This is a genomic window from Streptomyces sp. BK208 (genome assembly GCF_004364245.1).
Lineage (GTDB): Bacteria > Actinomycetota > Actinomycetes > Streptomycetales > Streptomycetaceae > Streptomyces.
This window is the reverse complement of record NZ_SOAV01000006.1, coordinates 419666-475844: the sequence shown is the minus strand read 5'-3', so window position 1 is coordinate 475844 and position 56179 is coordinate 419666. Positions and strand designations below refer to the sequence as shown.

54 protein-coding genes (1 of these 54 only partly in view) are annotated in these 56179 nt (G+C 72.6%); 21 read left to right on the top strand and 33 right to left on the bottom strand.

What is annotated here, in order from left to right:
* Window positions 1-21 carry the 5' end (the start) of a LysR family transcriptional regulator gene (locus tag EV562_RS18185; protein WP_133887835.1) on the bottom strand. It extends 933 nt beyond the left edge of the window, so the window shows 21 of its 954 coding nt (coding positions 1-21); its start codon is at window positions 19-21; its stop codon lies beyond the left edge, outside the window.
* Between the two features lie 63 nt (window positions 22-84).
* Here EV562_RS18185 and EV562_RS18180 point away from each other — a divergent pair, with 63 nt between their 5' ends.
* Complete coding sequence (locus tag EV562_RS18180) at window positions 85-1431, top strand: MFS transporter (RefSeq protein ID WP_133887834.1); 1347 nt, start codon at window positions 85-87, stop codon at window positions 1429-1431.
* A 128-nt stretch (window positions 1432-1559) separates the two neighbouring features.
* On the top strand, window positions 1560-2564 hold the full coding sequence (locus EV562_RS18175; protein ID WP_133887833.1) for a sigma-70 family RNA polymerase sigma factor: 1005 nt from the start codon (window positions 1560-1562) through the stop codon (window positions 2562-2564).
* Here the strand turns inward: EV562_RS18175 and EV562_RS18170 are convergent.
* The gene (locus EV562_RS18170) at window positions 2457-2843 is read right to left on the bottom strand and encodes an STAS domain-containing protein (RefSeq protein ID WP_133887832.1); all 387 of its coding nucleotides are present in this window, start codon (window positions 2841-2843) and stop codon (window positions 2457-2459) included. The two genes, EV562_RS18175 and EV562_RS18170, sit on opposite strands and share 108 nt — an antisense overlap.
* 162 nt (window positions 2844-3005) lie before the next feature.
* On the opposite strand from EV562_RS18170, the gene EV562_RS18165 reads away from it, so the two are divergent.
* Window positions 3006-3926 carry an AEC family transporter gene (locus tag EV562_RS18165; protein ID WP_133887831.1) on the top strand — a complete coding sequence of 307 codons (921 nt, stop codon included), beginning with the start codon at window positions 3006-3008 and terminating at the stop codon, window positions 3924-3926.
* Window position 3927: 1 nt separating this feature from the next.
* Here the strand turns inward: EV562_RS18165 and EV562_RS18160 are convergent, their stop codons facing one another.
* The 14 genes from EV562_RS18160 to EV562_RS18095 all read right to left on the bottom strand — a co-directional run bounded on the left by EV562_RS18160 (window position 3928) and on the right by EV562_RS18095 (window position 20336).
* On the bottom strand, window positions 3928-4512 hold the full coding sequence (locus tag EV562_RS18160) for a Uma2 family endonuclease (RefSeq protein ID WP_133887830.1): 585 nt from the start codon (window positions 4510-4512) through the stop codon (window positions 3928-3930).
* Window positions 4513-4608: 96 nt separating this feature from the next.
* Entirely contained in the window at window positions 4609-5886 is a 1278-nt protein-coding gene (locus EV562_RS18155; protein ID WP_208298374.1) for a thymidine phosphorylase, read from the bottom strand.
* Between the two features lie 35 nt (window positions 5887-5921).
* Window positions 5922-6314 carry a cytidine deaminase gene (locus EV562_RS18150; protein WP_133887828.1) on the bottom strand — a complete coding sequence of 131 codons (393 nt, stop codon included), beginning with the start codon at window positions 6312-6314 and terminating at the stop codon, window positions 5922-5924.
* Window positions 6311-7585, bottom strand: a complete 1275-nt coding sequence (locus EV562_RS18145; RefSeq protein ID WP_133887827.1) for an ABC transporter permease — start codon at window positions 7583-7585, stop codon at window positions 6311-6313. Before EV562_RS18145 ends, EV562_RS18150 begins: the two co-directional genes overlap by 4 nt.
* On the bottom strand, window positions 7582-8706 hold the full coding sequence (locus EV562_RS18140) for an ABC transporter permease (RefSeq protein WP_133887826.1): 1125 nt from the start codon (window positions 8704-8706) through the stop codon (window positions 7582-7584). Before EV562_RS18140 ends, EV562_RS18145 begins: the two co-directional genes overlap by 4 nt.
* Window positions 8706-10355: an ABC transporter ATP-binding protein gene (locus EV562_RS18135; RefSeq protein WP_133887825.1), complete on the bottom strand. Its 1650-nt coding sequence runs from the start codon at window positions 10353-10355 to the stop codon at window positions 8706-8708. Before EV562_RS18135 ends, EV562_RS18140 begins: the two co-directional genes overlap by 1 nt.
* Before the next feature lie 239 nt (window positions 10356-10594).
* Window positions 10595-11641 (bottom strand): BMP family ABC transporter substrate-binding protein, encoded by a 1047-nt coding sequence (locus EV562_RS18130; protein WP_133887824.1) that lies wholly within the window; start codon window positions 11639-11641, stop codon window positions 10595-10597.
* Between the two features lie 367 nt (window positions 11642-12008).
* A complete protein-coding gene (locus tag EV562_RS18125) occupies window positions 12009-13049 on the bottom strand; it encodes a BMP family ABC transporter substrate-binding protein (protein WP_133887823.1) in 1041 nt (346 codons plus the stop codon).
* A 159-nt stretch (window positions 13050-13208) separates the two neighbouring features.
* Complete coding sequence (locus EV562_RS18120; protein WP_133887822.1) at window positions 13209-14447, bottom strand: M20 family metallopeptidase; 1239 nt, start codon at window positions 14445-14447, stop codon at window positions 13209-13211.
* 278 nt (window positions 14448-14725) lie between these two features.
* Window positions 14726-15298, bottom strand: a complete 573-nt coding sequence (locus tag EV562_RS18115; RefSeq protein WP_133887821.1) for a DinB family protein — start codon at window positions 15296-15298, stop codon at window positions 14726-14728.
* 114 nt (window positions 15299-15412) lie between these two features.
* Window positions 15413-16480 (bottom strand): hypothetical protein, encoded by a 1068-nt coding sequence (locus EV562_RS18110; protein WP_133887820.1) that lies wholly within the window; start codon window positions 16478-16480, stop codon window positions 15413-15415.
* A gap of 43 nt (window positions 16481-16523) precedes the next feature.
* Window positions 16524-17462, bottom strand: a complete 939-nt coding sequence (locus EV562_RS18105; RefSeq protein ID WP_133887819.1) for an N-acetylneuraminate synthase family protein — start codon at window positions 17460-17462, stop codon at window positions 16524-16526.
* Between the two features lie 13 nt (window positions 17463-17475).
* Window positions 17476-18789, bottom strand: a complete 1314-nt coding sequence (locus EV562_RS18100; RefSeq protein WP_133887818.1) for an N-acylneuraminate cytidylyltransferase — start codon at window positions 18787-18789, stop codon at window positions 17476-17478.
* A 140-nt stretch (window positions 18790-18929) separates the two neighbouring features.
* Window positions 18930-20336 (bottom strand): DUF6716 putative glycosyltransferase, encoded by a 1407-nt coding sequence (locus EV562_RS18095; protein ID WP_133887817.1) that lies wholly within the window; start codon window positions 20334-20336, stop codon window positions 18930-18932.
* 198 nt (window positions 20337-20534) lie between these two features.
* Here EV562_RS18095 and EV562_RS18090 point away from each other — a divergent pair, with 198 nt between their 5' ends.
* The gene (locus EV562_RS18090) at window positions 20535-21515 is read left to right on the top strand and encodes a glycosyltransferase family 2 protein (protein WP_133887816.1); all 981 of its coding nucleotides are present in this window, start codon (window positions 20535-20537) and stop codon (window positions 21513-21515) included.
* Window positions 21512-22846 carry a polysialyltransferase family glycosyltransferase gene (locus tag EV562_RS18085; RefSeq protein ID WP_133887815.1) on the top strand — a complete coding sequence of 445 codons (1335 nt, stop codon included), beginning with the start codon at window positions 21512-21514 and terminating at the stop codon, window positions 22844-22846. The genes EV562_RS18090 and EV562_RS18085 overlap by 4 nt, the downstream gene beginning before the upstream one ends.
* A 28-nt stretch (window positions 22847-22874) precedes the next feature.
* On the opposite strand, the gene EV562_RS18080 is transcribed toward EV562_RS18085, so the two are convergent.
* From EV562_RS18080 to EV562_RS18070, 3 genes are read right to left on the bottom strand one after another with little or no spacing between them, the layout of a single operon-like run.
* Complete coding sequence (locus EV562_RS18080; RefSeq protein ID WP_133887814.1) at window positions 22875-23429, bottom strand: GtrA family protein; 555 nt, start codon at window positions 23427-23429, stop codon at window positions 22875-22877.
* The gene (locus EV562_RS18075) at window positions 23429-24379 is read right to left on the bottom strand and encodes a glycosyltransferase family 2 protein (protein ID WP_133887813.1); all 951 of its coding nucleotides are present in this window, start codon (window positions 24377-24379) and stop codon (window positions 23429-23431) included. Before EV562_RS18075 ends, EV562_RS18080 begins: the two co-directional genes overlap by 1 nt.
* Window positions 24380-24399: 20 nt before the next feature.
* A complete protein-coding gene (locus tag EV562_RS18070) occupies window positions 24400-27213 on the bottom strand; it encodes a YfhO family protein (protein ID WP_133887812.1) in 2814 nt (937 codons plus the stop codon).
* 360 nt (window positions 27214-27573) lie between these two features.
* Between EV562_RS18070 and EV562_RS18065 the strand changes: the two genes are divergently transcribed.
* Together EV562_RS18065 and EV562_RS18060 are read left to right on the top strand one after the other, a co-directional pair.
* Entirely contained in the window at window positions 27574-28521 is a 948-nt protein-coding gene (locus tag EV562_RS18065; protein WP_133887811.1) for a class I SAM-dependent methyltransferase, read from the top strand.
* Window positions 28522-28650: 129 nt separating this feature from the next.
* Window positions 28651-29661 (top strand): class I SAM-dependent methyltransferase, encoded by a 1011-nt coding sequence (locus tag EV562_RS18060; RefSeq protein ID WP_133887810.1) that lies wholly within the window; start codon window positions 28651-28653, stop codon window positions 29659-29661.
* Here EV562_RS18060 and EV562_RS18055 read toward each other — a convergent pair.
* Entirely contained in the window at window positions 29646-30296 is a 651-nt protein-coding gene (locus tag EV562_RS18055) for a TetR/AcrR family transcriptional regulator (RefSeq protein WP_133887809.1), read from the bottom strand. The genes EV562_RS18060 and EV562_RS18055 overlap by 16 nt on opposite strands.
* 97 nt (window positions 30297-30393) lie before the next feature.
* On the opposite strand from EV562_RS18055, the gene EV562_RS18050 reads away from it, so the two are divergent.
* The gene (locus EV562_RS18050; protein WP_166661856.1) at window positions 30394-31794 is read left to right on the top strand and encodes an FAD-dependent oxidoreductase; all 1401 of its coding nucleotides are present in this window, start codon (window positions 30394-30396) and stop codon (window positions 31792-31794) included.
* 265 nt (window positions 31795-32059) lie between these two features.
* On the opposite strand, the gene leuE is transcribed toward EV562_RS18050, so the two are convergent.
* Window positions 32060-32710: a leucine efflux protein LeuE gene (leuE, locus tag EV562_RS18040; protein WP_133887807.1), complete on the bottom strand. Its 651-nt coding sequence runs from the start codon at window positions 32708-32710 to the stop codon at window positions 32060-32062.
* Between the two features lie 99 nt (window positions 32711-32809).
* Window positions 32810-34390: a methylmalonyl-CoA mutase family protein gene (locus EV562_RS18035; protein WP_133887806.1), complete on the bottom strand. Its 1581-nt coding sequence runs from the start codon at window positions 34388-34390 to the stop codon at window positions 32810-32812.
* Window positions 34391-34640: 250 nt separating this feature from the next.
* On the opposite strand from EV562_RS18035, the gene EV562_RS18030 reads away from it, so the two are divergent.
* Window positions 34641-35486 carry a L,D-transpeptidase family protein gene (locus EV562_RS18030; protein ID WP_133887805.1) on the top strand — a complete coding sequence of 282 codons (846 nt, stop codon included), beginning with the start codon at window positions 34641-34643 and terminating at the stop codon, window positions 35484-35486.
* Between the two features lie 218 nt (window positions 35487-35704).
* Here EV562_RS18030 and EV562_RS18025 read toward each other — a convergent pair whose 3' ends face one another.
* From EV562_RS18025 to EV562_RS18005, 5 genes are all read right to left on the bottom strand, one after another.
* On the bottom strand, window positions 35705-36892 hold the full coding sequence (locus tag EV562_RS18025; RefSeq protein WP_133887804.1) for a hypothetical protein: 1188 nt from the start codon (window positions 36890-36892) through the stop codon (window positions 35705-35707).
* Window positions 36892-37554: an RNA polymerase sigma factor gene (locus EV562_RS18020; RefSeq protein ID WP_133887803.1), complete on the bottom strand. Its 663-nt coding sequence runs from the start codon at window positions 37552-37554 to the stop codon at window positions 36892-36894. The genes EV562_RS18025 and EV562_RS18020 overlap by 1 nt, the downstream gene beginning before the upstream one ends.
* Window positions 37555-37924: 370 nt before the next feature.
* Window positions 37925-38272 (bottom strand): hypothetical protein, encoded by a 348-nt coding sequence (locus tag EV562_RS18015; RefSeq protein WP_208298369.1) that lies wholly within the window; start codon window positions 38270-38272, stop codon window positions 37925-37927.
* 255 nt (window positions 38273-38527) lie between these two features.
* A complete protein-coding gene (locus tag EV562_RS18010) occupies window positions 38528-39097 on the bottom strand; it encodes a hypothetical protein (RefSeq protein ID WP_133887801.1) in 570 nt (189 codons plus the stop codon).
* 279 nt (window positions 39098-39376) lie between these two features.
* A complete protein-coding gene (locus EV562_RS18005; protein WP_133887800.1) occupies window positions 39377-40993 on the bottom strand; it encodes a glycoside hydrolase family 20 protein in 1617 nt (538 codons plus the stop codon).
* Window positions 40994-41211: 218 nt separating this feature from the next.
* Here EV562_RS18005 and EV562_RS18000 point away from each other — a divergent pair, with 218 nt between their 5' ends.
* From EV562_RS18000 to EV562_RS17955, 9 genes are all read left to right on the top strand, one after another.
* Window positions 41212-41733 (top strand): 2-oxo-4-hydroxy-4-carboxy-5-ureidoimidazoline decarboxylase, encoded by a 522-nt coding sequence (locus EV562_RS18000; protein ID WP_347877075.1) that lies wholly within the window; start codon window positions 41212-41214, stop codon window positions 41731-41733.
* A 222-nt stretch (window positions 41734-41955) separates the two neighbouring features.
* On the top strand, window positions 41956-42336 hold the full coding sequence (gene sdhC, locus EV562_RS17995) for a succinate dehydrogenase, cytochrome b556 subunit (RefSeq protein WP_133887798.1): 381 nt from the start codon (window positions 41956-41958) through the stop codon (window positions 42334-42336).
* Between the two features lie 5 nt (window positions 42337-42341).
* A complete protein-coding gene (locus EV562_RS17990) occupies window positions 42342-42824 on the top strand; it encodes a succinate dehydrogenase hydrophobic membrane anchor subunit (protein ID WP_003974114.1) in 483 nt (160 codons plus the stop codon).
* A gap of 19 nt (window positions 42825-42843) precedes the next feature.
* The gene (sdhA, locus tag EV562_RS17985) at window positions 42844-44598 is read left to right on the top strand and encodes a succinate dehydrogenase flavoprotein subunit (RefSeq protein WP_007444153.1); all 1755 of its coding nucleotides are present in this window, start codon (window positions 42844-42846) and stop codon (window positions 44596-44598) included.
* Window positions 44598-45371, top strand: coding sequence for a succinate dehydrogenase iron-sulfur subunit (locus EV562_RS17980; protein WP_133887797.1), 774 nt, complete (start codon window positions 44598-44600; stop codon window positions 45369-45371). Before sdhA ends, EV562_RS17980 begins: the two co-directional genes overlap by 1 nt.
* 213 nt (window positions 45372-45584) lie before the next feature.
* Window positions 45585-45995 (top strand): VOC family protein, encoded by a 411-nt coding sequence (locus EV562_RS17970; RefSeq protein ID WP_133887795.1) that lies wholly within the window; start codon window positions 45585-45587, stop codon window positions 45993-45995.
* Window positions 45996-46092: 97 nt separating this feature from the next.
* The gene (locus EV562_RS17965; protein ID WP_133887794.1) at window positions 46093-46500 is read left to right on the top strand and encodes a hypothetical protein; all 408 of its coding nucleotides are present in this window, start codon (window positions 46093-46095) and stop codon (window positions 46498-46500) included.
* A gap of 4 nt (window positions 46501-46504) precedes the next feature.
* Window positions 46505-46993, top strand: coding sequence for a DCC1-like thiol-disulfide oxidoreductase family protein (locus EV562_RS17960; protein WP_133887793.1), 489 nt, complete (start codon window positions 46505-46507; stop codon window positions 46991-46993).
* 11 nt (window positions 46994-47004) lie between these two features.
* The gene (locus tag EV562_RS17955) at window positions 47005-47751 is read left to right on the top strand and encodes a TetR family transcriptional regulator (protein ID WP_133887792.1); all 747 of its coding nucleotides are present in this window, start codon (window positions 47005-47007) and stop codon (window positions 47749-47751) included.
* Here the strand turns inward: EV562_RS17955 and EV562_RS17950 are convergent.
* Window positions 47742-49133, bottom strand: a complete 1392-nt coding sequence (locus tag EV562_RS17950) for a metallophosphoesterase (RefSeq protein WP_133887791.1) — start codon at window positions 49131-49133, stop codon at window positions 47742-47744. The genes EV562_RS17955 and EV562_RS17950 overlap by 10 nt on opposite strands.
* A 54-nt stretch (window positions 49134-49187) precedes the next feature.
* Window positions 49188-49427, bottom strand: a complete 240-nt coding sequence (locus EV562_RS17945) for a hypothetical protein (protein WP_133887790.1) — start codon at window positions 49425-49427, stop codon at window positions 49188-49190.
* Between the two features lie 172 nt (window positions 49428-49599).
* Between EV562_RS17945 and EV562_RS17940 the strand changes: the two genes are divergently transcribed.
* Entirely contained in the window at window positions 49600-50883 is a 1284-nt protein-coding gene (locus EV562_RS17940) for a D-alanyl-D-alanine carboxypeptidase (RefSeq protein ID WP_243860086.1), read from the top strand.
* Here the strand turns inward: EV562_RS17940 and EV562_RS17935 are convergent.
* Genes EV562_RS17935 through EV562_RS17920 form a run of 4 tightly spaced genes read right to left on the bottom strand, consistent with a single transcriptional unit; the run spans window position 50831 to window position 53725 of the window.
* The gene (locus tag EV562_RS17935; RefSeq protein WP_243860085.1) at window positions 50831-51754 is read right to left on the bottom strand and encodes a YihY/virulence factor BrkB family protein; all 924 of its coding nucleotides are present in this window, start codon (window positions 51752-51754) and stop codon (window positions 50831-50833) included. The genes EV562_RS17940 and EV562_RS17935 overlap by 53 nt on opposite strands.
* The gene (locus tag EV562_RS17930) at window positions 51742-52248 is read right to left on the bottom strand and encodes a GtrA family protein (RefSeq protein ID WP_133887787.1); all 507 of its coding nucleotides are present in this window, start codon (window positions 52246-52248) and stop codon (window positions 51742-51744) included. The genes EV562_RS17935 and EV562_RS17930 overlap by 13 nt, the downstream gene beginning before the upstream one ends.
* Window positions 52242-53174: a decaprenyl-phosphate phosphoribosyltransferase gene (locus EV562_RS17925; RefSeq protein ID WP_166661855.1), complete on the bottom strand. Its 933-nt coding sequence runs from the start codon at window positions 53172-53174 to the stop codon at window positions 52242-52244. The genes EV562_RS17930 and EV562_RS17925 overlap by 7 nt, the downstream gene beginning before the upstream one ends.
* A gap of 44 nt (window positions 53175-53218) precedes the next feature.
* On the bottom strand, window positions 53219-53725 hold the full coding sequence (locus EV562_RS17920; RefSeq protein ID WP_133887785.1) for a phosphatase PAP2 family protein: 507 nt from the start codon (window positions 53723-53725) through the stop codon (window positions 53219-53221).
* Between the two features lie 133 nt (window positions 53726-53858).
* Between EV562_RS17920 and EV562_RS17915 the strand changes: the two genes are divergently transcribed.
* Both EV562_RS17915 and EV562_RS17910 read left to right on the top strand, forming a co-directional pair.
* Complete coding sequence (locus EV562_RS17915; protein WP_133887784.1) at window positions 53859-55265, top strand: FAD-binding oxidoreductase; 1407 nt, start codon at window positions 53859-53861, stop codon at window positions 55263-55265.
* A 34-nt stretch (window positions 55266-55299) separates the two neighbouring features.
* Window positions 55300-56055: a decaprenylphospho-beta-D-erythro-pentofuranosid-2-ulose 2-reductase gene (locus EV562_RS17910; protein ID WP_133887783.1), complete on the top strand. Its 756-nt coding sequence runs from the start codon at window positions 55300-55302 to the stop codon at window positions 56053-56055.
* The last annotated feature ends 124 nt before the right edge of the window (window positions 56056-56179 follow it).

Below are 56179 nucleotides of genomic sequence, written 5' to 3'. Positions count from 1 at the left end.
TGAGCTTGGCTGATGCACCATGGGAATGATTATGGCCAGTCCATGCATTGGACGGATGAGTAAGGGGCTCAATACGTTCGGGGCATGACTCCCGCCGATACCGGGGCGTCCACCAGCGTGGACGCCGCGCCCGCAGTCTCCGCCCCCGACACCACCGACGCTCCGGACGCCGCCTCCGCCACCACCGGCGTCCCCGGGACGCCCGACTCGCGCATGACTCCGGGCGGCCCCGGCTACCGCCGGATGAGTTTCGCGCTGTTCCTGGCGGGCGTCGCGACCTTCGCGCTCCTGTACTCCACCCAGGCCCTGCTGCCGCTGATCTCGGGCGACCTGGGGGTCTCGGCGAGCGACGCGAGCTGGACGGTGGCCGCCGCGACCGGTGGCCTCGCGGTCTTCGTGCTGCCGATGAGCGCGCTGTCGGAGCGGTTCGGACGGCGTACGGTCATGACGGCCTCGCTGGCGGTGGCGGTGACCGTCGGGCTGCTGGTGCCCTTCGCCCCGTCGCTGCCGGCGCTGGTCGCGCTGCGGGCGGTGCAGGGCGCGGCGCTGGCCGGGCTGCCGGCCTCGGCGACGGCGTACCTCGCCGAGGAGGTGCGGCCGCGGGCGCTGGTGACCGCGATCGGCCTGTTCGTGGCGGGCAACAGCGTGGGCGGCATGAGCGGCCGGGTCATCACCGGCTGGGTCGCCCAGGAGTGGGGCTGGCGGGTCGCCGTCGGCGCCATCGGCCTCGTCGCGGTGGCGTGCGCGGTGGCCTTCCGGCTGCTGCTGCCGGCGCCGAGGCACTTCACGCCGGGCTCGCTGCGCCCGCGGGTGCTGGTCCGCACGGTCCGCGACCACCTCGCCGACCCGCTGCTGCGCCGCCTGTACGCGATCGGCGCGCTGTTCATGACGGTGTTCGGCGGCGTCTACACGGTGATCGGCTACCGCCTGACGGAGGCGCCGTTCTCGCTGCCTCAGGGGCTGATCGGCTCGATCTTCCTGGTCTACCTGGTCGGTACGGTCTCGGCGTCGACGGCGGGCCGCCTGGTGGGCCGCCTCGGCCGCCGCGGGGCGCTGTACCTGGGCGCCGGTACCACGGCGGCGGGTCTGCTGCTGTCCCTGGCGCCGTCGCTGCCGCTGGTCCTGCTGGGCCTGGTGCTGATCACGGCGGGCTTCTTCGCCGGGCACGCGGTGGCGTCCTCGGCGGTCGGCAAGACCGCCCAGCACGGCCGCGCCCAGGCCTCGGCGCTGTACCAGTCCGCCTACTACGTGGGCTCCAGCGCGGGCAGCACGGTCGGTGCGGTGGCCTTCCACTCCGGCGGCTGGGCCGGGACGGTCGGCGTGGGGGTGCTCGCGGTGCTGGGTGTCGTGGTGATCACGGTGTCCGGGTCGCTGGCCGCCCGCCGGCAGTCCGGCAGGGCCCGGGTGAAGGTGCTCGGCCTGTCCCGCTGAGGTCCCGCACACCCCCTTCGACCTGCGCGTTCTTTGACTGCACAGGCCATTGTCAGTCCCCTGCGGTAGCTTCCGAAGTACGAGGCGCGAAGAGGCGCACTCCGGGACGCCACAGGGGTGGGTGGACGATGACCGACGGCACCGTGACCACGGAGCTGGATTCCGCGCTGGAGAAGCACCGGCCCGAGCTGACGGGGTACTGCTACCGGATGCTCGGCTCCTCGTTCGAGGCCGAGGACGCGGTGCAGGACACGCTGGTCCGCGCCTGGCGCAGCTACGACAAGTTCGAGGGCCGCTCCAGCCTGCGCTCCTGGCTGTACCGGATCGCGACCAACGTCTGCCTGGACATGCTGAGCGCGGGCAACAAGCGGGCGCGCCCGATGGACCTGACGGACTCGACGCCGCTCGCCCAGGCCGCCCTGTCCCCCCGCCCGGACCACACCTGGCTGGAGCCGATGCCGGACGCCCGCGTGCTGCCGCAGACCGCGGACCCGGCGGAGGCCGCGGTCGCCAAGGAGTCCGTGCGGCTCGCCTTCATGGCCGCCCTGCAGCAGCTGCCGCCCAAGCAGCGGGCGGTGCTGATCCTGCGCGAGGTGCTGGCCTGGAAGGCGAGCGAGGTCGCCGAGCTGCTCGGCACGACGGTCGCCTCCGTGAACAGCGCCCTGCAGCGCGCCCGTGCGACGCTCGCCGAGCGGGCCGACCGGGGGGCCGACGCCGCGGTGTCGGACCCGCTGGACGAGGAGCAGCAGAAGCTCCTCGACCGCTATGTGGCGGCCTTCGAGGGGTACGACATGACGGCGCTGACGGCGCTCCTGCACGAGGACGCGGTCATGACGATGCCGCCGTTCGACCTGTGGCTGGCCGGTGCGGCGGACATCACCGGGTTCATGACCACGCTCGGCGCCGCGTGCGCGGACTCCCGGCTGGTGCGGGTGGAGGCCAACGGGCTGCCGGCCTTCGCGCACTACAAGCCGGACCCGGAGGCCGGCGGGTTCGCTCCCTGGGCGGTCCAGGTGCTGGAGATCTCAGACGGCCGGATCACCGGGTTCCACTGCTTCCTCGACACCAAGCGGTGGTTCCCGCTGTTCGACCTGCCGCTCCGTCTCGAAGCGGAGGCCGACGAGGTTCAGTAGCGCGTGCAGCGCCGGGTCGGGGTCGCGCAGCCGGATCCGCCCCCCGGCGCGCCGGGCGGTGAGCTCCAGGCGGGCCAGCAGGTCGACGACGGCGAGCCCCGGCGGTCCGAGGCCGCCGACGTCGCAGACGACCACCCCGGCCCGGGTGCTTTCCAGCAGCGCGCGCACCTCGGCGCAGAACCGGGGCGTCTCCCCTCGGGAGACGGGCCCCGGCAGCACGAGTACGGCGGGTGTCACGGCGTCCACGTGCGGTAGACCCGGCGTGCGCCGGGAAATCATCGGTGGCCGCCGCCGGAGAGCGCATCAGAGATCACATTGACGTGCGCGGACCCCGCCCCGGAGGGTTTGCCGCATGCCCCACGCCTTCCCGCCGGTGTCCCCTCCCCCGTCTCTTCCGCGCGCCCTGCCGTCCCAGGTCCGCCCGCTCGGCGGGGAGGTGCCGTGCAGGGGGTGCTGACCGGGTTCGCGGTCATCGCGGTGGTGATCGGGGTCGGCTACGTACTCGGCCTGCGCGGCCACCTCGGCCCCCAGGGCCGCGCGGTGCTGACCAAGCTCGCCTTCCACGTGGCCTCCCCCGCCCTGCTGTTCACCACCCTCGCGACGGCCGACCTGTCGGTGGTCTTCTCCGCCCGGCTCCTGGTGACGGCGCTGTCCACGGTGGCGGTGGCCGGCGCGTTCGTCGCGGTGGGCGTCGTACGCGGCTGGGGCGTGGGCCGTACGACGATCGGCGCGCTCTGCTCCGGCTACGTCAACTCCGGCAACCTCGGTATCCCGATCGCCGTGTACGTGCTGGGCGACGCCTCGCTGGTGGCGCCGGTGCTGCTGTTCCAGCTGGTGGTGGTCACGCCGGTGGCGGTGACGATCCTGGACCTGTCGCGCGGGGGCGGTGAACGCACCCTGTGGCGGCGGCTGCTGACGCCGCTGCGCAATCCGATAGCGCTGGGTTCCCTCGCCGGGGTCGCGGTCGCCGCGAGCGGCCTTCAGGTCCCGGACGCGGTGATGGACCCGGTGACGCTGATCGGCAACATGTCCGTCCCGGCGGTGCTGCTGGCCTTCGGCATCGGCCTGTGCGGCTCCACGATGCCGCTGCGGGGCGTGGAGCGGCGGCCGGTGCTGCTCGCGGTCGCGCTGAAGGCGGTGGGCCAGCCCGCGGTGGCCTGGGCGCTGGCGTCGGGCGTCTTCGGACTGCGGGACGCCCAACTGCTCGACGTGGTGGTGACGTCGGCGCTGCCGGCCGCGCAGAACCTGTACACGTACGCGTCGACCTACGGGGTCGGCGAGCGCCTGGCCCGGGACGCGATCCTGGTGTCGACGGTGGTGTCGGTGCCGGTGCTGGTGGGGGTGGCGGCGGTTTTGGGGTGACTCAGGCCTCAGGGAACTCGCCGGTGTCGATGGTCAGGTCGAAGGGGGCGGGGAGCGTCAGCGGATCGCCGAACTTGGCGGCGCTCAGTACCCGGTAGACGTCACCCTTCGGTTCACCGTAGAGCGTCGCCGTGGGGCCGCCGGGGGCCCAGCGGTCGACGAGGAGGTAGAGGGGGATTCCGGCAGTGGCGTAGGCGGCCGGCTTGCTGATGCGGTCGTGCCGGGCGTTGGACTTGGAGGTGACTTCGACGACGAGTTCCGCGAGAGCGGCGGGGATGTGGGTGTCGGACTCGGTGCGGTCCGGCAACGGCGCGACCACGAGGTCCGGGATGAGCATTCCGAGGCGGGACGGGACGGCAATCGCCAGTGTCTGGAAAATCTCCCAGTCTTCCGGGATGGACGGATACAAACGCCGCTGGATGCGTGCAGCGATCACGTTGTGAGGCAGTCCCGGAGCTGGTGACACGGTGATGATCCCCTCGATGATCTCCACCTTGCTGCCCTCGGGCCAATCCATCTCCTCCCAGAACCGGACGAGGTCGTCCCAGTTCTGGTCGGGCTCCTGGCTCACGGTGAGTGCGCTCATGGCGGTTCTCCTATCGGTGCGTCACCGATCCCAGCATGCCGAACGGGACCGGCGGAGGTCCACCGGTCCCGTTCACCCGAATGAGGAAACCGCAGGTCAGGCGATACGTTCCCGCACCACCGGCGAGGCGGTGAAGGCCGTGCCCGCCGGGGACACGTCGTACGCGCCCTCGACCGCCGCGAGGGCGTACGCGAAGCGGTCCGGGGTGTCCGTGTGGAGGGTGAGGAGGGGCTGGCCCTCGGTGACGGTGTCGCCGGGCTTGGCGTGGAGTTCGACGCCCGCGGCGGCCTGCACCGGGTCCTCCTTGCGGGCGCGGCCCGCGCCCAGGCGCCAGGCGGCGACGCCGATGTCGTAGGCGTCCAGGCGGGTCAGGACGCCCGAGGAGGCGGCCTTCACCACGTGCTGTTCCTTCGAGGTGGGCAGGGTCGCGTCCGGGTCGCCGCCCTGGGCCGCGATCATGCGGCGCCAGACGTCCATCGCGGAGCCGTCGGCCAGCGCCTTCGCCGGGTCGGCGTCCTTCAGGCCCGCCGCGTCGAGCATCTCGCGGGCCAGCGCGAGGGTCAGCTCGACCACGTCGGCGGGGCCGCCGCCGGCCAGCACCTCGACGGACTCGCGTACCTCCAGGGCGTTGCCCGCGGTGAGGCCGAGGGGCGTGGCCATGTCGGTGAGCAGCGCGACGGTCCTCACGCCGTGGTCGGTGCCGAGGCCGACCATGGTGGAGGCCAGCTCCCGTGCGTCCTCGATCGTCTTCATGAAGGCACCGGAGCCCACCTTCACGTCGAGGACCAGCGAGCCGGTGCCCTCGGCGATCTTCTTGGACATGATGGAGGAGGCGATCAGCGGGATCGCCTCGACCGTGCCGGTGACGTCCCGGAGCGCGTACAGCTTCTTGTCGGCGGGGGCGAGACCGTCGCCCGCCGCGCAGATCACCGCGCCGGTGGTGTCCAGGACGTCCAGCATCTCCTCGTTGGAGAGCAGGGCGCGCCAGCCGGGGATCGACTCCAGCTTGTCCAGGGTGCCGCCGGTGTGGCCGAGGCCGCGGCCGGAGAGCTGCGGGACGGCCGCCCCGCACGCGGCGACCAGGGGCGCCAGCGGCAGGGTGATCTTGTCGCCGACGCCGCCCGTGGAGTGCTTGTCGGCGGTGGGGCGGGACAGGGACGAGAAGTCCATGCGCTCGCCCGAGGCGATCATCGCGGCCGTCCAGCGGGCGATCTCGCCGCGGTTCATGCCGTTGAGCAGGATGGCCATGGCGAGGGCCGACATCTGCTCGTCGGCGACCTCGCCGCGGGTGTACGCGTCGATGACCCAGTCGATCTGCTCGTCGCTGAGTTCGCCGCGGTCCCGCTTGGTGCGGATGACGGAGATGACGTCCATGGCCATACCTGGCTCTTCCTTACGGGTGTGCGGGATTACTTCGTGAGGTGGTCGGGGCCGAAGGCCTGCGGGAGCATCTCCGCGAGGGTGACGATCCCCGCCGGGGTCTCCAGCAGCATCTCCGGGCCGCCGAACTCGTACAGCAGCTGCCGGCAGCGGCCGCAGGGGACGAGGACCTCGCCCTCGCCGTCGACGCAGACGAAGTGCGTCAGCCGGCCGCCGCCGGTCACCTGCAGCTGGGAGACCAGGCCGCACTCGGCGCACAGGCCGATGCCGTAGCTGGCGTTCTCCACGTTGCAGCCGGTGACGGTGCGGCCGTCGTCGGCCAGGGCGGCAGCGCCCACGGCGTACCCGGAGTAGGGGGCGTACGCCCGGGACATGGCGTCCCGGGCCGCCCTGCGCAGCTCCTCCCAGTCGGGCCCGGTCACTTGCCCTGGCCCTTGCGGTACTGCATGCCGTCCGCCTTGGGCATCCGCAGCCGTTGCGCGGACAGGGCGAGGACGACGAGGGTGACGACGTACGGCGTGGCGGAGACGACCTGGTTGGGGACCTCGTTGGTGCCGGCGTACCAGGCGAAGACCAGGGCGCCGACGACGAAGGTGATCGCGGCCTTGACGTACTTCTTGCGGATCGCCAGCCAGATGGCACCGGCGACCAGCAGCAGCGCGCCGAGCAGCAGCAGGGCGTGCACGTTGGCGGAGCCGCCGCGCAGGTTGAGGCTGTCGGTGTAACCGAAGAGCCCGGCGCCGATGGCGAGGCCGCCCGGCATCCAGTTGCCGAAGATCATCGCGGCGAGGCCGATGTAGCCGCGGCCGCTGGTCTGCCCCTCCAGGTAGAAGGGGTTGGCCACGATGGAGAGGAACACGCCGCCGAGGCCGGCCAGGCCACCGGAGATGATCACGGCCAGGTACTTGTACTTGTAGACGTTGACGCCGAGGGACTCGGCCGCGATCGGGTTCTCGCCGCAGGAGCGCAGCCGCAGGCCGAACGCCGTGCGCCACAGGATCCACCAGGTGGCGGGGACCAGGGCGACCGCGAGCAGGGTGAGCCAGGAGACGTTCGTGACCAGGCCGCCCAGCAGGCCCGCGATGTCCGAGACGAAGAACCAGTGCCGCTCGTTGAGGCTCTCCAGCCAGTCGGACAGACCCGGGATGGAGAAGTGCCCGAGGGAGTCGACCGGCGGGGACTGCTTGGCCGAGCCGCCCTGGTGGCCCTCGAAGGCGAGCGGGGCGAGGTAGCGGGTGGCGCCGAGCGCGAGGATGTTGATGGCCACACCGGAGACGATGTGGTTGACGTTGAAGGTGATCGTCACGATGGCGTGCAGCAGGCCGCCGAGGCAGCCGCCGACGATGCCGACGAGGACGCCGGTCCACGGGCCCCACTGGAAACCGGCCCAGGCACCGAACCAGGTGCCGAGGATCATCATGCCTTCGAGGCCGATGTTGACGACGCCCGCGCGCTCGGCCCACAGACCGCCGAGACCGGCGAGGCCGATCGGCACGGCGAGCTGGAGCGCGGTGGACATCTGGCTGACGTTGGTGATGCCGTTGGCGCCGGTGATCAGACGGACGATCGAGGTCAGCGCCAGGGCTCCGGCGATGACCAGGAGCAGCACCGGCCACGACATGCGGCGGCCGGTGGGCGCCCCGGGCTGCAGCGAGGGCTGGTTGACGTCGGTCGCTGTGGTCGGAGCGGTCATCGGCCGGCCACCTCCTTCTTCGAGTTGTCGGTGGCGCCGAGGACGTGACCGGCCGCCAGCTCCGCGCCGACCCGGCGCTGCTGGCGGCGCAGGCCCCACTCACGGACGGCCTCGTAGGAGACGACGACCGAGAGGACGATCAGGCCCTGCATGATGACCGCGATCTCCTTGTCGAAGCCGTGGTAGTCGAGCTCGGGCGAGGCCTTGTCGAGCCAGGCCCACAGCAGGGCGGCGAAGGCGATGCCGACCGGGCTGTTGCGTCCGAGCAGGGCGATGCCGATGCCGAGGAAGCCGACCCCGGTGGGGAAGTTGAGGCTGTAGGTGTGGGTGTCGCCCATCAGGATGGGCAGGCCCGCGAGACCGGCGAGGCCGCCGGAGATGAGCATCGCGGTGAGCACCATGCGCTTGGGGTCGACGCCGCTGGCCGCCGCGGCGGACTCGGAGGCGCCGGAGGCGCGCAGGTCGAAGCCGAAGCGGGTGCGGTTGAGGACGATCCAGTAGCCGATGCCGAGCAGCGCGGCGAGGATCACCAGGCCGTAGATCTCGCCGGCCGCGCCCATGTCGATGCCGGGGATCCAGCCGGACTCGTGCATCTCGCCGGTGGTGCTGTTGTTGCCGACCTTGACGCCGAAGACGTCCGGCTTCCACATGTAGACGATGAGCGAGGTGGCGATCGCGTTGAGCATGATCGTCGCGACGACCTCGCTGACGCCCCGGGTCACCTTCAGGACACCGGCGATGCCGGACCAGAAGGCGCCGGTGAGGACGGCGGTCAGGAGCAGCAGCGGGACCTGGAGGGCGGCCGGGAGGCTGGCGTGGGCGCCGACGACGGCGGCCATCATGGCGCCGAGCTGGTACTGGCCGTCCACGCCGATGTTGAACAGGTTCATCCGGAAGCCGATGGCCACCGCGAGCGCCGCGATGTAGTACAGCGAGGCCTGGTTGACGATCAGGACCTGGATGTCGGAGAAACCGGCCTGCTCCAGCATCAGGGCGAACGGTTCGACCGGGTTCTTGCCCGAGGCGATCAGGACGATCGCGCTGAGCACGAAGGCCACGGCGAGCGCGATGACCGGGCCGGCCACCGCGAGGAGCACGCGCTCCTTGTCGAACTTCTTCATCAGCGGGCCTCGTCTTCCGGAGACTCGGGGGACCCAGGGGCCTCGGGGGACTTGAGCGACCTGGACGGCGCGGACGGCCCGGGGGCGTCCGGGGACTCGGACACCTCGGCCGGGGAGGCCGCGGACCCGGCGCCCTCCTCGTCCTCCAGGTGTCCGGAGGCGGCGCCGGTCATCGCCGAGCCGAGTGCCTCGGGGGTGATGGTGGCCGGGTCGGCGTCCGCGACGAGCCTGCCGTCGTAGATCACCCGGAGGGTGTCGGACAGGCCGATCAGCTCGTCCAGGTCGGCGGAGATCAGCAGCACGGCCAGGCCCTCGCGGCGGGCCTCGCGGATGTGGTCCCAGATCGCGGCCTGCGCGCCGACGTCCACACCGCGGGTGGGGTGGGCGGCGATCAGGAAGCGCGGCTTGTGGCTCATCTCGCGGCCGACGATCAGCTTCTGCTGGTTGCCGCCGGAGAGGGAGGCGGCGGTGACGTCGATGCCGGGGGTGCGGACGTCGTACGTCTCGACGATGCGGCGGGTGTCCTGCTGGGCGTTCTTCAGGTCCAGCCAGACGCCCTTGCTGTTGGGCTTCTCGGTGACGTGGCCGAGGATGCGGTTCTCCCAGAGGGGGGCCTCCAGGAGCAGGCCGTGGCGGTGGCGGTCCTCGGGGATGTAGCCGACGCCCTGCTCCCGGCGCTTGCGGGTGGGCAGCGCGGTGATGTCCTGGTCCAGGAAGCGGATGCTGCCGGAGTCGGCGTGGCGCAGGCCGATGAGCGCGTCGACCAGCTCGGTCTGGCCGTTGCCCTCGACGCCGGCGATGCCCAGCACCTCACCGGCGTGGATGGTGAAGGAGATGTCGTCGAGCAGGGCCTTGCCGCCGGGCGCCGCGAGGCGCAGCGTGTCCACGGTGAGGACGGCGCGGTCGGTGACCGTGGACTCCGCCGTCTCCGGGGTGGGCAGTTCGCTGCCGACCATCAGCTCGGCGAGCTGGCGGGGCGTCGTCTCGGCGGGGACGGCCGTGCCGACCGTGGTGCCCCGGCGGATGACGGTGATCTCGTCGGCGACGGAGAGCACCTCGCCCAGCTTGTGGGAGATGAAGATGACGGACAGCCCCTCGGCCTTCAGCTCGCGCAGGTTGTCGAAGAGGGCGTCCACCTCCTGCGGCACCAGGACGGCCGTGGGCTCGTCGAGGATCAGCGTGCGGGCGCCGCGGTAGAGGACCTTGAGGATCTCCACGCGCTGGCGGGCGGCGACGCCGAGCTCCTCGACCAGGACGTCGGGGCGCACACCGAGGCCGTACCGCTCGGAGATCTCCTTGATCTTCCGGCGGGCCTTGGAGCCGATGCCGTAGAGCTTCTCGCTGCCGAGGACCACGTTCTCGAGGACCGTCAGGTTGTCGGCGAGCATGAAGTGCTGGTGGACCATGCCGATGCCGCGGACGATGGCGTCGGCGGGCGACGAGAAGGAGACCTTCTCGCCGTCGACCGCGATGGTGCCCTCGTCCGGCTTCTGCATGCCGTAGAGGATCTTCATCAGCGTCGACTTGCCGGCGCCGTTCTCGCCGACGAGGGCGTGGACGGTGCCCTTGCGGACGGTGAGGTGGATGTCGTGGTTGGCCACGACGCCGGGGAAACGCTTGGTGATCCCGGCGAGTTCGACGGCGGTCACCGGTTCGTTGACCGCCGCTCCGGCCGGAGGGCTGCTGGACGCGTTGATGGCGCACTCTCCTGAGGACGGGGGCCGTCTACGCGCGTAGCGCCCCTACGGCATCTAAAAGCGGCGGCGGCGCATCGACACGACGGGGTACGAGGAGGACGACTCTCGGGCCGCTCTTCCCGTACCCCGCCGCTCGGCGCAACCGGCGCGGTTACACGCTGTTCGAGGTGTTGCAGGTGCTACTCAGCCGTTCAGCTGCTCTTGACCTTGATCTCGCCGCTGATGATCTTCTCCTTGGCCGTCTTGATGGCTGCCTGGAGCTCGGCGTCGTCCGCGAACTTCGGGTTGGAGTCCGAGAGACCGACCTCGCCGGACTTCAGATCGCCCCGAACGATACCGGTCTCCGGCTTGCCGCCCTCGACCGACTTCGCAAGGCTGTAGACCGCCTTGGCGACGTCCTTGGTGGCCGAGGTCAGGATGGAGTCCTTGTACTTCGCGAGGGCTTCCTGCTTGTACTGGTCGGAGTCGACACCGATCGCCCAGACCTTGTTGGCGGCGGCGGCCTCGATCACGCCCTGGCCGGAGAGACCGGCCGCCGCGTAGACCACGTCGGCCTTCTTCTCGATCTGGCCCTCGGCGGCGGTCTTGCCCTTGTCGGGGCTGGAGAAGCCGCCCTCCTCCGCGGTCTGCGTGAGGTACTGGGAGACGACCTTGACCTTCGGGTCGGTGTCCTTGACGCCCTGCTCGTAGCCGGCCTGGAACTTGTGGATCAGCGGGACGTTCACACCGCCCACGAAGCCGACCGTCTTGGTCTTGGTGCTCTTGGCGGCGGCGACACCGGCCAGGTAGGACGCCTCCTGCTCGTTGAAGACCAGGTCCGCGACGTTCTTCGCCTCGATCGTGGCGTCGTCGACGATGCCGAAGGTGGTGTCCGGGTACTTCTCCGCGACGTTCTTCATCGCGGTGGCGTACGCGTAGCCGATGCCGACGACCGGGTTGTAGCCCTGCTTCGCCAGCGACGAGAGCCGCTGCTCCTTGTCGGCGTCCGTCTCACCGTCGGTGGGCTCGACGTCGGCGGTCTCGTAGCCGAACTCCTTCTTGGCCTGCTCCAGACCGGCGTACGCCGCGTCGTTGAAGGACTGGTCGCCCTTGCCGCCGACGTCGTACGCGATGGCGAGGCCCTTGTCCCCCTTGGACTCCGAGCCGGAGTCGGTCGAGGTACCACCGCAGGCGGCGAGGGCGAGGGCCAGGGAGGCGGTCGCTGCGCCTGCGACCGTGATCCGGGAAATCCGGCGCATGTCTGGTGCTCCTGTCGTACAAGCGCCGGGGACGGTTCGGCTGCGGCGCTGGCTTCGCCGCAGATTAACGCGCGTAGACCTGCCTGAAAACCCCTTCTGTCCACCTTGTTATCCGCCCGTGAGCAAGGGGACGCCGACGGGGGCGCCGGGCTTGCCGGGCGCAAACGCGGGGTGGCGGAGGGTGACGCCCGGGGGCCTGTGTCACGCCCCGCTGGGGGGCGGCGCCGGGGCCCTCGTGCCGCGCACCGCGAGGAGGGGGCCGGTCGCCGGCGGGGCGGCACGTGGAAGCGGACGGGTACCCGGGGGTGCCCGTCCGCTTCGCCGGCTCCGTGCCGTGCCGTGCCGCTGTGAGCGGCGGGCGCCGTGGCTACTCGGTCCTGACCTTGATGGAGCCGCCGACGATGCCCGCCTTGGCCTTGTCGACGGCCTCCTTGGCACCGGACACCTCGGCGAACTTCGGGTTGCTGTCGGACAGGCCCACGCCGTCGGACTTCAGGTCGAAGGTGTGGGTGCCGGTGAGCGGCTTGCCGTCCTCGACGGACTTGGCCAGCGCGAAGACCGCGCCGTCGATGTCCTTGAGCGCGGAGGTCAGGATCGAGTCCTTGTAGGCCGCGAGGGCCTCCTGCTTGTACTGGTCGGAGTCGACGCCGATCGCCCAGATCTTCGCCTTGGCGGCGGCCTCGATCACGCCCTGGCCGGAGAGACCGGCCGCCGCGTACACGACGTCGGCCTTCTTCTCGATCTGGCCCTCGGCGGCGGCCTTCCCCTTGTCGGGGCTGGAGAAGCCGCCCTCCTCCGCGGTCTGCGTGAGGTACTGCGAGAGCACCTTGACCTTCGGGTCGGTGTCCTTCACGCCCTGCGCGAAGCCGGCCTCGAACTTGTGGATCAGCGGGACGTTCACACCGCCCACGAAGCCGACCGTCTTGGTCTTGCTGGCCTTGGCGGCGGCGACACCGGCCAGGTAGGACGCCTCGTTCTCGGCGAAGACGAGGGAGGCCACGTTCTTGCCCTCGACCACGGAGTCGACGATGCCGAAGGTGGTGTCCGGGTACTTGGCCGCGACGGCCGTCATGGCCGGGCCGTAGGCGAAGCCGACGCCGATCACGGGGTTGTAGCCCTGCTTGGCCAGGGAGGTGAGGCGCTGCTCCTTGTCGGCGTCCGTCTCGCCGTCGGTGGGCTCGATGTCGGCGGTCTTGTAGCCGAACTCCTTCTTGGCCTGCTCCAGACCGGCGTACGCGGCGTCGTTGAAGGACTGGTCGCCCTTGCCGCCGACGTCGTACGCGATGGCGAGGCCCTTGTCGTCGTCGCCGTCGCCGCTTCCTCCGCTGGTGCCGCCGCAGGCCGTGGCGGCGAGGGCGAGCGACGCGACCCCCACCGCGACGCGGGTCAGTCTCGAAATCCGACGCATCTGAAGTTCCCCATTCTCCAAAGCCCCGCAGCGGGCGCTCGGTTCGGCGCACATTAACGCGCGTAGAACCTCCTGGGAACGGGGTTGCGGGGCGCCGTTACCCATTCGTGCCGCTGGCCTGTTACCGCCTTGTGAACGACCGGATCGAAGGGGGACTTTCTACTGCACGGCGTCGATGAGCGCCGCCGCGGTGAACATCTCCACGCCGACCGTGATGGCGTGCTCGTCCACGTCGAAGTCGCCCTGGTGCAGGTCGCGGACCGTGCGTTCGCCGGGCGGGCGGACGCCGAGGCGGGCCATGGCGCCGGGCACGTGCTCCAGGTACCAGGAGAAGTCCTCGCCGCCGAGGCTCTGCTCGGTGCTCTCGACGGCGTCGGTGCCGCGCCGGGCGACCATGGCGGCCTGGAGCAGCTCGGTGCTGGTGACCTCGTTGACGACCGGGGGGACGCCGCGGACGTAGGTGATCTCGGACTTGGCCCGGTACAGGTTGGCGATCTCGTCGATGGCCCCCATCACCAGGTCGGGCGCCTGCCGCCAGGCGTCGAGGTCGAGGCAGCGCACGGTGCCCGCGAGTTCGGCGTGCTGGGGGATGACGTTCGGGGCGTGGCCGGACTCGATCCGCCCCCAGGTCAGGGCGAGTCCGCTGCGGCTGTCGACGCGCCGGGCGACGAGCGCGGGCACGTCGGTGGCCACGCGGGCGGCGGCGGTGACCAGGTCGGTGGTCAGGTGCGGGCGGGCGGTGTGACCGCCGGGCCCGTTGAGCGCGATCTCCATCCGGTCGCAGGCGGAGGTGATGGGGCCGACCTTGAGCCCGATCTTCCCGGCGTCCACGCGGGGGTCGCAGTGCACGGCCAGGATGCGGCGGACACCGTCGAGCGCACCGCCCTCGATGGCGTCCGCGGCGCCGCCGGGCAGCACCTCCTCCGCCGGCTGGAAGACCAGCCGTACGGGCCGGGGCAGCAGGCCCTGCTCGTGCAGGGCGGCGAGCACCAGGCCGGTGCCGAGGACGACGGTGGTGTGCACGTCGTGCCCGCAGGCGTGGGCGCGGTCCGGCACCTGGGACCGGTAGGCGCACTCGTTCTTGGTGTCCGGGATGGGCAGGGCGTCGATGTCGGCCCGCAGGGCCAGCATGCGCGGTCCGCCCGACCACTGCCCCGAGTCGGTGTCGGCGCCGATGTCGCAGACGAGTCCCGTGCCGACGGGGAGCACGCGCGGCTTGAGACCGGCCCGCTCCAGTCGTTCCTTGATCGCGGCGGTGGTGCGGAACTCCTGGTTGCCCAGCTCGGGGTGCATGTGCAGATCGCGGCGGAAGGCCACGAGCTCCGCGCGCAGCGTGTCCGGCAAGGTGCCGGGCAGCGTGGCTTCACCGGGAGTGTCGGCCTCGGACTCTGGGGACATCAACGCGTTCACCCTTTGCAGCGTAGGGCGCCCGAGCGACCGGTGGACCCACGATCAACAAAAATTCAGCCCGTTAGGGGAAGAAACTCGACCGCCCTACGCATAGCCATCATCTCACTTGGGTAAACTCGGCCGCCTTTCCGACCGAGTCGTTCGTCGGGCTCACCTGGGACACCGTCCGATTCCCGGCGTCCGTCCTCCGGCACCCGTGCTCTCTTCACGGTTACCACGCACCGTCCGTCCCACGCGCCCTGTTCCACCTGCCGGACGCGCCCGCCTCAGGTCAGCACGAGCCACCGGCGGCCGTCGACCAGCTCGCGGGCGGCGTCGAGGTGCCCCGCGTGACAGGCGGTCTCCGTGATGACGTGCAGCAGGACGTCCCGCAGGGTGTGCAGATGCGGTGCGCCGAAGAGGTCGTGCGGCCACCAGGCCAGGGGCGTGTCGGCGGTGCGGGCCCGTACGGCCTCGTCCGCGAGCCGGGTCTCCGCGCGGTAGCGCTCCAGTACGTCGGCGACGGGGAGACCGGGGTCCACCTGCCACGCGTCGCCGGTCCCGGCCAGGTCCCGGCGGACGGCCTCGTCGCCGGTCAGCACCGCGCGGAACCAGAACCGCTCCACGTCGAGGGCGAGGTGCTGGACGAGCCCCAGACAGGTCCACCCGGACGGCAGTACGGGCCGCCGCAGGTCGTCGGGGCCGAGTCCGTCGAGGATGCCGAGGACATGGCGGCGCTGGCCGTCCAGGGACGTCAGCAGGGCACGGATCTCCGCGTCCGGGACCGCTCCCGCGGTCGCGTCCGGAACCGGTGCGGCATGCGGGGCCTGACTTACGGACGTCTGTTCGACAGGGTTCATGGTCGCTCAGCATCCTCCTGGGACCACGCCCTGTACAGCACCTTCACCCGCGCCCCGCGCCGCGCTGACCCGCCCGGCGCTGCCGCGCACCCCGCTGCCCCGCGCCGCGGTTCCTCAGCCGGTGCCCGCGACCGCCGACAGGCGGTGCACGTCGCGGGCGGAGCCCGTGACGCCGCTCAGGAAGCCGCGGGCCCGGGGGGATGCGGTCTCGGTGAGCCAGGCGGGGTCGATGTCGCAGACGGCGACGCGGACCTCGGTGCCGGCCAGGGCCAGCGGGAGGGTGTGGACGACGGTGGAGGGGAAGCTGAGGACGGTGCGGCCGATCGGGCCGCGGCGGGCGATCAGCTCCAGGGGGAGGTCGGGGCGGACGATCTGCAGGCCGGTCTCCACGGCCAGCCGGTGCAGCTTCTCGGCGCTCTCCCGGCGGTGGGCGAAGTAGCGGGCGGCTCCGTGGGTCTTCGCCAGCCCGTGCACGGCGGCCACGTAGCGGTCGGCGTCGACGACGCCGGTCTCCACCAGGGAGGTGCCGACCATGTCGGCGCCCTTGGTGATGCGGGGCGGGCCGAAGCGGGCCCTGGTCCAGGTGAAGTCGTTGGCGGCGACGGTGACGCCGTCCGGTACGTCCTCGATGGGCATGGAGGAGAAGACCGAGACCTGGCGCTCGGGGGTCGGGGTGAGGCGGTGGCGGGCGGACCGGGAGACGGGGGCGAAGAGCAGGTCGCGCGGGCCGGGCCGGCTGCCCTTGCGGTGCCAGCGCACCAGGCGCTCGCCGTGGGCCAGTTGGGTGACGAACTCCATCGTGGCCGTGCCGTCGTCGACGACGACCAGGTCGTGGGCGCGGGTGATGGTGAGGAGCAGCTGCACGTAGCGGGAGAACGGGTCGCCCATGACGATCCGTTCCGCCCGCCGCAGTTCGGCGGTCAGGCCGCCGACCGTGCGGAAGGGGGCGGTGGCGCCGCCGCGCGCCTCCTCCCAGCGGATCTCGTGGCCCTCCTTGCGGGCCAGTTCCGCCATGCGGCGCAGCTGGCCGCGGGTCATCGGGTCGACGGGCGAGAGGACCACGAGGGTGAGCTCCGCGCCGGGTGCGCGGGTGTGCGCCCACTCCAGCACGTTCAGCAGTTGTACCGGGCTCTCGACGAAGGCGAGAGTGCGGGGGCCGGCGTTCCCGGCGCGGGGGCTCATCGGTGGGGGACCGTCCCGTCGTGAGTGGCTCGGTGACCGGGGATCAGACGGTGACGGGCTCGCCCGCGGCGGCGGCGATCTCCGCCTCGGCGACGACGCCGGTGACGCGGCGCAGCTTCTTCATGGGGCCCAGCTCGGAGTCGTAGACCTTCTTGACGCCGTCGCCGAGGGACGCCTCGATGGTGCGGATGTCGCGCACCAGGCGGGTCAGGCCCTGCGGCTCGACGGAGGCGGCCTGGTCGGAGCCCCACATGGCGCGGTCGAGGGTGATGTGGCGCTCGACGAAGACGGCGCCGAGGGCGACGGCGGCGAGCGTGGTCTGCAGGCCGGTCTCGTGGCCGGAGTAGCCGATCGGGACGTTCGGGTACTCCTGCTGGAGGGTGTTGATGACGCGGAGGTTGAGCTCCTCGGCCTGCGCCGGGTACGTCGAGGTGGCGTGGCACATCAGGATGTTGTCGGAACCGAGGACCTCGACCGCGTGGCGGATCTGGCGGGGGGTCGACATCCCCGTCGAGAGGATGACCGTGCGGCCCGTGGCGCGCAGGGCGCGCAGCAGCTCGTCGTCGGTCAGGGAGGCGGAGGCGACCTTGTGGGCGGGCACGTCGAACTTCTCCAGGAAGGCGACGGCCTCGGTGTCCCACGGGGAGGCGAACCAGGCGATGTCCTTGGTCCGGCAGTACTCGTCGATCCGGCGGTACTCGTCCTCGCCGAACTCCACGCGGTGGCGGTAGTCGATGTAGGTCATGCGGCCCCAGGGGGTGTCCCGCTCGATGTCCCACTGGTCGCGCGGGGTGCAGATCTCGGGCGTGCGCTTCTGGAACTTGACGGCGTCGCAGCCGGCCTCGGCGGCCGCGTCGATCAGCTTGAAGGCGTTCTCCAGCTCGCCGTTGTGGTTGATGCCGATCTCGCCGGTGATGTAGACGGGGCGGCCGGGGCCGGCCTCGCGGGTGCCGAAGGTGCGGATGCGGGAGTTGCTGGTCATGGCGGGAGGTTCCTTACTTGGACTGGGTGAGCGTGGGGGACACGAGGGTGGTCAGGGGGGTGTCGACGGGGTCGAGGGCGTCGAGCGACGGGCCCAGGAGCCAGGTCGCGATCTCCCGTACGGCGCCTTCGCCGCCGGGGACGGTGGTGACGGCGCGGGCCGCGCCGCGTACGGCGTCGTGGGCGCTGGCGACCGCCACGGGCCAGCCGACGAGGGCGAAGCACCGGAGGTCGTTGACGTCGTTGCCGACGTAGAGCACGCGGTCGGGGGCGATGCCCTGTTCCGCGCACCACCGCTCCAGGGCGAGGTCCTTGCGGTCGATGCCGTGCAGCACGGGGAGCTTCAGCTTGCGTGCGCGGGCGGCGACCACCGGGTTCACCTCGGTGGACAGGATGAGCATCGTCAGGCCGCTGCGGCGCAGGGCGGCGATGCCGAGTCCGTCGCCGCGGTGCACGGAGACGAACTCCCGTCCGTCGGAGTCGATCAGCACCCGGTCGTCGGTCTGGGTGCCGTCGAAGTCGAGGACCACGGCGTCGATGTCGGCCGCCGTGGGGAGCCGGCTGGGCGGAGCGACGGCGAGCGCGCCGGGCCGGTCCGCGTCGAAGAGCGGAGCCAGGGCGCGGGCGCGGGCCAGGTCGTGCGGGTCGTCGACCTCCAGGACGCGGGCCGGGTCGGTGCGGACCAGGTCGGTGCGGCCGAAGAAGCGGTGCCGGTGCTCGCGAAAGCCGCGGGCGGCCATGGCGTAGGCGGCGCCGGTCTCCAGCAGGTCCTGGGGCCGGTCCTGGCGGCGGGGACGGTACGACTTGTCGTGGTTGACGCCGTGGCCGCCCTCGGCCCCGCCCGCCTCCTCGGCGCCGTCGCGCCAGACGAAGCCGTGGAAGGGGGCGACGGTGACCGCGCTGTCGGCGCCGTCCTCGACGACCGCGCCGGCCACCCCGTCGATGTCCTCGCGGACCAGGAACGGGCTGGTGCACTGGACGAGCAGCACCACGTCGACGGCGGCGCCGTGCAGGGCCTCGTGGGTGTCCATCGCGTGCAGCACGGCGGCCTCGGAGGTGGCCGTGTCCCCGGCGATGGCGGCGGGCCGCAGCACGACCTCGGCGCCTGCCTCGCGGGCCGCGGCGGCGATGGCCTGGTCGTCGGTGGAGACGACCACGTCCGTCACGAGACGGGTGGCCCGGCACTCGCGCACCGCGCGCACCACCAGGGGGACGCCGCCGACGGGGGCGAGGTTCTTCGCGGGCACTCCCTTGGAGCCGCCGCGCGCGGGGATCACGGCGAGCACCCGGCGCACCGAAGCACCGTGGCCCGCTTGCGGGTTGGACATGGAATCTGCTCCTTGCGCAGGTGTCGGGGCGGTCCCCCGTCCCGGGGCGGACCCCCGTCCCGGGGCGGACCCCGGTGCCGGGGCGGACCCCGGTGCCGGGCCGGCCGTCCGTGCCGGGCCGGTGACCGGTGCCGGGCGGCTCACAGCTCCCCCATCCGCCGGATCACCGGGGCGACCCGCTGGACGCCGTGCCGGTAGGCGCCGCGGGCCGCGCGGCGCACCACCTGCCGGACCGGGCCGGGGGGCCGCTCGGCGGCCGGGGCCCCGGGCAGCGGGGTGCCGTCGGGGGCGAGGTGGTGGCGGGCGAGGATGCGGGGGAGGTAGCCGGGTGCGGTGACCAGGGAGTAGTAGGGGGCGAGCGGCGGCAGGCCGCCGGGCCGGGCCAGCAGGGCCGCGACGCGCCCGCGGGCCGCGTCGAAGGCGGTGTCGTAGCCGCCGTCGGCCGCCACGCCCTGCCGGGCGACCCACTCGGGGTCGGGCGCCGGACGGTGGCCCGCGTCGAGCTGGTCCCAGGAGGCGAGGCAGCCGGACCCCACGAAGTGGTGGTTGCCGAGCGCCTCGCGCACCCCCAGGTCGCTGAGGACGACGGTCGGGATACGGCGGTGCAGCGATTCGAGTGCCGCCGTGGAGCTGATGGTGACCAGCAGGTCGGTGCGGTCGAGGACGTCGCCCATGTGCCCGTAGACGAGGCGGAAGTTGGCCGGCGGGTCGGCCCGCTGCACCAGCTTCTGGTAGGGCAGTTCCTCGATGTGCGTGGTGTGTTCGCCGGGCCTGGAGCGCAGCTTGAGCAGCACCTCGCGCTCGGGGTGGAGGCGGGCGTGCCGGATCAGCCTGTCGAGGAGGTAGGTACGGTCCGCGCGGTTGTCCGGCACCGAGGGCTGGGCGGCGAACACGACCGTGTGGGCGCGGCCCCCGCCGCCCTGCCGGTCCTCGCCGTGCCGCCGGTCCTCACCGTCCTGTCCGTCGCCCTCCGTCCCGCCCGGCTCACCGGCGTAGGCGGCTCCGCCCAGGAAGGGCAGGGCGACCTCGGTGACCGCGGCGGCGTCGGCGCCGACCCCCTCGTACACGGCGCGGAAACGGTCCGCGTCCTGGCGGGAGTTGGCGAGGACGAGGTCGGCGCCGTGGCGCAGCAGCAGGCCGTCGGCGAGCTTCTCGTAGACGACGCCGACGTATCCGGTGACGACCACGGGCCGCTCGGGGCGGTCCTGCCAGACCCGGCCGAGCCCGTGCAGCATGGCCTGGACGCCGCCGCCGACCAGGGCGAGGACGAGGACGTCGTACGACTCCTCGCCCCGCGCCCCGTCCATGGCGCGCAGGAACTCGACGGCGGTCACCTCGCGGAGCGAGTCCGCGCTGACGCCGACTTCCCGGAGCTGGCGGGCGGTGGGGGTGGCTCGGCCGCGCAGGAGGTAACCGTCGAGGCGGATCTCCGCTTCCCCGGGGCCGTCGGGCAGGATGCGGGTCGCGGTGAGCGCGCCCCATTTCCACCGGGTGTCGGAGTCCGCCAGGACGGCGACTCGCAGGGCCTTCGTTGCACTTGCTGGCACGCCGTAGACGTTAGGAACGCTTTTCTAGGAACCGCCCAACCGGAATCCAACAGATGGTGAACGGCACACCGCCGAATAGGAAATCCGGCCGCTCCGGGCCCCGGACAGCGCGCGCTTCACCGCTTCGCCATACCTCGTTCACCGCGTGTCAAGGTTCAGGTAAAGCCCGGTGCCGGGTCGGCACCTAACGTCATTCACGTGCCAAAGCTCTCCGTCATCGTGCCGTTCTACAACGTGCGGCAATACGCACCCGACACTCTGCGAAGTCTGCGCGCGAACGCGCGGGACGACTTCGAATTCATTCTCGTCGACGACTGCTCGTCCGACGGGACCGCGGACCTTCTCGCGCGGGCCGAGTCCGAGCTGCCGGGGGCGGTGCTGGTCCGACACGAACAGAACGGCGGCCTGGCCACCGCCCGCAACACCGGCATCGACCGGGCGCGCGGCGAGTACCTGACGTTCCTGGACGGGGACGACTGGCTGGCCCCGGGCCACTACGGCCGGCTCGTCGCCGCGATCGAGGAGCTGGGCTGCGACTTCGTGCGCACCGACCACGTCCAGTGCACGGCACGGGCCCGTGTCGTGCACCGGGTGCCGGTCGGCCGCCGCAACGTCCGGCTGCACCCGCGCGACGCCATCCTCCCCGCCCACCGGTCCACCTCCGTCGACTACGCCTACGCGTGGGCCGGCGTGTACCACCGCCGGCTGGCCGAGCGCGGTCTGCTGCACTTCACCGACGGGCTGCGCACCGCCGAGGACCGGCCCTGGATCTGGAAGCTGCACCGGGAGGCGGAGTCGTTCGCGGTGACCGGGCTGCTCGGCGTCTTCTACCGGCGCGGGGTGGCGTCCTCGCTCACCCAGATCGGCGACGTCCGCCAGCTCGACTTCATCCGCGCCTTCGACGAGGTCGTCGCGGGGGCGGCCGGGGACATCGACGCCGCGCGTCTGCTGCCGAAGGCCGTGCGCACGTACTGCGCGATCATCTCCCACCATCTCGGCTCCGTCGAAAGGTTCGAGCCTGCCGTGGCCCGCAAACTGAAGGCGATGAGCGCCGCCGCTCTGCGACGGATGCCGCAGGACGCGCTCGACGAGGTGCTCGGCACGATGGACGCCGAGCGCGCCACGCTGCTGCGCCGGCTGCGCCGCCGGGCCCTGCCGGGTGCGGAGGTGGCGGCGTGAGTACGCAGATCTTCCTGGCGTCGACGCTGTACGGCACGGCCACGCTCGCCGCGGCCCTGGACGCCGGCTGCTTCGACCCGGCCGACCGGCGGATCCTGCTGGTCTCCAACAACGCGGCGACGCCCGAGACGACCCCCGCCCTGGACGAGATGCCCGGGTTCGAGCGGCTGCGGCCGCGGTTCGACGACGTGGTCTCCTGGAACGAGACGATCTTCCCCTTCCATCCCGGCGGCTGGTCGCCGCGGGTGGAGGACGCGCCCCTGTGGGAGCGGCACCTGCGGCTGGCCTGGGAGCTGGGCGAGGACGACGTGGCACTCGTCGTCGAGTCGATCCAGGTGCACCCCGCGCTCGGCGTGGCGCAGATCTTCACCGACGCGCCCCTGACCGTGTACGCCGACGGCCTCATGAGTTACGGCCCCACCCGCGTCAAGCTCGACCCGCTGGTCGGCACCCGGGTGGAGCGGCTGCTCCACCTCGACCTGGTCCCGGGGCTCGCGCCCCTGCTGCTGACCGAGTTCGACGTCCCGGCGGAGATCGTGCCCACCGAGGCGTTCACCAAGGTGCTGGCCGAGTCGGCGGACACCGGCGTCGCACTGCCCGAGGGCGAGGGGTCGGCGCTGCTCCTCGGCCAGTACCTGTCGGCGCTGGGCATCCTCTCCACCGAGGAGGAGGAGAGCCTGCACGTGGAGATGCTGACGGGCGCCGTCGGGCTCGGCCACTCCCGCGTGGTGTTCAAGCCGCACCCCACGGCGCCGCCCCGCTTCGTCCGCACGCTGGAACAGGAGGCGGAGAAGCTGGGTGTCGAGCTCACCGTCCTCGACACGCCGGTCCTTGCCGAGGTGCTGTACCAGCGGATGCGCCCGGCGCTGGTGATCGGCTGCTTCTCCACGGCGCTGCTGACGGCCTCGGCCCTGTACCGGCTGCCCGTCGCCCGGGTCGGCACGGAGATCCTGCTTGACCGGCTGACGCCGTACGAGAACAGCAACCGGGTCCCGGTCACCATCGTGGACGCCCTGCTGCCCGGGCCCGCCGACCGGGCCGCCGTCGCCGAGGGCCGGCGGGGCCTGGACACCGACGCCCTGGCCGCGCTCGTGCGGGCCGTCGGGTTCGCGATGCAGCCGAGGATCCTTCCCGGGCTGCGCCCGGCGGCCGAGGAGTACCTGCGGGGCAACCTGAACGCCGGCACCCGCCGGTACTTCAAGAAGCGGCGGCTGACCTCGCTGGGCCTGCCCGGCGGTATCCCGGAGCGGCTGGCCTTCCTGCCGCGCAATTCCGCGGCGCGCAAGGTGGTGCGGCGGGCGCGGGCCATCCGGGGTTCGATCAGGCGGTGAGGCGGGGGCCGGTGCCGGCGAGGACCCGCTAGCGGTGCCGTGACCGCACGGGTCCGCCGGGCCCGGACCGCGACTCCCGGAGGGCGTCCGCCTCGGCGGGCGCCCTCTGCGTTTCGGGCACGAGAGCGGTCCGAGCGGTCTGCGTGTCCCGCTGGTCCCGCTGGTCCCGCTGGTCCCGCTGGTCCCGCTGGTCCTGCGGCTTCGGCATCATGATCCAGCGGGAGACCACGAAGGTCACCGGGATCGCCGCCGCGGAGGCCAGCAGGGGCGCGAACCGGCTCCCGGCCCGCAGCACGTCCACGATCACGTACACCCCGGCGGTGGTGATCACGAAGTTGGCGGCGTTCGTCAGGGGGAACAGCAGGAACTTCCGCCAGGTCGGCCGGGTCCGGTAGGTGAAGCGCGCGTTCAGGAAGAAGGACCCGACCATGCTGAGCAGGAACGCGAGGACGTGCGCGAGGAGATAGGGCAGGCGCACGAGGAACAGCAGGTAGAGGCCGTAGTACAGACCGGTGTTGACGACGCCGACCACCGCGAAGGTCGCGATCTGTCTCGGCATCGGGCCGGTGGTGACGGTACGCATCAGCGGATGAGGTCCTTCGCGCGTTCCACGTTGCTCGCCTTCACCAGGAAGTGCGGGCGCCCCTTGACCTCGTAGTAGATCCGGCCGGTGTACTCCCCGATCACGCCCAGCATCACCATCTGCACCCCGGCGAGGGCGGTCACGACGGTGATGATCGTGACGTATCCGGGCGTCTCCACACCGTTGACGAGCGCGGCGCCCACGATCCAGGCCGTGTAGAGCCCCGCGAAGGTCAGCAGGACCATGCCGAGGTGGAGGGCGGCGCGCAGCGGGCGGTTGTTGAACGACAGCAGCCCGTCGAGCCCGTAGTTCAGCAGGGACTTCAGGGTCCAGGAGCTGCGACCGTGCTCGCGCACGGCGTTCTCGTACTCGAAGGTGGTGGTGGGGAACCCGACCCAGGCGAACAGCCCCTTGGAGAAGCGGTTGTACTCGGTCAGGGCCAGCACCGCGTCCACCACACGCCGGGACAGCAGCCGGAAGTCGCCCACGCCGTCGACGAGTTCGACGTCGACGAGCCGGTTGACCAGTCGGTAGTACAGGCGGGCGGTGAGGGTGCGGGCGAACCGGTCGCCGCGCCGGCTGCGCCGGGCGAGCACCTGGTCGTAGCCCTGGCCGTGCAGCTCGACCATGCGCTCGATCAGCTCCGGCGGGTGCTGGAGGTCGGCGTCCATGACCACCACCGTGTCGCCGGAGGCGTGGCGCAGTCCGGCGAGGAGGGCGGCCTCCTTGCCGAAGTTGCGGCTGAAGGAGACGAAGCGGACGCGCGGGTCGCGTACGGCGAGCTGTTCCAGGAGGGTGAGCGTCCGGTCGCGGCTGCCGTCGTCGACGTAGACGAACTCCATGTCGTGGCCGAGCGGCAGCAGGTCGTCGGCGACCTGCTGCACGGCGGTGTGGAAGCGTTCGACGACGTCTTCCTCGTTGTAGCAGGGGGCGACGATCGATATGAGCATGGTGGTCTCCGGGGCGCGGGTCAGAGGGTGCTGGTGGTGCGCTCGCGCGGTCGCGCGGTGGTGCGCGGCTCCGGGCGGGGCGCGGGGCGCCGTCGGCGGACGGCGGTGAGCGTGCCGAGCAGGACGAGGGTCAGGAGCGAGACGCCCCCGACGGCCGTGCCCAGGCGCAGGCCGGGCGGGTGGAAGGTGCAGGTGATGCCGGTCGCGGAGCCGTCCAGCGGGACGGCGATCAGCCCGTAGTAGGTTCGGGCGGGTTCGGCCCCGGCCCCGTCCGCCGCGCAGCGCCAGCCGGCGATCCGGGGAGCGGCGACCACGGCGGTGCCCGTGCTGCCGGCCGGGAGCCTGGCCCGGACGGTCCCGTCGGAGACGGTCACCTCTTCGGCGCCCGTGTCCTTGAGCTCCCGGACGGCGGTGCGCAGCCGCGCGGTGTCGAGGCAGCCGACCGCGCCGTCCGGGACGGTGCCGGTCCGGGTGGGCGACAGCTCGATCCGCACCGGGCCGGACGCCGGGGCCGTGCCGAGCCGCTGCATCGCGGCGATCTTGGCGGCGTCGGAGGTGAAGCGGCCGGTCAGCGGGCCGGCCGGGGTGGCGGTGAGGCGGGCGGTGCCGGAGAAGTGCGGCGCCCAGAGGTAGACCTCGCTGCCCGCCGGGCACCGGGCCGTGATCGTCGGCCGTCGGCCTTCGGCGGCCTTCGTGCGGGGGGCCTCGATCACCGTGCCCGTCCCGTCGCCGGCCGCGCTGTCTCCGGTCGCGCTGTCTCCGGTCGCGCTGTCTCCGGTCGCGCGGTCTCCGGTCGCGCTGTCTCCGGTCGCCCGGTCGGGCCGGCCGCCGTCGCCGGTGCGCACGGTCAGCTCGGGCACCGTGTAGACGCGGGTGCCGAGCAGCAGTTCCTGGTTGCGGTAGGGCGACGGGCCGAAGGCGGAGACGCCGGTGCGGGCGGTGGGCGCGGCGGGCGGCCGGACGGTCACCAGGGGCGGTACGTCCTGCCGGGACACGGTCACCGGGGTGCGGTCGCGGGGATTCCACCTCTGGTGCTGGTCGGGCGGGGAGTGGACCCGGGCGCCCACCGAGAAGATCGCGTCGGTGACGGCGTTGTCCAGGCTCTGCACGTTCCGCCCGCGCGAGGTCCAGCCGTCGCCGAGGGCGGTGAGGGTGCGGCTGAGGACGTCCGCGGTGAGGCTGCTGTAGTACTGGGCGCCCTGGCCGCCCACCACCATCGGGTCGTTGCCCACGGTCTGTTCCCGGCCGGGGTCGGTGCGGTGGGCGGGCCAGCCGTCGGCCCCGGCCACGGCCTCCGCCTGACCGCGCTGCCGGTCTCCCCAGGACGCGTAGTCGTCCAGGTGGTTCAGGCGCAGCCGGGTGGCCACCGCGGAGGTAGCGGCGGCCTCGCCGACCTGGGCGCCGACCAGGAGGACGGCGGCGAGCCCGGCGAGCGCCGCGCGGTGGCCCGGACGGGCACCGCGGCCTGGGGCGTCCGTCCGCGGGGCGGCCGTCCGCGGGGCACTGCCGTCCCCCGCGTCCGGGGCCGTGGGGGCGGCGGCGACGGGCCGGACGGTCTCCAGGTGCCGCAGCAGGAGCAGCCCGCCGAGCGACCCGGCGACGGCCGCGAGCAGTACCGGCCAGGCGTAGGAGTGCACCAGGCCGCTGCGGCTGGCGACGGCCGCCACGAGGGCGAGCAGTGCGGTGGCCGACGCCAGCGCGCGCCGGGCGGGCACGCCGTACGACAGCGTGTGCCAGGCCGCCACGACCAGCAGCGCGCACAGCACGAACGTCTGGCGGTAGGGACTGCCGTTGGGGGTGGCGAAGGCGTGCCAGGCGAGATGGGTCGGCGTCCACTGCATCGACAGCGCGACGGCGGCCACCAGCAGGGTCCAGCCGGCGCGCACCCGCACGGGGGCGGCCCGGTGGAAGGGCAGCGCGAGGGCGAGCAGCAGCGTGGCGGTGCCGACGAAGACCGCCGGGCTGCCGAATCCGTACGTCGTCGGAAGCAGCCGGGCGAGCAGGTCCTCGGTCCCGACCGGCGCGAAGTGCGTGACGCGCCCCGGGTAGGCGTGCCGGGTGCCGAAGTAGACGACCGTGACCAGCGGTGCCGCCAGGCCGACGCCGAGGGCCACGGTGACCGCGGCGCGGCCGGCCGCCGCCCACGCCGGGCGGCGCGGGAGGCCGGAGAGCCACAGCCGCAGCAGCAGGAAGAGACCGGCGCCGAGGGTGGCCATGTACGCGGTGTAGAAGTTGGCGATCCAGGCGAGCGCCACGATCAGCACGCCGGACAGCCGGCGCCGTCCGGTGAGCGCCCATTCCCCGACCAGGCACAGCAGGGGCAGGGCGACGAGACCGTCGAGCCACATCGGGTTGTACGAGGCGTCGGCGAGCGACCAGCCGCACAGCGCGTACGCGGCGCCCAGCAGCCCCGCGGCCCACCAGCGGCCGGGGCGCAGCCGCAGCAGCAGCCAGGCCATGGCGGCCCCGGCGCAGGCGGTCTTCAGCACGGTGACCGCGTAGACGGCCAGGTCGATCTCGTCCCTCGGGAACAGGGCGACGAGCAGGGCGAACGGACTGCTCAGGTACGTACCGAGGTCGGGCAGGAAGCTGGAGCCGTACCCGGACTGCCAGTTGACGAGCAGCCCGCCGTCGGACCGGCCGTGCAGCAGGTCCCACAGGTGGGCGTGGAACGGCACGTACTGGTTGCCCAGATCGTTGACCGCGCGGGTGCGGGGGCCGAAGGGGTAGCTGCGGGCGACGGCGTCGGCCGCGCAGAACGCGATGACGGTGACGGCCGCGGCCAGCAGTGCGGCGGCCCGCCGCGGTCTGCCGCGCAGGATTGGGCGAATCATTCTCGGCGGACCCCAAGCAAATTCGTCGCGTACAGCGCCTCCTGTGGGGACGTCACTCCCTGCGCGCTTGTCCGACCGATTAGACCGGGGCTGTTCCCCCCTTGTTGTGCCACAGCCGGTGAACTATGGGGGAATAATCAATGACCAATCGCGCCCACGGCCCGCCGGAACAATCAATTCGAGTCGCATTCCGTCGACCGAAAGGAAAACTTCATGCATCCTGAAAGTGGCGCGGGGGTTAATTGGATCTTTCGCGGCGGCCCGCCGGAAAATTCGGTTGCGCATTTCCTGGGCTAGCCTGTGCGCCACCTCCCACGTGTCCGACGCATCTCCCCCATGACGGATAGAGGCCCCTGCTCCATGAACAGCCGCTCCCTGCTCCGCAGCTCGGTGTCCCGGCGTCTGCTGCGCCCGGTGGCCGACCTCATAGACCAGCGCATCGAGCGTCAGGTCCGCTCGGCGGTCCGCCGGACCGACGCCGGGACGGCACCGGCCGCCCCGGACACCGAGCGGCTGGCCCGTGACGTCGAGGTGCTCAGGCACCGGCAGCTCACCTTCGAGCTGCTGCTCGGCCCCGACGGCCGCGGCATCTCCCGCATGGTGGGCGAGGCCTCGCTGGAGCACCTGTACGCCGAGGTCGCGGAGTTGTCGGGGGACCGCGACGCGGCGGTGCGCAACGTCGCCGCCGCGTTCCGGCTCCTGGTGGCGCTGGAGTCGCTGGGCGTCGGCCGGATCGCGGGCGGCACCATGAACATCTGCGGCAAGCTCGGCACGATCCCGCTGCTGGACCCGCCGAACGACGAGATCCTGGAGATCGGCACCCTGTACGGCATGTTCTCCACGGGGCTGGTCCGGATGATGGAGCGCGACGGCCGCAGCCCGCACCTGACCATCGTCGACCCTTTCGCCGGCGTGCAGCTCCAGCCGGGCACCGACCAGCGCCCGGACCCCACGGGCGCGCCGGTGGACGAGCACGCCGTGCGCACCAACCTCGCCCTCGCCGGCCCGGCGGGCGCCGCGGCACGCATCCGGCAGGGCTTCTCCGAGGACCCGGAGACCCGGGCGGCCGTGGCGGACCGCAGCTACGGCGTGATCGTCGTGGACGGAGACCACTCGGCCGAGGGCGTCGCCCAGGATCTCGAGTGGGCGGAGGAGATCGCGGCTTCCGGCGCGATCGTGGTCCTGGACGACTACGGCGATCCCCGCTGGCCGGGCATCAAGGACGCCCTGGACGACCGCCTCCGGGGGAAGACCCGCTTCACCTTCCTGGGCAAGGCGGCCCGCTCGGCGTACCTCCGGGCGGCCTGACGGGCCGAGCGGCAGGACCGGGCTGCGCGCGGTGCCGGGCCGGACACGTTGGGCAATTCGTGCGATTTTCTGCCCATCGGATCGCGCGCGCCCCCTCCCTTTCGGGGGCCGAGGGGGCATCCTCGCCTCATGGCCACTGCGCAAGAGACGCACGAGTACCCCGGAGAGCTGAACGACGTCCCCGGCTGGTTCTGGCCGCTCGACCAGGTGCTGTTCTCCTGGTTCCTGGAGCGCCAGGAACGGCTGCACACCCGGGGCGACCTGCTCGAACTGGGCGCCTACCTGGGCAAGAGCGCGATCCTGCTGGGGCACCACCTGCGGGACGGCGAGACCCTGACCGTCTGCGACCTGTTCGGGGCCGAGCCGCCGGACGCCGCCAACCGGGCGGAGGCGGCGAAGTCGTACTCCTCCCTCACCCGCCAGGCCTTCGAGCGCAACTACCTCTCCTTCCACGACACCCTGCCGACGATCATCGAGGCGCCCAGTTCCGCGGTCGTCGACCGGGTCGCGCCGGGCTCCTGCCGCTTCGTCCACGTCGACGCCTCGCACCTGTACGAGCACGTCGAGGGCGACATCGGGGCGGCCAGGGAGCTGCTGGGCCCCGACGGCATCGTCGTCCTGGACGACTTTCGCAGCGAGCACACCCCGGGCGTCGCCGTCGCGGCCTGGGAGGCGGTGCTCAACCGCGGGCTGCGCCCGGTCTGCCTGAGCAGCCAGAAGCTGTACGGCACCTGGGGCGACCCGGAGCCCGTGCAGGAGGAGCTGCTGGCGGCGCTGCGCGGGCGCGAGGACATCGCCGTGACCGTGGAGCGGGCCGCCGCACAGCGGCTGGTGCGGACCCGCGCCAGGAGCAAGCGGCTGCGGCCGCCCTCGCTGCCGTCCTCACGGCACCCGGCGCCCGCCGCGGTGCCGGCTCCGGCGCCGGACGCGGGCCGGGCGGACGCCGCACCGGCGGCGGGCCGGACCGCCCAGGCCCGTCCGCCGGCCCGGGCGGCTCGCCCGCCGGCCCCGCGGGAGCGCACCCGGCGGCTCGCGCTCGACCTGCTGCCGCCACTGGTCACGCGCGCGGTGCGCCGCCACCGGGCGGCCCGGCGGGCGAAGGCGGCGGGGGCGGGGAGAGCGGCTCAGTCGAGGCCGTAGGTGGCCGCGACGCCCTCGATCACCAGGGCCAGCGACTCCTCGAAGTGCCGGTCGTGGTCCGTGAAGATCTCCGCGCCCGCCGCGGCCGTCAGGGGGTAGTCGGCCAGCAGGCGGGCGCGTTCGTCCACGTCGTAGCCCTCTCGGCGCTCGCCGGGCACGGGAACGACGCCCTGTTCCTCGGTGACGAAGCCGAGGGTGAACTGGTACGTCGTGGTGGTCGCCCGGACCGCCTGGGCCAGGGTGAACCCCGCGGCGGTGAACAACCGCAGGGTGCCCTCCATGTACTCGGCGTGCACCGCGCCGGTGAAACGTGAACCGCTGAACACCTTGGCGCCGTCGCGGTAGGCGAGCAGGGACGCGCGCAGGCCGCGGTTGGCCTTGAGCAGCCGCTCCCGCCAGGTGTCGGCCGGGTCGAGGGGTGTCCCGGCGACCATCCGCCGGTACATCTCGGTGGCCATCTCGTCTAGCAGGGCCTGCTTGTCCTTGAAGTGCCAGTAGAGGGCGGGCGCCTTGACGTCCAGCTCCCTGGCGATGGTGCGCAGGGTCAGACCGTCGAGTCCGACCTCGTTCAGCAGCTCCAGCGCCGTGTCCGCGACCCGTCGGCGGTCGAGGGGGGCGCGTCGTTCCGTACTCACGCTTGACACCTTAACGGCGTTAGGTCCATCCTCGGACCCGGACGTAACTTAACGTCGTTAAGGAGACTTGCCGGTGAATGTCACGGATACGCACGCCCTGGACACGGACGTGCTGATAGTCGGCGCCGGCCCCACCGGCCTCGCCCTCGGTGTGGACCTGGCCCGGCGCGGGGTGGACGCGCTGGTCCTGGAGGGGGCCGGAGAGCTGTTCCCCGGCTCGCGGGGCAAGGGATTCCAGCCCCGCACGATGGAGGTCTTCGACGACCTCGGCATCGTCGACGCGATCCACGCGGTGGGCGGCCCCTACCCGGTCGGCATGGTCTGGCGCGACGGCGAGCGGGTGGGCGAGCACCAGATGTTCGAGCCGGCCGAGCCGAGCGAGGACTCGCCGTACAACCGGGCGTGGATGGTGCCGCAGTGGCGCACCCAGGAGATCCTGGCGGCGCGGCTCGCCGAACTGGGCGGCAAGGTCGCCTTCCGCCACGAGGTGGCCGGTGTCACGCAGGACGGCACGGGCGTCACCGCGCACCTCGCCGCGGGCGGGACGGTACGCGCCCGCTACCTGGTCGCGGCGGACGGCGGCCGTTCGGCGGTGCGCCGCGCGCTCGGCATCGGCATGACCGGCGAGACCGTCGACCCGAGCCCGACGCTGGTGGCGGACGTCCGGATCAGCGGCCTGGACCGCGACAACTGGCACGTCTTCCCGCCCCGGGACGGCGAGGACTTCCTCGCCGTCTGCCCGCTGGCCGGCACCGAGGACTTCCAGGTGGTGGCGCGGTTCCCGGAGGGCGCCGCCGTGGACACCTCACCGGACGGCGTGCGCGAGGTCGTCGCGCGGCGCTCGCACATCGCCGCCGAGGACGTGACCGAGGTGCGCTGGACCTCCGACTTCCGGCCGCGGGCGGCCCTGGCCGACCGCTTCCGCGCGGGCCGGGTCTTCCTCGCCGGCGACGCGGCGCACGTGCACTCCCCCGCGGGCGGCCAGGGGCTGAACACCAGCGTCCAGGACGCCTACAACCTGGGCTGGAAGCTGGGCGCGGTGCTGTCGGGCGGCGCCCCGGCCGCCCTCCTGGACAGCTACGAGGAGGAACGGCGCCCGGTCGCCGCGCGGATGCTGGACCTGTCGACCGCCGTCCACCGCGGCGAGGTGCGGCGCGGCGGCGAGACCCGGCAGATGGGGATCGGATACCGGGACTCGTCCCTGACGGTGGAGACGCGTGCCGTCCCCGAGGGTGCCCTGCGGGCCGGCGACCGCGCGCCCGACGGCACCGTGGGCGGCGTCCGGCTCTTCGACGCGTTCCGCGGACCGCACTGGACGCTGCTGGCACTGGGCGCCGCGGCGCCCCCGGTGCCGGAGTCGGTGCCCGTCGTCCGGGGGCCCGGACACGCGAGGTACGGCACCGGGCTCTTCCTGGTCCGGCCGGACGGCTACGTCGGCTGGGCGGGCGAGGACGCGACCGGGCTCGGCGGCTACCTGGCCCGCTTCGGACCGGCCTGACGCCGGGGGTCCGGTCGCCGCCCGACGGGGTGTCCTGGGCCGGACCCCGCGGCATCGGCAGGATCCGGACGACGTCCTCCGGCTAGGGGGTGTCGTTCGGATCAGGCCGGCTCCGGGCGACGGTGCCCTGTTGCCGACCCGAGCGGGGTCTGGTGCGTGCGGCTGCGAGGCGGAGGAGGGCGACAGGGCGGAGCCCTGGCAACCGACGGCAACGCCGCAGATGTGCGTGCCGGACCCCGCGACCCACGGCAAGATCCCACACCCCCTAGGCGCTGGCCACCGACAGCTTCACCGCGAAGCCGAGGAACAGCGCGCCCGCCGCCGAGGTCGCCCCCGCCGACAGCCGCTTGCGGCGGCGGAAGGCGGCGGCCAGCTTGGTGCCGCTGAAGATCAGCGCGCTCAGGTAGAGGAAGCTGAAGAACTGGGCGAAGGCGCCGAGGACGACGAAGGACACGGCGGGGTAGGCGTAGCCCGGGTCGACGAACTGCACGAAGAAGGCGACGAAGAAGAGGATCGCCTTCGGGTTGAAGAGGCTGACGACCAGCGCCCGGCGGAAGGGCCGCTCGTCCCCGGCCACCGGCTCGGCGGGGTCCGTCGCCGCCTGCTCGCGCCGGGTCCGCCACATCCCCCACGCGGCCCGCATCATCCCGACGGCGAGCCACGTGAGGTAGCCGGCGCCGGCGTACTTCACGATCCCGAACAGCACGGCGTTGGCCTGGAGCAGCGAGGCCACTCCGGCGGCCGACAGCGTCATCAGCACCGCGTCGCCGCACCAGACCCCGGCGGCGGCCGTGTACCCGGCGCGCACGCCACGGCGGGCGGCCACGGAGAGGACGTAGAGGGAGTTGGGGCCGGGCAGCAGGACGATGAGGACGAGGCCCGCGAGGTAGGTGGGGAGATCTGTGACGCCGAACATGGAGGGAGTGTCGCACGCGGGTGCGGCACTGCCCGCCGGTGTTCCAGCCGTCGGTACGGCCGCGCACGCAGCGCGTCCGACGGGTGATCAGAAACGCACTCAGAAGGCGTCGGAGGGCACGTAGGTCCCCCACACCTCCCGCAGCGCGTTGCACACCTCGCCCACCGTGGCGCGGGCGCGCAGCGCGTCCTTCATCGGGTACAGGACGTTGTCCTCGCCCTCGGCCGCCTTCTTCAGGGCCGCCAGCGCCGAGTCCACCGCCGCCTGGTCACGCTCCGCGCGGAGCCTGGCCAGGCGTTCGGCCTGCTGGGCCTCGATGGCCGGGTCGACGCGCAGCGGCTCGTAGGGCTCCTCCGCGTCGAGCTGGAAGCGGTTGACGCCGACCACGACCCGTTCGCCGGAGTCGGTCTCCTGGGCGATGCGGTAGGCGGAGCGCTCGATCTCGCTCTTCTGGAAGCCGTGCTCGATGGCGTTGACCGCGCCGCCGAGGTCCTCGACCTTGCCCATCAGCTCCAGGGCCGCCGCCTCGACGTCGTCGGTCATCTTCTCCACGACGTAGGAGCCGGCGAAGGGGTCGACGGTCGCCGTCACGTCCGTCTCGTAGGCGAGGACCTGCTGGGTGCGCAGGGCGAGGCGCGCGGACTTGTCGGTGGGCAGCGCGATGGCCTCGTCGAAGGAGTTGGTGTGCAGCGACTGCGTGCCGCCGAGGACCGCGCCGAGACCCTGCACGGCCACGCGGACCAGGTTCACCTCGGGCTGCTGGGCGGTCAGCTGCACGCCCGCGGTCTGGGTGTGGAAGCGCAGCATCAGCGACTTGGGGTTCTTCGCGCCGAACTCCTCCTTCATCACCCGCGCCCAGATCCGGCGGGCGGCGCGGAACTTGGCGACCTCCTCCAGGATCGTCGTCCGGGCCACGAAGAAGAAGGAGAGGCGGGGCGCGAAGTCGTCCACGTCCATGCCGGCCGCGACCGCGGTGCGCACGTACTCGATGCCGTCCGCGAGGGTGAACGCGATCTCCTGCGCGGGCGAGGCGCCGGCCTCGGCCATGTGGTAGCCGGAGATCGAGATGGTGTTCCACTTGGGGATCTCGGCCCGGCAGTACTTGAAGATGTCGGCGATCAGCCGCAGCGAGGGCTTCGGCGGGAAGATGTACGTCCCGCGCGCGATGTACTCCTTCAGCACGTCGTTCTGGATCGTGCCGGTGAGCTGGTCGGCGCGCACGCCCTGCTCCTCGGCGACGAGTTGGTAGAGCAGGAGCAGCAGGGAGGCCGGCGCGTTGATCGTCATCGACGTGGAGACCTTGTCCAGCGGGATCCCGCCGAACAGCACGCGCATGTCGTCGATGGAGTCGATGGCGACGCCGACCTTGCCGACCTCGCCGCTCGCGATGGGGGCGTCGGAGTCGTGGCCCATCTGGGTGGGCAGGTCGAAGGCGACCGACAGGCCCATGGTGCCGTTGGCGATGAGCTGCTTGTAACGGGCGTTGGACTCGGTCGCCGTGCCGAAACCGGCGTACTGGCGCATCGTCCACGGCCGGCCCGTGTACATCGACGGGTAGACACCGCGGGTGAAGGGGTACTTCCCGGGCTCGCCCAGCTTCTCGGCCGCGTCCCAGTCCGCCAGGGCGTCGGGACCGTAGACCGGTTCGATGGGCAGCCCGGACTCGGACTCGCGCGTCATGGTGTGATGCCTCCCGCTGAGCACATGTTCCTACTGCTCGAACTACCCGTCATTGACCCGCCGGTACGGACCGGCATCTCGACGGACTGTATCCGCGTGCGTGCACCCGGTGGAGTGGCCCACGCTGGGACCTTGCTCACAGCCTCGATGCGGTCCCGGTCACAACGATGCCGTGTCGTTCGCGGCGCGTCATCCGCGGGCACAAGTCAGGTGACGTCGGTGCTGGGCCGTGGGACGACGGGGGGCCGTGATGCGTGGGACGGGCATGGGGAACACGGGACGGGCGGTCGCCGTCGCGCTGGGAGCGGCCCTGGTGGCGGGCGGCTGCACCGTGCAGGGCACGGGACCGGACGGCAGGGGGCGGGCGCCGGTGCGCATCGACGTCACCACCGGGGCGCCGTCGAAGAGCACGTCGTCCCCGGGCCGACGCTCGCCGAGCGCGCCGCCGGCCGGACCGAGGACCGGCCGGGTGCTGTGGGAGCCGGGCGACACCGGCCGTGACGTCCGTGAACTGCAGGCCCGGCTGCGGCAGGTCGCCTGGCTGGTGGACGGGCCGACCGGGACGTACGACGACCTGACCGAGCGCGCCGTCAGCGGGTTCCAGGGCAAGCGCGGACTGCCCAGGACCGGCCGGACGGACACCGTCACCTGGCAGCGGCTGCTGGGGATGACGCGCGAGCCGGGCAAGTGGGACCTGTACCTGATGGGCGGGCAGCCCGCCGCCGCACCCGACCCGCGCTGCACGACCGGACGGGTGATGTGTGTCAGCAAGTCCACCCGGACGCTGCGCTGGATGATCGACGGGCGGACCGTGTCGACGATGTCCGTGCGCTTCGGCTCGCAGCACACGCCGACCCGGGAGGGCGTCTTCCGGGTCTACTGGAAGTCCCGCGAACACTGGTCGACCCTCTACGACTCGGCCATGCCGTACGCCATGTTCTTCAGCGGCGGCCAGGCCGTGCACTACTCCTACGACTTCGCGGCCCACGGGTACGCGGGCGCCTCGCACGGCTGCGTCAACGTGCGGGACGAGGGAGCGATCGCGGATCTGTACAAGCAGGTGAGGAACGGCGACAAGGTCGTCGTCTACCGGTGAGGCCGCGCGGCGGGGAGACCGCGGGCGGCGAAGGGGGGCGCGGGCGGGACCGGGGGAACGTGTCCCGCCCGCGCCGAGATGCACGAGCCGCAGGTACGGGGGGAACCCCGGCTCGGTGCAAGAGCCGATGACCAGTCGGCTCATTTCTTACTGCGTCACGGCGGCGGAAAGTGTCACACCCTCGGCGGGAGAATCTTCGCGGGCCACGAAAGCGCAGGTCAGGCGGGCTTCACGGAGGGGGTGGCGTGGGGTGCGTGGGGCGCCCGCCGCGGGCGGGACTCGTCGGCCGCGGGGGCGTGGTGGCGGTGGTGGGGGCGATGCGGACCGCCCGTGGGCGGGGCGGCGTGGTCGGCGTCGTCGTCGCCGTCGCCGTCGTCGCCCTTCTTCCCGTTGCCGCCCTTGTCACCTTTCCCGTTCTTGTCACCCTTCCCGTTCTTGCCGTTCTTGTCGCCCTTGTCGCCCTTGTCGCTCTTGACGCTGTTGCCGTCCTTGCCGTTCTTGTCGTCGCCCTTGCCGTTGCCGTCGCCCACGCCGCCGTGGGGGGCGCCCTCGTGGGTGGACTTCCCCGCGTCGCCGTGGTCCCCGCCGTCCCGGCCGCCGGTGCCGTTGCCGGTGCCGGTGCCCGCGAGGAGACCGCCGCAGTACTTCACGACCCGTGACGCTCCTCCGGCCGCCTCCGTGAGCGCGCGCCGGCGGGCGGCGTCGAGGGACTTGCCGGCCCGCACCTTGCGGCAGGAGGCGGCGAGGCGCGACCGGCTCCCGTCGGAACCGCCGGCCTCCCGGCCGCCGGGGTCGCGGTCCGCGGACCCGTCGTCGTCCCGCCCGGCGTCGCCGTCGGACGCGTCCGGGCCGGCACCGGGCCCCTTTCCGCCCTGCACGCCGTCCAGGGGCGCGGTCGGGGCGGGCGAACGGTCGGGGGAGGTCGCGGCCGAGGCGGTCGCGGCGGGTTCCGGTTCGGTCCGGTCGAACGGCGTCGGAAGCACTCCGGTTCCGGCCGCGACCGCCACCCCGCCGACCATGCCCACGGTCAGCGCGGCGGCCAGGCCGAGGCGCAGGGGGCGGCTCCAGCGCGCCCGCCGGGCGCCTTCGCCGCGCGGGCCGATGCGCACGACGTCGGTGTCGCGGAGCCCGGGAGCGGCACCGCGCCCGAGGGCGGCCCGCTCCTGCGCCGAGGCGTCGGCCCGCTCGGCGTGCACCTTGCGGAAGGCGGCCATCGCGGCGGCCTCGCCGGGGAGTTCCTCATCGGACGGCGCCGGCAGGGGGACCAGCGCACCGAGGGCCACGACGAGCCGCTCGGCCCGGTCGCGGGCCGCGGGGTCGGCACTCTCCAGACCCTCCAGCGGCTCTCCGCGCAGCAGGAACTCCGCCGTTTCGCGGTCCAGCCACTTGTCCTGCTCGTCGGCCATCACATGTCCTTCTGCGTCCGCGCACGCATATGCGTCACACTCGCGGACGTCACCGCACGGCCGTTCGGTTCTCGCTGCGGCGGCAGGGCCTCCAGCCCACCGCCCGATTCCGGATCGCCGCCCAGGAGCTCGGCCAGCCGCTTCAGGCCGCGGTGCGCCGCCGTGCGGACGGCACCGGGCCGCTTGCCGAGCGCCTCGGCGGCGCTCTTGGCGTCGAGGCCCACCACCACGCGCAGGACCACCGCCTCGGCCTGGTCCTGCGGCAGCCGGGCGATCAGCGAAAGGGTGCTGCCGGTGGCCAGGGCCTCGATCGCCTCGCCCGCGGTGTCGGACTCCGCGGGCCTGCCGGTCAGCTCCGTCTCGTCGCCGCCGATCACCGGGCGGCGGCCGCGCATGCGGATGTGGTCGAGCGCGCGGTTGCGGGCGATGCGGGCGGCCCAGCCGCGGAACCGGTCGGCGTCGCCGTCGAACCGCTCCAGGTCGCGGGCTATCTGCAGCCAGGCCTCGGACGCCACGTCCTCGGCGTCGGACTCCCCGACGAGCGTGCGCACGTACCCCAGCAGTCGCGGATGCACGGCGCGGTACACGGTCCGGAACGCGGACTCGTCCCCGTCCTGCGCCGCGCGCACCGCGACCGTCAGCTCCGCGTCGTCCCCCAGCACCGAGAAGCCTTTCTGCGCCTAAACCGGCGCCGCTCTCGCGGACGTGGTCCTCGCCGTCGTGGTGTCGCATGCGGCCGCGGTGGTCTCCCGCGGCCCCGTCGCGGGAGCGAGCCCCCCGCTGGTCGGCGCGAATGGCACGTTACGTCGTGAAACAGCCACTCGTCCATGTCCCGCTCGCATTGCCGTACAAGATGCAACTAACCCGTGACGCGGTGAGGTGTGACAGAAAACGCAGTCGCGGCGCTGAAGGGAGTAACGGGCCGCCGCGCGACCCGTGCCGCGCGACGGCCGGGGCCTCTCCTGTGGGGGGTGGCGGCTCCGGTCGTCGCCACGGTCCGCCCGGCCGTGCCGGTCCGCCGGACGCCGTCGGTCACGGGTGCCGGGCCGCCGAGGCGTCCCGGCACAGCAGCCGGAGCGACCCGTCCCCGGCGAAGCAGCGGCGGGCCTCGTCGATCGGGTCCCACAGGCGGCCGTCCGGGGTGCGGACCCAGTGGTCTCCACCGCTCGCCCACCACTCGCCGCCCGTCCGGCGCACGATCACCTCACCGGCGTACGCGCCGAGGTCCCGCAGTGCCGTCTGCACGGCGGCGTACGGCGGCCGTTCGCGCCGGATGCCGTCGATCACCCGGTCGACGCGCCACAGACTCTGTTCCGAGTAGTCCAGGCGCAGCCGGGCGCCCTCGCGCAGGGTGGCCACCGCGTCCGCCGCCCATCGCACGGGCTTCGATGCCGCCGCCGGGCGGGTCTGCTGCGGGCCGGTCGATCCGCTCGCCGCCCCGCCGGGTCCAGTCGTCGATCGGCTCGTCAATCCGCTGGTCACAGTCGTCACATGGGCTACAGCGCCGTGGGTCCGCGCCGCGTCACACGCCGGAGCCGGTCGTTCCGCAACCGGCGCAGGACCGCCCCACCTCCCCCACGTCCGCCGCACCGCCGCCGCGCGTTCACCTCAGGACGGTCACAGGCGGACCGGGGTTCAGCCCCGTCCGCGCGCCCGGCGGGAGACCACCGCCCGCAGCACCCGGCGCCCTTCCGTGGAGACCTCCAGGGCGGGGCGCAGCCCGGCCGCCCCGTGACCGGCGAGCAGCTCCAGGACGCACGTCTGGCGGCGCAGTTCCGCGGCGACGAGCGGTGACAGGCCCTCCGTGCCGCTGTCGCGGGGGACCTCGGTGCCCGGGGCCGCGTCCACCGCGGGGTCGAGGAGCCGGTGGATGCGGAGCGAGGCGACGGAACCGGTGTCGGCCCACGTCCGCACCGCCGCTCCGGAGCACTCGTCCGGCGCGGCGGCGAGCATGCCGCGGGCCAGCACCACGGCCTCGTCCTCGCCGGTGGCGCCGGGCCCGGCGAGCCTGTCCCGCACCTGTGCCAGGCCCTCGGCCCAGTCGCGTCCGGCCGCGTGGCCGGCGTCGTCGGCGAGGGCCGCCCACAGGGGCCTGAGCACCTCGTCGTCGCCGTCCAGCAGCGGGACGCAGCGATCCAAACAAGCCAGTCCGCTCGCGGCGAGTCCGCGTGCGTCGGCCCGCGCGATCAGTTCCACCAGGCTCATCGGGTGCCTCCCTGTTCCTGCCGCTGCGCCCCGCTCACCACCACGGAGCCCGCACTGACCCTTACTGCGTGCGACGGACCGGGAGTGTCACAGCGGCACGACGCCGAGCAGGTCGAGGAGCCGGAAGAAGAGGTTTTCAGCCACCGGACCGGAGAGCACGCCGGAGCCCCGGCCCGCGCCGGGCAGGTCGTCCGCACCCCGCTCCGAGGTGCGGCCGCGTCCACGACCACGCGGTCGCCGCCCTCGGACGACCGGCGTGCCGCCACCGGACGCCCGGCGTCAGTCGAGCCGGTCGGCCAGCGCCTTGAAGTCCGCCCAGGACAGCTCGGGCTTGCCGGCGTCCCACAGCTTCTGGACCGTCGCGGCCAGCGGCAGCCGGATGCCCTCGGCGACCTGGGCCTGCGTCTGGGCGCTGGGGAAGTCGCCCCAGACGGCGAAGCTGCCGCCGAGGATCTGGTCGTCGTACTTGGCGTCGACGGCCGTGGTGCCGCGCAGGACGCGCGGGGTCCACTGCTCGTAGATGCGCTCGCCGGTCGGGTAGACGAAGGTCTGCGGCTGGCCGAGCACGTAGTAGAGGAACTCGTCGTTGTAGTTGAGGACCTGGCGGCCGGCGCTCAGGTACTCCGCCGGCGGGCGGGCGCCGATCTCCTTGCCGGTCCAGTAGGCGACCTTGATGTCCTCGATCGGCTCGACGGACGTGTCCTTGAAGAAGCCGTCGTTCCACGCGCGCGGGGTGCGGTGGTGCGCCGTGACGGTCTTGGCGCGGCCGTTGAGCCAGCCGGTGGTGAGGTCGGAGACGGTGCCGTCCGAGCCGTAGGCCTTGCGGGCGGCGGCGGCCAGCGTGGGGTAGGACGCCTCGGGGTCGGGCACCACGAGCGCCTGGTACTCGTCGGCGCCCAGGTGGAACTGGGAGCCGGGGAAGAGGTCGGCGTACTCGTTCAGCAGGTCGTCGACGATCTTCGCGGCCTCCGGCTCGGAGATGTCTATGGCCCCGCGGGTCGGCGTGCCCTGCGCGTTGCGCAGCTGCAGGTCCGGGTGAGCGGCGATCACGGCGCCGAGGTGGCCCGGCGAGTCGATCTCGGGGACGACGGTGATGTGCCGCGAGGAGGCGAGATCGATGATCTCCTTCATCTCGGCCTTGGACAAATGCTCGTCCGAGACGATCTCGGGGTGCGAGTCGGACTCGATGCGGAAGGCCTGGTCGTCGGAGAAGTGCAGACCCAGCTCGTTGTACTTCAGGTCGCCCAGCTCGCGTATCCGGTCCTTGATCCAGCCGGCGTCGTAGTGCTTGCGGGCGATGTCGAGCGAGAAGCCGCGCTTGGGTTTGGCCGGCTCGTCGCGCACCACGCCCTCGGGCACGGTGCCGCCGCCGTCCGCCGCCTGCTTGAGGGTGCGGGTGCCGTAGTAGACGCCGGCCTCGGAGGGCCCGGTGACGGTGACCCGGCCGTCGCGCACGGTCATGGTGTACGACTCGGGGTTCGCCCCCTTGTCGGCCTTGACGTCGAGCAGCAGGTCCCCGGCGCGCTCGTCGTCCTTCTCCCCCGCGTACGTCATCCCCAGGTCGCCGGCGATCTGCTTCCCCTCGTCGGCGAGTCCGGCGTCGGCGACCACCACCCGGTGGTCCTCGGCGGGCTGCCAGCCGGGGCCGCGGGCCGGGGTGTGCTCGCGCACGGCGGGTATGGTGCGCGGCTCCTTCGACAGCGGGTAGGAGCGGCTGGGGCTGGGCGCGGCCGCCTCGCCCGACCGGGTCGCCGAACCCTGTGGGCCGCCGCCGTCGCCGTCTCCGTCGGCGGCCCACAGCCCGGCTCCGACGCCCAGCGCGGCGACGACCGCGCCGGCTATGACGGCCCGCTGTCTCGTCCTGTGTGCCGGTGTCCGGCTTCCGTGCTGGCTCACAGCGCCAACCTAAGGTCGCCGTTGCCATCATGCGTCCACCACATGTTCTGAAACTCTCCCGTTCGGGTGAAATTCGGGCATCGGACGGACACGCGTTGCCGTCACTCGATAACGTGACGCCACATCTTTCGCACAATCCCCTGCCGACACACACGTGAAGCCCACGAGGACCCACGCTGCCTGCGCACCGTCTCCCAGACCTCCCCCGCCGAGTGGCCATACCGGTACCGGAGCAAACACGCGCCACACCGGTGACGGCCACACCGCTGGGGCGCTTCAACGCGGCATCGGCCGAGGAGGCCACCCGGACCCTCCTCGCCTGCCTGAGCAGCCGCGCCTGGGCCCACCGCCTCGCCTCCCACCGCCCGTACCCGGACCTGCCCGCCCTCCTGGCGGCGGCGGACGAGGCGGCCTACGACCTCTCCCCGGACGACCTGACGGAGGCCCTGGCCGCGGAGACGCTGCCCGCCCTGCCCGAGGACACGTACGCGGCCGCCCACACGGCCCTGAGCGCGGCCCACGCGGCCTACGAGTCCCGATTCGGACACGTGTTCGTCATCAGCCTGGCCGGCCTGTCCCCGGACGAGACCCTGGACCACGTACTGACGGCCATCCGGTCACGTTTGAACAACGACCCGGACGAAGAACGCCTGGTAGCGGCAGAGGAACTCCGGCACCTGGCAAGAGGCAGATTGATCAGCACGCTCAGGGGCGCGGGGAACTGCGCGACCAGCCACTGACCGCCCGCACCCGGCAAACCACACAAACCCCCACCCCAGTGGCCGCCCGGCACCAACCGCACTGCTCCTTTGAGTGCAACTTTGATCACACAAGCAGGCCCCCCGTAAGCACCGCAGGCACACGTCGCTACCATGCTGGGGGCCGGTGGACCGTACCCGGCCGGGCCCGACCGACAAGGAAAGCCGGCGCGGCCCCAACCCCCGCTCCCGGAGGAAATTTCCGTGCCGGCTGGAACGCTGTACCGCGGCCGGGAAGGAATGTGGTCCTGGGTGGCTCACCGAGTCACCGGCGTCCTCATCTTCTTCTTCCTGTTCGTTCACGTGCTGGACACCTCTCTCGTACGGGTGTCCCCCGAGGCCTACGACACCGTCGTGGCCACGTACAAGACGCCGATCGTCGCGCTGCTGGAGTACGGCCTCGTCGCCGCCATCCTCTTCCACGCGCTCAACGGCCTGCGTGTCATCGCCGTCGACTTCTGGGTCAAGGGCGCCCGCTACCAGAAGCAGATGCTCTGGACCGTCGTCGCCCTGTGGGTCGTGCTGATGCTCGGGGCGATCTACCCCGTCCTCGGCCACGCCGCTCGTGAACTGTTCGGGAGCTGACGCCAATGTCCACGACTGAATCCCCCGCTTCCGGGATCGGCCCCGTCGAGGGTGCCTCCCTCTACTCGGTCGACAACCCGGCGCCGCTCATCGAAGCGCCCCGCGCCCGCACGAAGAAGTCCCCGAAGTCCACCCGGGGCAACTTCGAGATGGCCGCCTGGCTCTTCATGCGCCTGTCCGGCGTCGTGCTGGTCGTCCTGGTCCTCGGCCACCTGCTGATCCAGCTGGTGCTCGACGGCGGTGTCTCCAAGATCGGCTTCGCCTTCGTGGCCGGCCGCTGGGCCTCGCCGTTCTGGCAGGTCTGGGACCTCCTGATGCTCTGGCTCGCGATGCTGCACGGCGCGAACGGCCTGCGCACGGTCATCAACGACTACGCGGAGCGCCCGAACACCCGCCTGTGGCTCAAGGGCCTGCTCTACACCGCCACGGTGTTCACCATCCTGCTGGGCACGCTGGTGATCTTCACCTTCGACCCGAACATCCGCTAGGCACGGGGCTGCGAAAATCATGAAGGTACACAAGTACGACACCGTCATCGTCGGCGCCGGTGGCGCCGGCATGCGCGCGGCCATCGAGTCGACCAAGCGCAGCCGCACCGCCGTGCTGACGAAGCTCTACCCCACCCGCTCCCACACGGGCGCCGCGCAGGGCGGCATGGCCGCCGCGCTGGCCAACGTGGAGGAGGACAACTGGGAGTGGCACACCTTCGACACGGTCAAGGGCGGTGACTACCTGGTCGACCAGGACGCCGCCGAGATCCTGGCGAAGGAGGCCATCGACTCGGTCCTCGACCTGGAGAAGATGGGCCTGCCGTTCAACCGGACCCCGAACGGCACGATCGACCAGCGCCGCTTCGGCGGGCACAGCCGCAACCACGGTGAGGCGCCGGTCCGCCGGTCCTGCTACGCGGCCGACCGCACCGGTCACATGATCCTCCAGACGCTGTACCAGAACTGCGTGAAGGAGGGCGTGGAGTTCTTCAACGAGTTCTACGTCCTCGACCAGCTGATCACCGAGGTCGACGGCGTCAAGAAGTCGGCCGGTGTGGTGGCCTACGAGCTGGCGACCGGCGAGATCCACGTCTTCCAGGCGAAGTCCGTGATCTACGCCTCCGGCGGCACCGGCAAGTTCTTCAAGGTGACCTCCAACGCGCACACGCTGACCGGTGACGGCCAGGCGGCCGTGTACCGGCGCGGGCTGCCGCTGGAGGACATGGAGTTCTTCCAGTTCCACCCGACCGGCATCTGGCGCATGGGCATCCTGCTGACGGAGGGCGCCCGCGGTGAGGGCGGCATCCTCCGCAACAAGGACGGCGAGCGCTTCATGGAGAAGTACGCGCCGGTCATGAAGGACCTCGCGTCCCGTGACGTCGTCTCGCGCTCCATCTACACGGAGATCCGCGAGGGCCGCGGCTGCGGTCCCGAGGGCGACCACGTCTACCTGGACCTCACCCACCTCCCGCCGGAGCAGCTGGACGCCAAGCTGCCCGACATCACGGAGTTCGCGCGGACCTACCTCGGCATCGAGCCCTACACGGACCCGATCCCGATCCAGCCGACCGCGCACTACGCCATGGGCGGCATCCCGACCAACGTCGAGGGTGAGGTCCTCGCGGACAACACCACCGTCGTCCCCGGCCTGTACGCGGCCGGCGAGGTCGCCTGCGTGTCCGTGCACGGCGCCAACCGCCTGGGCACCAACTCGCTGCTCGACATCAACGTCTTCGGCCGCCGCGCGGGCATCGCCGCCGCGGAGTACGCGCAGAAGGCGGACTTCGTCGAGCTGCCCGAGGACCCGGAGTCCCTGGTCGTCGAGCAGATCGAGCGGCTGCGCTCGTCCACCGGCACCGAGCGGGTGGCGACGATCCGCCGCGAGCTGCAGGAGTGCATGGACGCCAACGTCATGGTGTTCCGCACCGAGCAGACGATCAAGACGGCCGTCGAGAAGATCGCCGAGCTGCGCGCCCGCTACAAGAACGTGTCGATCCAGGACAAGGGCCGGCGTTTCAACACCGACCTGCTGGAGGCCGTCGAGCTGGGCAACCTGCTGGACCTGGCCGAGGTGATGGCGGTGTCCGCCCTCGCCCGCAAGGAGTCGCGCGGCGGCCACTACCGCGAGGACTTCCCCAACCGCGACGACGTCAACTTCATGCGCCACACCATGGCGTACCGCGAGGTGGGCGACGACGGCGCCGAGTCCATCCGGCTCGACTACAAGCCGGTCGTCCAGACCCGCTACCAGCCGATGGAGCGTAAGTACTGATGGCTACCCCTGTCATGGAGAAGAGCGACAAGGCCCCCGAGCCCGGCTTCGCCGACTCCCCGTACATCACGGTCACCTTCCGCGTCCGGCGGTTCAACCCCGAGGTCGCCGCCGACGCGACCTGGGAAGACTTCCAGCTGGAGATCGACCCGAAGGAGCGCGTCCTCGACGCGCTGCACAAGATCAAGTGGGACCTGGACGGAAGCCTGACCTTCCGCCGTTCCTGCGCGCACGGCATCTGCGGCTCGGACGCCATGCGGATCAACGGCAAGAACCGCCTGGCCTGCAAGACCCTGATCAAGGACCTCAGCCCCGAGAAGCCGATCACGGTCGAGCCCATAAAGGGCCTGACGGTCCTCAAGGACCTGGTCGTCGACATGGAGCCGTTCTTCCAGGCGTACCGGGACGTGATGCCCTTCCTGATCACGAAGGACACCAACGAGCCGACGCGTGAGCGCCTCCAGACCGCCGAGGACCGCGAGCGCTTCGACGACACGACCAAGTGCATCCTGTGCGCCGCCTGCACGTCGTCGTGCCCGGTGTTCTGGAACGACGGCCAGTACTTCGGCCCGGCCGCGATCGTCAACGCCCACCGCTTCATCTTCGACTCGCGCGACGAGGCCGGCGAGCAGCGGCTGGAGATCCTGAACGACCGCGACGGCGTGTGGCGCTGCCGTACGACCTTCAACTGCACGGACGCCTGCCCGCGCGGCATCGAGGTCACCAAGGCCATCGCGGAGGTGAAGCGAGCGCTGATCACGCGCCGCTTCTGACGTCCGTCCGGCCGTAGCCGCCGCAGGGCCCCGTCTCCCCACCGGAGACGGGGCCCTGCGGCGTTCCCGTGGCCTCCTGGGGCCTCCTGGGACCTACCTGGGGCCGGGCCGCGCCGCCCCCGCCGCCGTCGCTGCGGCCGGACGGCGTACGCCCGCAGCGGGCTCGCAGGGGCAATCAGCCGTTCCGGGCGACGATCGTCCTAGCCTGACGCCATGTCAGATGACGAGTCGTACGAACTGCTCGGGTTCGACAACGTGCTGCTGCCCGTCGGGGACCTCGGTGAGGCCGTCGGGTTCTACGAGCGGGCCGGCTTCCCGGTCGCCTACCGGCTCGACGAGGCCGGGATCGCGCTGCTGAAGGCGGGCGTGGAGACGCCGGGGCTGCTGCTGCGGGCGGAGGAGGAGTTCGGCCGGCAGCCTCCGATGTGGCCCTCGGCGCGGGTGTGGCTGGAGGTCACCGACGCCCGCGTGGCCGCCCGCGCGCTGCGCGAGGCGGGGGTGCCGCCGCTGGACGAGCCGTTCCCCGTGGCCACCGGCTGGACCGTCGAGTTCGCCGATCCGTGGGGCAACGTCATCGGCCTCACCGACTACTCGAAGCGGCCGGAGCTGGGCCGCCGCCCCTGAGCCCGTCCGCGTCGGCGGATCCGGCTTGAACGTGTTCAAAAACAGGTCTACAGTCCTTCCCGTCAGCGTTTTGAACGCGTTCAAGAAGGGGTGGGGCATGGACCGCACCGTCATCGCCTACGTCATCTACCTGGTCGTCAGCATCGGTCTGACCGTCTGGGTGGCCCGCACGCTCAGCCGCAACGGACGGGTCTTCCTCTCCGACGTCCTGCACGGCAACGAGAAGCTCGCCGACGCCGTCAACCACCTCCTGGTGGTCGGCTTCTACCTCGTCAACCTCGGCTTCGTCGCCCTCTACCTGAGCGGCGACGGCACCATCGCCGACACCCGGGGCATCTTCGAGGCGCTCTCGACCAAGCTCGGCGTGGTGCTGCTGGTGCTCGGCGTGATGCACCTGGGCAACGTGTACGTGCTCAACAAGATCCGGCGGCGCGGCCTGATGGAGCGCGAGCAGCTGCCCCCCGTCCCGCCGCAGGGCTGGGTGGCCCCGACGGCCGGGGCCTGACCCGATGGCTCCCGCTCCGGGGACGACGGCCGGCGCCCCCGTGCGCCGGCTCACCGTCCTCTACGACGCCGAGTGCGCCCTGTGCGTCCACGTGCGGGACTGGCTGCTGCGCCAGCCCCGGCTGGTGCCGCTGGAGCTGGTCCCGGCCGCGTCCGCCGAGGCCCGCCGGCGCTTCCCCGGGCTCGACCACGGCTCCACCCTCGACGAGGTCACCGCCGTGGGCGACGCCGGACAGGTCTACCGGGGCGCCGCCGCCTGGGTGGTCGTCCTGTGGGCGCTGCGCGGGTACCGCGGGCTCTCCCACCGCCTCAGCACGCCCAAGGGCGCCCTGCTGGCCCGGGGGGCCGTCCTGGCCGCGGCCAGGTGGCGCGCCGGGCAGCGGCAGTGGGGCGGCAACGGGTACCGCCGGGCCGACGGCTGGGTCTACGAGCCGGGTCTCGGGTGGATCTACGCCGGGCCGGGCTGTGACGACGGCACCTGCGCCACTGGATAGGCTCTGGACCCGTGCCTGCGACCAACGACGGCCCCGACGACGGCGCCCACCTCAGCAAGTCCGAGCAGACCCGCGCGCTGATCCTGGAGACGGCCATGCGGCTGTTCCAGGAACGCGGTTACGACCGGACCACGATGCGGGCCATCGCCCAGGAGGCCGGGGTCTCCGTCGGCAACGCGTACTACTACTTCGCCGGCAAGGAACACCTGATCCAGGGCTTCTACGACCGGATCGCCGCCGAGCACCGGGCGGCGGTCCGCGAGGTCCTGGCCAGGGAGACCGACCTGGAGGCACGGCTTGCGGGCGTGCTGAAGGTCTGGCTGGACATCGCCACGCCGTACCACGAGTTCGCGGTGCAGTTCTTCAAGAACGCCGCCGACCCGGACAGCCCGCTCAGCCCCTTCTCGCCGGAGTCGGAGCACGCGCGCGTGGAGGCCATCGGCATCCACCGCGCGGTACTGGCCGGGGCGAAGACCAAGGTGCCCGACGATCTGCGGGACATCCTGCCGGAGCTGATGTGGCTCTCCCAGATGGGCCTCGTGCTGTACTGGATCTTCGACCGCACCGAGGGCCGCGAGCGCAGCTACCGCCTCGCCGAGCGCGGCGCCCGGCTCACCGCGCGGGGCGTCGTGCTGGCCCGCTTCCGGGTGCTGCGCCCGCTGGTGCGCGAGGTGCACGAGCTGTTCACGGACTTCCTGCCGGGCATGACCAAGGCGTTTCCCGACCCGGCCGGCCGCAAGCCCGCGGATCAGGCCTGACGGGACGCCAGCTCGATCACCGTGATGTCCGACGGCGCCCCCACGCGCGTGGGCGGGCCCCAGGCGCCCGCGCCGCGGCTGACGTAGAGCTGCGTGTCGCCGTAGCGCTCCAGCCCGGCCAGCGTCGGGTTGGCGGCGCCCGCGATGAGACTGCCGGGCCAGAGCTGACCGCCGTGGGTGTGGCCGGACAGCTGGAGGTCGACGCCGTGGTCGACGGCGTCGTGGATCTGCACCGGCTGGTGGGCGAGGAGCACGCAGGCGCGGGAGCGGTCCCGGTCGCCGAGGGCCTTGGCGTAGTCGGGACCCTGGCCCTCGTCCTCGCCCGCCACGTCGTTGACGCCGGCGAGGTCGAAGTGGGGCAGTTCGGTGCGGGCGTTCTCCAGCGGGAGCAGCCCGAGCCGCCGCACCTCGGCGACCCACTGCTCGGCGCCGGAGAAGTACTCGTGGTTGCCGGTGACGAAGTACGCGCCGTGCCGGGCCTGCAACCGGGACAGCGGTGCGGCGGCCGGGCCGAGGTCCTTCACGCTGCCGTCGACCAGGTCGCCGACGACGGCGATCAGGTCGGGCTGCGTCGAGTTGACGGTGTCGACGACCTTCTGGGCGAAGCCCCGCCCGAGCACCGGGCCCAGGTGGATGTCGCTGACGACGGCGATGCGGAAACCGTGCGCCGCGCGCGGGAGCTTGGCCAGCGGCACGGTGACCCGCTTCACCTTCGGGCCGCTCAGCACCCCGTACGTGCCGTAGCCGACCGTGCCGACGGCCGCCGCCGCGGCGGCGCCGGCGACGACGCGGGAGACGAACAGGCGGCGGGAGGGGAGGGCCAGGGGGCTCGGAGAGCCGCTTCCCGGGGCGGGGTCCGGGGCGTCGGGCGTGTCGGTCTCGGGCCTGCCGGGCACGGGCGGGTCGGATGTCTCGCGTGCCTCGGATGCCACGGACGTCTCGGACGTCTCGGTGTTCTCGGACGCCTTCGGCGGGGCCGCTCCCCCCGCCGGTATGCGCTCCGCGTCAGCGGCGGGAGCGGCCGACGGCTCCGCCGCCTCCCCGGTCCGCCGCGCGGCCGCCCGGCGTTCCAGGAGCCGCAGCAGCAGCGGCCGGACGACCTCGCCCGCGACCACCGCGAGCAGCAGGTAGATCGACAGGGCCAGCCACAGGAAGCCCGGCCAGGCGAGCACCCGCTGGAGCCAGAACGGGGCGCCGGCGCGCTCGGCGACCAGGGCCCCGACCGCCAGCACCCAGCCTCCGGCGATCACGGCCGCGCCGATCCGGCGCGCGGGGCCCGGAGCGCGGGTCGTGTCACGGAACAGGCGCAGCCACAGGTACCGGTTGGCCGCCACGAGGACGCCCACCACCAGCAACGCGACCAGCACGAAGACGACCACCATGCCGTCGTATCCCCTCGGTTGTGACGCCCGGGAGGTCCGGGGCGTCCTCGACGCCTATGACGTTCGGCGCAGTGCGCGCACCCCGCGCAACCCGATGATCCCGACGACCGTCCCCAATACGAAGGAGACGATCGCGAGCAGCAGGTGCACCCAGAAGTAGGCCGTCGGGTCGCCGTCCTCGAAAGCGAGCCCGCTGCCGTCCTTGACCAGGTTTTTGACGAAAGTGATCCAGATGATCCAGCTCCACACCCCGAAAGCGAGCAGGAACCAGGAGACGGGGCGGCTGAGTTTCACAAGAACGGACCTTTCCTCGGAACGCCGGGCACCCGGGACCGGCCGGGGGTCCGGGGGTTGTCCCCCGGACGAGCACGGCATGGGTTCAGTATCTCCGCCGCGTGTCCGGAACCGTGCGCGGGGTGGGGAGGGGGCTGGGACGGCTCCGCCCTCGGAGGGTACGTTTCCGCTCGTGCCCGCTCCCAAGAAGGCCCTCAGGCGCTCCCTGACGGTCACCTCCGCCGCCCTGACCGCTCTGGCCGTCCTCTCCCCCGCCGCGCTCGCCGCACCGGACCCGTCGGCGAGTCCGTCGACGAGCCCCTCGGCCACTCCCCCGGCGTCGATGTCGACGGTCGGCGGCCCGCGGCTCGGGAAGCCCGGGACGCAGGTGGGGCTGGCGGGCGGTGCGCCCGTGCTGCCGAAGGACCTCACCGCCCGGTCGTGGATCGTGGCGGACGCCGAGTCGGGCGACGTGCTGGCCGCGCACAACGCGCACTGGCGGCTGGCCCCGGCGAGCACGCTGAAGATGCTGTTCGCGGACACGCTGCTGCCGAAGTGGCCGAAGACGACGAAGCGCAAGGTCGAGGTCTCCGACCTCGCGGGCATCGGTGCCGGGTCCAGCCTGGTCGGGGTCAAGGAGGAGGAGACCTACACCGTCCACGACCTGTGGCTCGGGGTCTTCCTGCGCTCCGGCAACGACGCGGTGCACGTCCTGTCCGCCATGAACGGCGGCGTCGACCGGACCGTCGACGACATGAACGCCCACGCCGAGGAGCTGCAGGCCCTCGACACCACCGCCGTCAGCCCCGACGGCTACGACATGCCGGGGCAGGTGTCCTCCGCGTACGACCTCACGCTGTTCGCCCGTTCGGGGCTGCAGAAGAAGGACTTCCGCGAGTACGCCTCCACCGTCCGGGCGAAATTCCCGGGCGAGACGGAGAAGGACAAGAAGGGCAAGACGTCCCGCAAGCCCTTCGAGATCCAGAACACCAACCGGCTCCTGTCCGGCGACTACGACATCGACGTCTACCCGGGCATCGCGGGCGTGAAGAACGGCAACACCACCAACGCGGGCTCGACCTTCACGGGCGTCGCCGAGCGCGACGGCCGGGTGCTGCTCGTCACCGTGATGCACCCGGCGAAGGACGAGCACAACGAGGTCTACAAGGAGACCGCCCGGCTCTTCGACTGGGGCTTCGAGGCGGCCGGCAAGGTGCAGCCGGTGGGGCAGCTGGTGGGTCCGAAGAGCGCCGGCCGGGGAAGTCCCGCGCCCGACGCCTCCGGGGAGGCAGGGGGCACCGGCAAGGGCTCCGCGGACACGAAGCCGGTGGCGGCGACGACCGGGGGCGGGGCCGGCGGGGTCGGGATCGCGGCGGGCATCACCGCCGGGGTGCTAGTGCTGCTCGCGGGCGGCGTGTTCCTGATCAACCGGAAGTGGCCGCTGCCGGACCTGGTCCGCCGCCGCTCCCGTCCGTGACCCCCTCGTCCGCGACCTCCTCCCGCTTGCTGCCCGTCGCCGTCCAGGAGGCGCAGTACAGCACCAGCTTCGCGGTGAAGTTGATCCACAGCAGGAGGGCGACGGGGACGCCGAAGGCGCCGTACATGCTCTTCGCCGCGACGCCCTGGATGTAGCCGCTGAGCAGCAGCTTCAGCAGTTCGAAGCCGATCGCTCCGGTCAGCGCGGCCACCACCAGGCGGCGGCGTTCGGGCTGGACGCCGGGGAGCAGGGTCAGCACGTAGAGCAGCAGCAGGAAGTCGGCCAGCACGGCGACGGCGAAGGCGGCGACGTAGAGCAGGACGCCGCCGAGGCCGCCCTCGGCGAGGCCCAGGGTGCGGATGATCCAGCCGACCAGCGCCGAGGCGACGGTGGAGATGCCGACGGTGATCAGCAGGGCGCCGCCGAGGCCGAGGAGAACGCCCCCGTCCTTGACCCGGTGCAGGATCGGGTTGTCCTCCTCGTCGGGCAGCTCCCAGACGGCCCGCAGGCAGTCCCGGGTGGCCTCGACCCAGCCCATGCCGGTGAACAGCAGCAGGAGGGCGGAGATCACGCCGACGGTTCCGGCGTTGTCGACGAGGCCCTGGATGTTCAGCTGGTCGGAGATGCCGGGGATCTGGTCGGCGAGCTTGTCCTGGAGCTTGTCCTGCTGGTCCTTGGTGAGCGTGGCGGCGGCGACGGCGGCGGCCAGGCTCAGCAGCGGGAAGAGCGCGACGAAGCTGGTGAAGGTCATGGCGGCGGCCAGCCGGGTCCATTTGACCCGGTCGAGACGCTCGTACGAGCGCCACGCGTGCGTGATCATCAGGCGCGCGATCCAGGGTCCCACGACGGGGATCTTCTTCAGCCAGTCCATGATCCGACCCTGCCCCCGCTCGTCCCGTTCCATGATCCCGTCCGGCCGCCGGACCGGCCGCCGGATCCGCCGGCGCACTCGGCGGGAGCGGTCCCGGACCGGAAGACCAGTGTCCTTGTGCCCCAGAAGCGCAGGATCGTGCCCAGGAACATGCCGACTCCGGCACCGGAGACCGTGTCGGCGCGCTGCGAGGTGAGACCGAGCCCGTAGTGGCTGACGACCAGGCAGAGCAGCTGTACGGCCGCGCCCGCGGCGTTCACGGCGAAGAACACGGCGCAGGGGCGCAGGCCGCGGGGGCGCCCGACGTGGCGGTAGGTGCCCAGCGCGTTGCCCGCGTAGGCGACCGAGCAGCCGGCGACGAAGGAGAGGGTCTTGGCGGTGAGCGGGCCGAGGCCGGCCGGGCCGCGCAGGCAGGTGAAGAGGCCGAGGTCGACGGTCCAGGCGAGCAGACCGACGGAGGCGAAGCCCAGCAGTTCGCGCCGGCCGGCTACCAATTGGCCACCGCCAGCCCGTACATCGCGAGCCAGACCGCGCCGATCAGCGCGAGGGCGCGGTCGCGCAGGACGACGTCCTCGGGCTCGCCGGCGGTGCCGCGGTCGGCGAAGACGGCATAGCGCAGGACGGCGAGGACGAAGGCGACCATGGACAGCTGGCGCCAGGGCAGCACGCTGGTGTGCGGGACGCCGCCCTCCTCCATGGCCCACAGGCAGTAGCCGAGCACGGCGACGCCGGCGGCCAGCTGCCAGACGAAGCGGAGGTAGCCGGTGGTGTACTCGGTGAGCAGGGCGCGGGTGGCGCCCGCCTTCCCGGCCATCTGCACTGCTTCGGAGTACCGCTTGGCGGCGACCATGAACAGGGCGCCGAAGCCGGTCGTGATGAGGAACCAGCGCGACAGCGGGATGCCGAGCGCGAGCCCGCCGATCATCGCCCGCATCAGGAAGCCGGTGGTGACGACGGCGAGGTCGACGACCAGGACGTGCTTGAGACTGACGCAGTACGCCAGTTGCATCACCAGGTAGGCGGTCAGCAGGGCCGCGACGGGCGGCGGGCACAGCCAGGCCGCGGCGACGGGCGCGAGGAGGCCCAGGACGCCGCCGACGGCGTAGGCCAGCGGCACCGGGACCTGTCCGGCGGCGACCGGGCGGTGCCGTTTGACGGGGTGGGCGCGGTCGGCCTCGGCGTCGCGGGCGTCGTTGACGAGGTAGACGGCGGCGGCGCAGGCGGTGAACAGCACGAAGACGAGCGCGAGGCGGGTCAGGGCGTGGCCGGAGAACAGCTCGCCCGCGGCGGCCGGGGCGGCGACGACCAGGACGTTCTTGATCCACTGGCGGGGGCGTGCGGTGCGCAGCAGCCCGGCCGGGACGCCTCCCGTGCGGGGCGGCGCGGGCTCCCGTCCCTGGTCCGGGGCGCGTGGGGGCAGGACGGCGGTGTCGGTGGGGGCCGCGTCGGTGAGGGTCGTGTCGGTCAACGGGTGCCTCCGCGCATCCAGTCGGCGCCGAGCCGGGCGGTGAGCGCGCCGAGGGCGGCGCCCGCCGCGACGTCGGAGGGGTAGTGGACGCCGGCGACCAGCCGGGAGGCGCACACGGCGGCGGCGAGCGGCCAGGCGGCCCGCACCCCGAGCGCCCCGAAGACGACGGCGGCCGCGGTGGCCGAGGTGGCGTGGGAGCTGGGGAAGGAGTGCCGGCCCGCGGTGCGCACCAGGGGCACGACGTGCGCGGGGCGGGGGCGGCGCACCACGCGCTTCACCCCCATGCTGGCGAGGTGGGCGCCCGCGGTGAGCGCGGTGCCGCGCAGCCAGGCCGTGCGCCGGGGCGCGTCCACGGCGGCCGCGGTGAGACCCGCCGCGAGCCACAGCGCCCCGTGCTCCCCCGCCCAGGACAGGGCGCGCGCCGCGCCCGCGACGCGCGGGTCGGTGCCGCAGGCCCTGAGCGCGGTGACGATCCGGTGGTCCATGTCGTCGAGGTCGTCCATGTGGACTCACTGTTCCCGCCCGCGCCACGGGAAGGTGGGCACTCCGGAGCGACATACCATTAATCACCCGTTTCAGGGACGGCCTGAATGTTTTGGAACTAATCATTCACATAGGGGCGATACGGTCACCGCCATGTCTGCCGACACCGTTCCCGGCACCGACCGGGACCCCGGCGCCCACCGCCCCGACGCCGACTGGGGCACCGTCACCGGCTGGGGCCGCACCGCGCCCACCGGGGCACTCGTCGTCCGTCCGCGGACGTACGAGGAGGCGGCCGTCGCCGTCCGGGACTGCGGGGCGCGCGGCGGCATCGCGCGCGGGCTCGGGCGGGCGTACGGGGACGCGGCGCAGAACGCGGGGGGTGCCGTGCTCGACATGACGGCCCTGGACCGCGTGCACGCGATCGACGCCGCCGGCGGCACCGTGCTGTGCGACGCCGGGGTCTCCCTGCACCGGCTGATGGAGGTGCTGCTGCCGCTCGGCTGGTTCGTGCCGGTGACGCCCGGCACCCGCTACGTGACGGTCGGCGGCGCGATCGGCGCGGACATCCACGGCAAGAACCACCACGTGTCGGGGTCGTTCGCGCGGCACGTGCTCTCGCTGGAGCTGCTCACCGCCGACGGCACGGTCCGCACCGTCACCCCGGGCACCCCCCTGTTCGACGCGACGGCGGGCGGCATGGGGCTGACCGGGGTGATCCTCACCGCGACGCTGCGGCTCCAGCCGGTCGAGACGGCCCTGATGTCGGTGGACACCGAGCGGGCCGGCGACCTGGACGACCTGATGGCCCGGCTGACCGCCACCGACCACCGCTACCGCTACTCGGTCGCCTGGATCGACCTCCTCGCCCGCGGCAGGGCGACCGGCCGCGCGGTGCTCACCCGGGGCGACCACGCCCCGCTGGACGCGCTGCCGGCCCGCTCGCGCGCCCGGCGCGCGCCGCTGGCCTTCCGCACCTCCCGCCTGCCGGCCGCGCCCGACCTCGTGCCGGACGGACTGCTCGGCCGGACCACGGTGGGCCTCTTCAATGAGGTCTGGTACCGCAAGGCCCCCCGGGTGAGCCGGGGCCGTCTCCAGCGGATCTCCACCTTCTTCCACCCGCTGGACGGCGTCCCGCACTGGAACCGGGTCTACGGCCGGGGCGGTTTCGTGCAGTACCAGTTCGTCGTCGGGCACGGCCGGGAGGAGGCCCTGCGCGCGATCGTGCGGCGCATCTCCGCCCGCCGCTGCCCGTCCTTCCTCGCCGTCCTCAAGCGCTTCGGCGAGGCCGACCCGGGCTGGCTCTCCTTCCCCGTCCCGGGCTGGACCCTCGCCCTCGACATCCCGGCCGGGCTGCCCGGCCTCGGCGCGTTCCTGGACGAGCTGGACGAGGAGGTCGCGGACGCGGGCGGCCGGGTCTACCTCGCCAAGGACTCCCGGCTGCGCCCCGAGCTGCTCGCCGCGATGTACCCGCGCCTGGACGACTTCCGCGCCCTGCGCGCGGAGCTGGACCCGCGCGGGGTGTTCGTCTCCGACCTGGCCCGCCGCCTCGCGCTGTGACGCCCCTGCCCGCACCGACCTGTCTGGAGCAGTCGTGAAGGACGCCTTCGGCCTCCCCCAGTCCCTCCTCGTCCTCGGCGGTACGTCCGAGATCGCGCTCGCCACGGTGCGCCGTCTGGTGGCCCGCCGCACCCGCACGGTGTGGCTGGCCGGGCGGCCCTCCCCCGCCCTGGACGCGGCCGCCGACCAGCTGCGCGGCCTCGGCGCCGAGGTGCGCACGGTCGCCTTCGACGCGCTGGACCCCGAGTCCCACGACGCGACGCTCGGCAAGGTGTTCGCCGAGGGCGACGTCGACCTGGTGCTGCTCGCCTTCGGCATCCTCGGCGACCAGGCGCACGACGAGCGCGAGCCGCTGAACGCCGTGCGGGTCGCGCAGACCAACTACACCGGCGCGGTCTCCGCCGGGCTGGTCGCCGCCCGTTCGCTGCAGGCACAGGGGCACGGTTCGCTGGTGGTGCTCTCCTCCGTCGCCGGGGAGCGGGCCCGTCGCGCCAACTTCATCTACGGCTCCAGCAAGGCCGGCCTGGACGCCTTCGCGCAGGGCCTGGGCGACGCGCTGCACGGCACGGGCGTGCACGTCATGGTCGTACGCCCCGGGTTCGTGCGGTCGCGGATGACCGAGGGGATGGAGGAGGCGCCGCTCGCCACGACGCCCGAGGCGGTCGCGACGGCCATCGAGCTGGGGCTGCGCCGGCGCTCGGAGACGGTGTGGGTGCCGGGGGCGCTGCGGGTGGTGATGTCGGCGGTGCGGCACCTTCCGCGGGCGGTGTTCCGGCGGCTGCCGGTGTGAGGGGGGCGGAGTCCCGGCGGGGGGCGGTCTTCCGGCGGGAGGCGGTCTTCCGGCGGCGAGCGGTGTGAGGCTGTGGGGCGGCCTTGCGGCGGCTGCCCCGTCTGAGACCTGCGGGCGGTCTTCC

What these genes read in the sequence shown, in the direction of transcription:
- EV562_RS17980 (WP_133887797.1), top strand. Translation starts at nt 44,598, where the DNA reads ATGGCTACCCCTGTCATGGAGAAGAGCGACAAGGCCCCCGAGCCCGGC.
- EV562_RS18070 (WP_133887812.1), bottom strand. Translation starts at nt 27,213, where the DNA reads ATGATTCGCCCAATCCTGCGCGGCAGACCGCGGCGGGCCGCCGCACTG.
- EV562_RS18075 (WP_133887813.1), bottom strand. Translation starts at nt 24,379, where the DNA reads ATGCTCATATCGATCGTCGCCCCCTGCTACAACGAGGAAGACGTCGTC.
- EV562_RS18180 (WP_133887834.1), top strand. Translation starts at nt 85, where the DNA reads ATGACTCCCGCCGATACCGGGGCGTCCACCAGCGTGGACGCCGCGCCC.
- EV562_RS18140 (WP_133887826.1), bottom strand. Translation starts at nt 8,706, where the DNA reads ATGAAGAAGTTCGACAAGGAGCGCGTGCTCCTCGCGGTGGCCGGCCCG.
- EV562_RS18145 (WP_133887827.1), bottom strand. Translation starts at nt 7,585, where the DNA reads ATGACCGCTCCGACCACAGCGACCGACGTCAACCAGCCCTCGCTGCAG.
- EV562_RS18010 (WP_133887801.1), bottom strand. Translation starts at nt 39,097, where the DNA reads ATGAGCCTGGTGGAACTGATCGCGCGGGCCGACGCACGCGGACTCGCC.
- EV562_RS18100 (WP_133887818.1), bottom strand. Translation starts at nt 18,789, where the DNA reads ATGTCCAACCCGCAAGCGGGCCACGGTGCTTCGGTGCGCCGGGTGCTC.
- EV562_RS17990 (WP_003974114.1), top strand. Translation starts at nt 42,342, where the DNA reads ATGTCCACGACTGAATCCCCCGCTTCCGGGATCGGCCCCGTCGAGGGT.
- EV562_RS18130 (WP_133887824.1), bottom strand. Translation starts at nt 11,641, where the DNA reads ATGCGCCGGATTTCCCGGATCACGGTCGCAGGCGCAGCGACCGCCTCC.
- EV562_RS18030 (WP_133887805.1), top strand. Translation starts at nt 34,641, where the DNA reads ATGCGTGGGACGGGCATGGGGAACACGGGACGGGCGGTCGCCGTCGCG.
- sdhA (WP_007444153.1), top strand. Translation starts at nt 42,844, where the DNA reads ATGAAGGTACACAAGTACGACACCGTCATCGTCGGCGCCGGTGGCGCC.
- EV562_RS18035 (WP_133887806.1), bottom strand. Translation starts at nt 34,390, where the DNA reads ATGACGCGCGAGTCCGAGTCCGGGCTGCCCATCGAACCGGTCTACGGT.
- EV562_RS17950 (WP_133887791.1), bottom strand. Translation starts at nt 49,133, where the DNA reads ATGGTGGTCGTCTTCGTGCTGGTCGCGTTGCTGGTGGTGGGCGTCCTC.
- EV562_RS17965 (WP_133887794.1), top strand. Translation starts at nt 46,093, where the DNA reads ATGGACCGCACCGTCATCGCCTACGTCATCTACCTGGTCGTCAGCATC.
- EV562_RS18110 (WP_133887820.1), bottom strand. Translation starts at nt 16,480, where the DNA reads ATGAGCCCCCGCGCCGGGAACGCCGGCCCCCGCACTCTCGCCTTCGTC.
- EV562_RS17970 (WP_133887795.1), top strand. Translation starts at nt 45,585, where the DNA reads ATGTCAGATGACGAGTCGTACGAACTGCTCGGGTTCGACAACGTGCTG.
- EV562_RS18160 (WP_133887830.1), bottom strand. Translation starts at nt 4,512, where the DNA reads ATGAGCGCACTCACCGTGAGCCAGGAGCCCGACCAGAACTGGGACGAC.
- EV562_RS18060 (WP_133887810.1), top strand. Translation starts at nt 28,651, where the DNA reads ATGGCCACTGCGCAAGAGACGCACGAGTACCCCGGAGAGCTGAACGAC.
- EV562_RS18115 (WP_133887821.1), bottom strand. Translation starts at nt 15,298, where the DNA reads ATGAACCCTGTCGAACAGACGTCCGTAAGTCAGGCCCCGCATGCCGCA.
- EV562_RS18025 (WP_133887804.1), bottom strand. Translation starts at nt 36,892, where the DNA reads ATGGCCGACGAGCAGGACAAGTGGCTGGACCGCGAAACGGCGGAGTTC.
- EV562_RS18105 (WP_133887819.1), bottom strand. Translation starts at nt 17,462, where the DNA reads ATGACCAGCAACTCCCGCATCCGCACCTTCGGCACCCGCGAGGCCGGC.
- EV562_RS18175 (WP_133887833.1), top strand. Translation starts at nt 1,560, where the DNA reads ATGACCGACGGCACCGTGACCACGGAGCTGGATTCCGCGCTGGAGAAG.
- leuE (WP_133887807.1), bottom strand. Translation starts at nt 32,710, where the DNA reads ATGTTCGGCGTCACAGATCTCCCCACCTACCTCGCGGGCCTCGTCCTC.
- EV562_RS18065 (WP_133887811.1), top strand. Translation starts at nt 27,574, where the DNA reads ATGAACAGCCGCTCCCTGCTCCGCAGCTCGGTGTCCCGGCGTCTGCTG.
- EV562_RS18080 (WP_133887814.1), bottom strand. Translation starts at nt 23,429, where the DNA reads ATGCGTACCGTCACCACCGGCCCGATGCCGAGACAGATCGCGACCTTC.
- EV562_RS17920 (WP_133887785.1), bottom strand. Translation starts at nt 53,725, where the DNA reads ATGGACGACCTCGACGACATGGACCACCGGATCGTCACCGCGCTCAGG.
- EV562_RS18125 (WP_133887823.1), bottom strand. Translation starts at nt 13,049, where the DNA reads ATGCGTCGGATTTCGAGACTGACCCGCGTCGCGGTGGGGGTCGCGTCG.
- EV562_RS18155 (WP_208298374.1), bottom strand. Translation starts at nt 5,886, where the DNA reads ATGGACGTCATCTCCGTCATCCGCACCAAGCGGGACCGCGGCGAACTC.
- EV562_RS17915 (WP_133887784.1), top strand. Translation starts at nt 53,859, where the DNA reads ATGTCTGCCGACACCGTTCCCGGCACCGACCGGGACCCCGGCGCCCAC.
- EV562_RS18170 (WP_133887832.1), bottom strand. Translation starts at nt 2,843, where the DNA reads ATGATTTCCCGGCGCACGCCGGGTCTACCGCACGTGGACGCCGTGACA.
- EV562_RS17960 (WP_133887793.1), top strand. Translation starts at nt 46,505, where the DNA reads ATGGCTCCCGCTCCGGGGACGACGGCCGGCGCCCCCGTGCGCCGGCTC.
- EV562_RS18120 (WP_133887822.1), bottom strand. Translation starts at nt 14,447, where the DNA reads ATGTCCCCAGAGTCCGAGGCCGACACTCCCGGTGAAGCCACGCTGCCC.
- EV562_RS17935 (WP_243860085.1), bottom strand. Translation starts at nt 51,754, where the DNA reads ATGGACTGGCTGAAGAAGATCCCCGTCGTGGGACCCTGGATCGCGCGC.